We start from the raw sequence: 57,671 nt of genomic DNA on the forward strand, positions 1-57,671 counted from the left end.
TAGGGCCGGGCGGGTGGACTGCGCAGGGGACGCTGCAAGTACGTCCCTGTAAGCTCGGTCGCCGCATCCATGCGGCTCACGCCCCTGCGCAGCCCACCCGCCCGGCCACGGACAGTTTCCAGCGAGCGCCACGGAAAGATCAGAAAAGCGGAAGCAACAGCGGGTCGCTGCGCTCGTTGCGGGCTGCCGATCACCGCTGTGGTGAGTCACCTCTCTGCTGGGTGCCGACCGTTGGTACGGCAACACCCGTAGATCCACGCCATGCGTGGATGCAATCAACCGATGCTCGTTCGATCCCGGCCATCGCTCTTGGCGCGGTACAACGCGCGGTCGGCGCGCTGGTACAGCAGTGCCGGGGTGCGGTCGTCCGCATCCAGTTCCACCAGGCCCGCGCTGAAGGTCACGCGCAGGCCGTCCACCCCGGCCCAGTCGGGATGGTCGTGAAACAGGCCGCGCAGGCGCGCGCACAGCTGTGCGGCTTCCTCCAGGCGGGTGTCGTTGAGCAGCAGCGCGAACTCTTCGCCGCCAGTCCGCGCCGGCAGGTCCGAATCGCGGCTGGCGGCGGCGATCAACCGCGCCACCTGCACCAGCACGGCATCGCCGATGCTGTGGCTGTGGCGGTCGTTGACGTCCTTGAAGTGGTCGATATCCAGCACCACCAGGCACAGCGGATGACCGCTGCGCTGCGAACGCGCGAAGTCACGCGCCAGCGTTTCATCGAAAGCACGGCGGTTGGCCAGGCCAGTCAGTGCATCCTCGCGGGCCTGCCGTTCGAATGCCTCGGCCTGGCGTGCGAGGCGCTCGGCCAGTTCGGTCTTTTCCTGGTTCAGCGCCTGCAGGTGCACGGTCTTGGCCTGCAGGTCGAAGGTCGCCTCGTCCACGCGCCGCGCCAGGCGCAGGTTGCTGGCCTTCAGCTGCTGCAGCAGCAGGCGGTACAGCGCCACCAGCCCGGCCAGCAGCAGCAGTCCACCCAGCACCTGCACGCTGCGTCGCTGCCACCAGAACGGCTCCACGGTGAAGCTCCATACCGCTTCCTGCTGGCCCCAGCTGCCGCTCGGATGGGCAGCGGCCACGTGCAGGGTGTAGTCGCCCGGCGGCAGGCCGACGAACTCCACGCTGCGCTGCGGGCCGCGTTCGACCCACCCCGTATCCAGGCCGTCCAACCGCGTGCGGTAGCGGATCCGGTCAGACATCAGGTAGCTCAGGCCGACATAACTCACCGCCAAGCGGCGGCCGCCGGGAATGTAGTTGCGGTCCGGGCCTTCCCAATGCACCGGGGCGCCATCCACCTGCACGCTTTCAATCGCTGCCGGCGGTGAAAGACGCTCGCGGAAACGCTGCAGGCGTTGCGGATCGACGGTGCTCAGGCCTCCGGCGGTGACCACCCAGAACGTGCCGTCCTGGCGCAGGATCGCCGATGGCCCGGAGCTGCCGTTGGCCTGCGCGTTGGCCATGCCGTCAATCTCGTTGTAGCGCTCCACCACCACCCGGGGTGCGCGGCCATCGGCCACGGCGTTGAGGGTGGCCATGTCGGTGCGCAGCACGCCGCGGTTGCTGCTGATCCACACGTTGCCAAGGCGATCCGGCACCAGTTGGAACACCGCATCCACCGGCATGCCCTGCTCCAGCCCCACCCGTGCCAGCGTGCCATTGCGCCAGCGGTACAGGCCACGGTCGCTGCTGATCCACATCGCGTCACCCAGCTGATGGAAGCCGAACACGCTGCGGCCACCGCCCTTCGGCGCGAGGTCGATCGACTGCACGTGATCGCCGCGCAGTACGCGGATGCCCTCGATGGTGCCGATCCACAGGTTGCCCTGGTGATCGTGCTCAAGCGCGGTGATCAGGCCGCTGGGCATGCCCGCAACGCTTGATACCTGCACGCGGTCGCCGTCGATGCGGACCACGCCCTTCTGGGTGCCGGCCCAGACCACACCCTGCGGGTCCACGCTGATCGCGCGGATGTTGCCGCCCGGCATGCCATCGGCGGCGGCATAGTTGTGCCGGAGCCGGCCATCGGGGCCAAGACGGTAGACGCCATCACCGAACGTTCCGACCCACAGGTCACCGTCCGGGCCCTGCGCCAGGCTGAGCACCGAAGGTGCCTTGCCGCCGCGGTTGTGCAGCGGCATCGCGCGGAAGCGGCCATCAGCAGTCTGCAGGTCGAGGCCGCTGGCACTGCCGACCCACAGCTGGCGATCGCGGTCCTCGAACACGGTGCGCACATAGTCGCCACTGAGGCCATCGCGCTCGGTGTAGCTGCTGAACAGTGTTTCGCGCAGGCGGTACAGGCCACCGTTGGCACCCACCCAGATGCTGCCCTCGGCATCCTCGCGCAGGCTGACCACGCGCCCACCCGGCAGGTTCAGGCCCGCCGGCAGGCGCTCCAGGCCATGCGCTGAGATCCGCAGCAGGCCCTGGTTCTCGGTGCCCAGCCACAGGTCGCCATGGCGATCCTGCAGCATCGAGGTCAGGTGCAGCTGCCCCGGCAGGCGGTGCATCAGCACCAGCTGATCATCCTCCACCCGGTACAGGCGCTCGCCGGCGACGATCCACAGCGCGCCATCCGGAGCGCGGTACGGCCACGACAGGCCACTGCCGGCGCCCAGCCCCCACGCCGCGGGCGCGCGCTTGAGCACGCCATCGTTGTCGCGCAGCACCAGTCCATCCAACGTGCCGGCCCAGACCCGGTCCTGCGCATCGACCACCAGCTTGGTGAAGCTCATCGCCATCGGCAGGTCGGCGGCCGGAGCCTGGTAGACGATGCCGGTGTCCGGCGTCAGATAGCCGATGCCCTTGCCTTCATACAGCAGCCACAGGCGGCCCTGGCTGTCCATCTGCATGGACTGGATCAGGACCTGCGGGGTATCGGCCTGGTGCTCCCAGACACGCCACTGGCCATCGTTGCCGCGATGGCTGACATTGCCCCGCGAATCACTGATCCACAGCCCACCCTGGCGGTCGACGAACAGCGCGCCGATGCCGTTGTCGCGCAGGCCCGGGCGGGTACTGCGGTCGAACACGGTGAAATCCAACCCGTTGTAACGCACCAGGCCTTCCCAGGTGGCGAACCAGAGGTGGCCTTCGGGGGTCTGCGCGATGTCGCGCAGCGAGTTGTGCGGCAGGCCGTTGCGCGACGTCCATACATCAATGGCGTAGTCGCGCAGTGGCGGAGCCCCCTCCTGCGCTGCCACCGGCAGTGCAAGGGCCAGCAGCAGCCACAGCAGGCCCTGTCGCAGCCATCGACCGATATCTGATCCGCAGCGCTCCACCCAGCGCCCGATGTCCCCCTGTCCGGCCATCAGTGCAGCGGCGGCGGCCAGGCAGGGCTGCCGGGCCTGGCAGCATGCGGGAACTGCCGGGCAGCGCGGGACGGCATGCCGGCGGGAACGGGCTGGCTCATCGGGGGGGAACTGGGAAGATGCGCAGATGATAGGCCAAACCCGGCCCAGGGCGTCACCATCGCCAGCCGCGAAGGCTCAGCCCGCGCGGCCCGGCGGCGTCACCTGTGCACTGGCCGGCCACTGCACTACCGCCTCCAGCCCGCCTTCGACGCGGTTGCGCAGCCACAGCCGCGCCCCGTCTTTCTCAGCCAGGGCGCGGGCGATGGTCAGGCCCAGACCGGCGCCGCCGGTTTCGCGCGAACGCGAGGTTTCCACCCGCACGAACGGGTCGAACACGGCTTCCAGCTGATCCTCGGCCAGGCCCGGGCCGTCATCGGCCACCACCACGGTGATCGCGCCACCACTACGCTCGACCCGTACCCGCACCCGGTAGGCATACATCACCGCGTTGTCCACCAGGTTGGAAAACAGGCGATGCATGGCCAGCGGACGCAACATCAACACCGCTCCGCTGCCACCTTCGAAGACGACATCACCGCCGCCCTCGGCCGTGTCTTCAACGATGCTCTCCAGCAGCGAATCCAGGTCCAGTGCGGCGCGCTGCTCGGCGCTCTCCGCGCTGCGCGCCAGCTCCAGGCCTTCGCGCACCAACGCCTGCATCGCGGCCAGATCGCCGATCAGGCGCTCGCGCAGCACCTCGTCGCTGACATTCTCCAGGCGCAGGCGCAGCCGGGTCAGCGGGGTCTGCAGGTCATGGGTGATCGCCGCCAGCATCTGCGTGCGCTCGGCCAGGTGCCGCTGCAGGCGATGCTGCATGGCGTTGAAGGCTTCGGCGGCGCGCTGCACTTCGCGCGGGCCGCGCAGCGGCAGTGGATCGCGCTGCAGGTCGTCGCCCAGGTCTTCGGCGGCTGCGGCCAGTTCCTGCAGCGGCGCGCTGGCCATGCGCGCGACGATATAGGCCAGCACCGCGATCGCCAGCACCAGCAGGGTCAGGAACCACGGGTCCACGGCGAGGATGCCGTTGTGTGCCACCGCCGGCGAATCCAGCGCCAGCTTCAGCAGCGTGCCGTCGTTGAGGGTCACGTCGACCGCACGGCACTTGGGCGGGATGAACGCCGGATCACGTTCGCGCGGATGCTTGCGATGCCCCGGTGGCGGCGGGGGCAGCAGGTCCTGCAGCTTGGGAATGCAGGAGCGGAACGAAGCGAAGTGCACATGCGCGCGTGCGACCGGGCCGGGCCGGTCATCGAGTACTTCCATCAACGCGGTATCGGCCCGCCCCAGGCGTGCGCCGGGTTGCAGCGCACGTACGCTCGGCCCACCGATTTCGAGCAGGCGCTCGCGCAGTTCGGGGTTGCCGTCGAGCAGGTTGACGTAGCCCTGGAGGCGGTCGGCGATGCGGTTCAGGTTCTGCCGCTCGAACTCCTGCTGGCGTTTGGAGGTAGCCAGCATGGTCGCGCCGATCGCGGCCACGCTCATGCCCAGCAGCAGGATCACGAACAACCGCCCGACCATCGAGGACAGGAAATGGCGCAGGCGCTTCATCGCGGCTTATTCCAGGTTCACCGAGGAGGCCAGTACATAGCCTTCGTTGCGAACGGTCTTGATCAGTCCGTCCGGGCCACCGTCGTCGCCCAGCTTGTTGCGCAGCCGGCTGACCTGCAGATCAATGGCGCGGTCCTGTGCCTCGTAGTTGCGGCCGCTGCTGAGCGCGACCAACTGCTCGCGCGACAGCACCTTGTTGGCGTGGGCGATGAACACCCGCAGCAGGCGGAACTCGGCGCCGGACAGCACCACCACGCGATCGTCCGGATCGACCAGGTGGCGATGCTCCAGATCGAACACCCAGCGCGAGAAGCGCGCACGGCGCACCGCCAGCGGCTCCAGGTTCGCCGGCAGCGCCTCGGTCCGGCGCAGCACGTTGCGTATGCGTGCCAGCAGCTCGCGCGGTTCGAACGGCTTGGCCAGGTAGTCGTCGGCGCCCATTTCCAGGCCCAGCACGCGGTCGATCGGCTCGGCACGCGCGGTCAGCATGATCACCGGTGTGTTCGAGCGCGCGCGCAGGTCGCGGCACAGGGTCAGGCCATCCTCGCGCGGCAGGTTGAGGTCGAGCACGATCAGGTCCACGTGTTCGCGGTCCAGCAGCTGGCGCATGGCGGTGCCGTCTGCGGCCGTGCTCACCTGGTAGCCGGCCCGGCCGAGCTGTTCGGCCAGCAGGGTGCGGATGTCGTTGTCGTCGTCGACGATCAGCAGTCGATGCATCGTGTTTTCAGTCTCCATGTCGCGATCATCCCGTGTCGGCAGCTGAACCGCATCCGGGGCAATGCGTACCAGTGTATCCACCCATGGGCGGGATACCTGTGGTTACGCGTATTCACCGACAGTGTTACATAGAGACATACCCCGAGGATTGAGCCGCCCATCGCCCGGTCTTCACAATGCCCACCAACGCCGCCACCGCGGCCCCGAGAGTGAAGCCACGACGTGACGTTCCGCCTGCTGCCCGCGACCCGCCGGGGTCGCCTGATACTGATCGCCCTGCTCGCCCTTGCCGTTGCCGCAGCCGCCTGGTGGCTGCTGCGCAAGCCCGCCGCCCCGGCGGTGGCGACCACGCCCGTCAGCCGTGGTGACATCGAGCAGACGGTGGACGCCACCGGCGTGATCGACGCCTACAAGCTGGTCAGCGTCGGTGCCCAGGCCTCGGGCCAGATCAAATCGCTGAAGGTGCAGCTGGGCGACACCGTGAAGGAAGGCGACCTGATCGCTGAGATCGATGCCACCACCCAGCAGAACCAGGTGCTCAATGCGCAGGCCTCGCTGGACCAGGTCACCGCCCAGCGCGCCGTGCAGCAGGCCACCCTGCGCCAGGCCGAACTGGAATTCGCGCGCCAGCAGCAGATGCTGGCCGCCGAGGCCACCTCGCGCCAGGAGTACGATGCCGCCGAGGCGCAGCTGAAGACCGCCCGTGCCCAGCTGCAGTCCTACGAGGCGCAGATCAAGGGCCGCGAAACCGAGCTGGGCACCGCCCGCGCCAACCTTGCCTACACCCGCATCACCGCGCCGATGGACGGCACCGTGGTGGCGGTGGTGGCCGAGGAAGGTCGCACCGTGAACGCCAACCAGACCGCACCGACCATCGTCATGCTGGCACGGCTGGACGTGGTCACGGTCAATGCCGAGATCTCCGAAGCCGACGTGGTGAAGATCAAGGCCGGCATGCCGGTGTACTTCACCACGCTGGGCGACCCGGATCGCAAGTACCACGCCACGCTGCGCCAGATCAATCCGGCGCCGGCCTCGATCGCCAACGAGAGTTCGTCCAGTTCCAGCAGCTCGTCCAGTTCCAGCTCCAGCAGCGCGGTGTACTACAACGCGCTGTTCGACGTGGAAAACCCGGATGGCACCCTGCGCATCGACATGACCGCGCAGGTCTCGGTACTGCTGAAGCAGGCCAAGGGCGTGCTGATGGTGCCGGCGGTGGCACTGGGGCCGAAGCGCCGTGGCGACGAGCGCACGGTGCGGGTGCTGGACGACAAGGGCCAGCCGCAGCCGCGCAAGGTCACCGTCGGCATCAACAACGGCGCCTCGGCCGAGATCCTGTCCGGGCTGGAGGAAGGCGAGCGCGTGGTGGTCGGCGAAGCCGGTGCGGCCGGTGCCAGCGCCGGCGGTGGCAACCGTGGCGGCATGCAGATGCGGGTCGGCGGCCCGGGCATGGGGCGCCGATGAGCACGACGGCGCCGCTGCTGCGCCTGCGCGACCTGCGACGCGAATTCCCGGCCGGCGACGATGTGATCGCCGTGCTGCGCGACGTCAACCTCGACATCCACGCCGGTGAGATGGTGGCCATCGTCGGCCAGTCCGGCTCAGGCAAGTCGACGCTGATGAACATCCTCGGCTGCCTCGATCGTCCCACCCGTGGCAGCTACCAGGTGGCCGGCCGCGAAACCGGGAAGATGGAGCCGGACGAGCTGGCCGAACTGCGTCGCGAGCATTTCGGCTTCATCTTCCAGCGCTACCACCTGCTGGGCGACCTCGATGCGCGCGGCAACGTGGAAGTGCCGGCGGTGTACGCCGGCAGCCCCGGCCCGGTGCGCAACGCGCGTGCCGAGCAGCTGCTGCAGCGGCTGGGCCTGAGCGACCGCATGCACCACAAGCCGGGCCAGCTGTCCGGCGGCCAGCAGCAGCGCGTGTCGATCGCACGTGCCCTGATGAACGGCGGCGAGGTGATCCTGGCCGACGAACCGACCGGCGCGCTCGACACGAAATCCGGCGAGGAAGTGATGGCGATCCTCGGCGAGCTGCACGCTGAAGGCCACACCATCATCATCGTCACCCACGACATGAGCGTGGCCGAACACGCGCAGCGCATCATCGAGATCCGCGACGGCGAGATCATCGCCGACCGCGCCAACCCGAATGCACCGACCTACCGCGCGCAGCGCGAGGCCAGCACCGGCGTCGCCCGCGGCAACAGCTGGCGGGCCGCGCGCGACCGCTTCACCGAAGCATTCCGCATGGCGTTGCTGGCGATGAATGCACATCGGCTGCGCACCTTCCTGACCATGCTTGGCATCATCATCGGTATCGCCTCGGTGGTCTCGGTGGTGGCGCTGGGCAACGGCTCGCAGCAGCAGATCCTGCAGAACATCAGCGCGCTCGGCACCAACACCATCGATGTCTACCCCGGCCGTGGTTTCGGCGACATGCGCTCGGCCCGCGTGCAGACGCTCAAAGCCAGTGATGCCGATGCGCTGGCCCGGCAGAGCTACGTCGACAGCTCCACGCCCAGCGTGTCGACCTCGGTCACCGCGCGTTACCGCAACCAGTCCTCCACCGCCCAGGTCAGCGGCGTCGGCGAGCAGTTCTTCCGGGTCAAGGGCGTGACCCTGCTCAGCGGCAGCTTCTTCGATGCCGATGCGGTGAAGGGCCTCGGCCAGGTGGCGGTGATCGACGAGAACACCCAGACCCAGTTCTTCCCCGATGTCGATCCGATCGGCCAGGTGATCCTGCTCGGCAACGTGCCGGCGCGCGTGGTCGGCGTGGCCAAGCGCCAGAGCTTCGGGTTCGGCGGCAGCACCAGCCTGAGCGTGTGGCTGCCGTACACCACGGTGATGTCGCGCATGCTCGGCCAGAGCCACGTGTCCAGCATCACCGTGCGCGTGGACGACGCCACGCCGATGGATGCCGCACAGGAAGCGATCACCCGACTGTTGACCATGCGCCATGGCACCGAGGACTTCTTCCTCAGCAACAGCGCCGAGATCCGCCAGACCATCGAGCAGACCACGCGCACGATGACCCTGCTGATCGGCGCCATCGCCGCCATCGCACTGCTGGTCGGTGGTATCGGTGTGATGAACATCATGCTGGTGTCGGTCACCGAGCGTACCCGCGAGATCGGCGTGCGCATGGCCGTGGGTGCACGGCAGAGTGATATCCGCCAGCAGTTCCTGATCGAGGCGGTGCTGGTCTGCCTGCTTGGCGGCGTGCTCGGCATCGGCCTGGCCCTGCTGCTGGGCTCGATGATCGGGCGCTTCGCCAGCGACTTCCAGGTGCTGTTCTCCACTGCCTCGATCGTTGCCGCGTTCGCCTGCTCGACCCTGATCGGCGTGGCGTTCGGCTTCCTGCCCGCGCGTAACGCCGCGCAGCTCGACCCGGTGGAGGCCCTGGCCCGCGAATGAAGATGATGACCCGACTGCCCTTCCCTGCTCCATCGCGCCTGCTGCTGGCCGGCGCCGTACTGCTCGCCCTGTCCGGCTGCGCGTCGGTGGGCCGCTATCCGGTGCAGGCCCCCGACGTGGCGGCGACTTACGGTCGTGGCGACGCCACCCTCAATGCGCCCGCCGACGATCCGCGCAGCAGCCTGGATACTCCGGGCCGCGACATCCGCCAGGACACCTGGTGGACCGGTTTCGGCGATGAACGTCTCGACCGTCTGGTGGCGCAGGCGCTGGCCGCCAACAGCGATCTTGCCGCCGCTGGCCTGGCCGTGCAGCGTTCGCGCCTGCAGGCCGGCCTGGCCAGCAACGCGCTGTGGCCACAGCCTTCGTCGTCCGGCGTCAGCGGCAATGCCAGCCGCGCCACCGACCAGGCCGACGACTGGCGCCGCAGCTATTCCACCGGCGTCTCGCTGGGCTGGGAAGTGGACCTGTGGGGCCGCCTGCGCACCCAGCGCGACATCGCCCGCTGGGAAGCCGAGGCCAGCGAGGAAGACCGGCAGAACACCGCGCTGCTGGTGATCAGCGACACCATCACCCAGTACTGGACGCTGGCTTACCTCAACCAGTCGATTGCCACCGGCCAGGCCAACCTGGAGCGCCTGGAACGCACCCGCGAACTGGTGCAGGCACGCTTCGACGCCGGTGCGGTATCGCGCCTGGAAGTACGCCAGGCGCTGCAGAACCTGCAGTCGCAGCGGTCTTCGCAGAGCGCACTGGAGCAGCAGCGGGTGGAAGTACGCAACGCACTGACCGTGCTGCTGGACGGCACGCCCTGGCCGCAGCAGGACGAACCGCAGGACCTGCTGGGCGCACGCAGCCCCAGCATCGCAGAGGGCCTGCCGACCGACCTGCTCGGTCGCCGTCCCGACCTGCGCGCGGCCGAACTGCGCCTGCGCAACAGCCTGAAGACCATCAAGGTGACCGCTACCCAGTACTACCCGGCGCTGAGCCTGACCGGCAGCCTTGGCTCCAGTGCAACGTCGCTGGGTGACGTGCTGCGCAACCCGGTGGCCACGCTGGGCGCCGGCCTGTCGCTTCCGTTCCTCAACCTGCAGCGCGCGCAGCTGGATACCGATATCGCCGGCACCGCCTACCAGATCGCCGCGACCAATTTCCGCAAGACGCTGTATACCGCGCTCTCGGAAGTGGACAACGCGCTGTCGGCACGCGAGCAGCTGGCGCGCCAGGTAGCGGCCTCGCAGGCCTCGTACGACGAAGCGGTGGAAGTGGAACGCGCGCAGGAAGTGCGCTACCGCGTGGGCGCCACCGATCTGCGCACCTGGCTGGAAGCGCAGCAGACCCGGCGCGATGCCGAGCTGTCGCTGGCGCGCGTGCGCCAGGGCCAGCTGAACAACGACGTGACCCTGTTCAAGGCACTGGGCGGCAGCGCGGGGTGAGGCTTTAGGAGCGCCAACCAAGGTTGGCGACTACCCGATAGGTGTCGACCTTGGTCGACACAGCCGCTGCTGCCGATCAACCGCGCTGGCGCACGGCCTCGAACAGGCTGACGCCGGCGGCGACGGAGACGTTCAGGCTCTCGATCTCGCCCGGCATCGGGATCTTGACCAGGCCATCGCAGTTCTCGCGGGTCAGGCGGCGCAGGCCATCGGCTTCGCCGCCCAGCACCAGGGCGATGTTGCCCTTCAGGTCCAGCTGGTACAGCGAGGCGGTGGCTTCGCCGGCCAGGCCGTAGATCCACACGCCCTGCTTCTGCAGGTCCTTCAGGCAGCGTGACAGGTTGGTCACCGCCACCACCGGGATGAGATCGGCGGCACCGGCCGAGGTCTTGCGCACGGTGGCATTGACCGTGGCCGACTTGTCCTTGGGGATGATCACGGCAGTCGCGCCGGCGGCAGCCGCCGAGCGCAGGCAGGCTCCGAGATTGTGCGGGTCCTGCACTTCGTCCAGCACCAGCAGCAGGGCCTTGCCCTCGGCCGCGGTGACCAGGCCTTCCAGCTCGTTCTCGCTGTAGGTGCGGGCGGCGGCATAGCGCGCGGCCACGCCCTGGTGGCGCACCGAACCGCCGACACCGTCCAGCGCCTGGCTGTTCACCTTGCGCACGTCGATGCCCTTGCGGCGGGCGTTTTCCTCGATCTCGGTCAGGCGCGGGTTCTTCGCACCGGCCTCGACCAGCACTTCGCGGACGTTCTCGGCGTCGTTCTCGATGGAGGAGGCGACGGCGTTGACGCCGACAATCCACTGGCTGTTCTTGCTCATGCGGGCGGGGACCGGAAAGGGGGTGGCTATGGTAGAGCATCGGCGCCGACCGCGCTGCGCGCTCGCCGGGCACGGCCCGGCGCTACCCGCCGCTCAGCCTTCGGCGGAGCGGCTGCGCGGCGGCCAGTGCGGGGTGTCGTGGTCGGGGTGCTGGTGGGACACGATGGTGGCCAGGAACTCCAGCGCCGCGATGTCTTCCTCGGTACGCCGCGCCGGCAGGCTGGCCAGGCTGTCGACGAAGGGCAGCTTGCGTTCGACTCCGTACTGGATGGTCGGTGGCAGGCGTTCGGGTTGGTCAAAGGCACCAGCGGCCACGGCCACGCCGTCGGGGGCTTCATAGGTCAACGGAGTACCGCAGTCGGCGCAGAAGCCACGCCGCACCACGTTGGACGACTGGAAATAGCGCGGCTGGCCGCGGGTCCAGCTGAACTGCACGCCGCGCACCGACACCAGCGGCGCATAGTAGGCACCGAAGGCCTTCTGGCACATCCGGCAATGGCAGATCGAGCTGTCGGTCAGCTCGCCTCGCGCCTGGAAGCGGATCGCGCCGCACTGGCAGCCGCCGCTGTATTCGGGTTGGCCCTGCATGCGATGTCTCCTGGTGGTGCCGGCCGCTGGCCGGCAACCCGTCGGTGCCGAGGGTGCCATGGATGCCGGCCCGCGGCCGGCACGACCACCGGCCTCAGTGTTTGTGGTTCTTACGGGTGGCCGGGGTGCCGGTCATCAGTATTTCTCTTTCTTCCGCTTGGCCGGCTTGCCACGCTCGGGCAGCGGCGGCAGGCCATCGCCTTCATCCTCACCCTTGTGCTCGACCAGGCGGAAGTCGATCTTGCGCTCTTCCATGCTGGCCTTCAGCACCAGGATGCGCACGCGATCACCCAGCCGGTAGCTGCTGCCACGGCGCTCGCCGGTCAGCGTCTTGCGGGTCGCGTCGAACTTGTAATAGTCCTGCGGCAGCTGGGTCACATGGACCAGGCCCTGCACCTTCGACTCGTCCAGCTCCACGAACAGGCCGAAGCTGGTCACGCCGCTGATCACGCCATCGAACTGGCCGCCTACGTGCTTTTCCATCCACGCGGCGCGGTAGCGCTCGTCGACCTCGCGCTCGGCCTCATCGGCACGGCGCTCACGCTCGGAGCACTGCAGCGCCAGCGCAGCCATTTCGCGTGCGTTGTAGGTGAACTTGTCCAGCGGCTTGCCGGACAACGCGTGCTTGATCGCGCGGTGCACCAGCAGGTCAGGGTAGCGACGGATCGGCGAGGTGAAGTGCGCGTACGCCTCCAGCGCCAGGCCGAAGTGACCGTGATTCTCCGGGCTGTAGATCGCCAGGCTCTGGCTGCGCAGCAGCACCGATTCCAGCAACGTGGCATCAGGACGGTCGCGGATCTTCTTCAGCAGCTTGGTGTAATCGCCCGGACGCACCTTGGACCACGGCGGCAGGCTCAGCTTGAACTCCTTGAGGAATTCCAGCAGGTCGGCGTACTTGGTTTCCGGCGGCTTCTCGTGGATGCGGTACGGGGCCGGCACATGGCGCGACAGCAGGTACCTGGCCGCCTCGACGTTGGCCGCGATCATGCACTCCTCGATCAGCTTGTGCGCGTCATTGCGCACCAGCATGCCGGCCTGGGTGACTTCACCGCGGTTGTCCAGCACGAAGCGCACTTCGCTGCTTTCGAACTCGATGGCGCCGCGCTTGGCACGTGCCTTGGACAGCACCTTGTACAGCTGGTGCAGGCGCTGCACCTGCGGCAGCAGGTCGCCCATCCAGGCCTTGGTATCGGCATCGTCCTCGCCCACCGCCTTCCACACCTGGGTGTAGGTCAGGCGCGCGTGCGAGTTCATCACCGCCTCGTAGAAGCGCGAATGCGTGACCAGGCCGTCGCGGTCGATCTGCATGTCGCAGACAAAGCACATGCGGTCGACCTTCGGCATCAGCGAGCAGATGCCGTTGGACAGCGTCTCCGGCAGCATCGGCACCACGAAGCCCGGGAAGTACACCGAGGTGGCGCGCTTCTGCGCCTCCTCATCCAGCGGCGTGCCGGGGCGCACGTAGTTCGAGACATCGGCAATCGCCACCACCAGGCGGAAACCCTCGGCATTCGGCTCGCAGTAGACCGCGTCGTCGAAGTCCTTGGCATCCTCGCCATCGATGGTGACCAGCGGCGTGCTGCGCAGGTCGACGCGGTCGCCGATCATCGCCGGCTCGACCACCAGCGGCACCGAAGCCGCTTCGTCCAGCACCTCCTGCGGGAACTCGAACGGCAGCTCGTGGCCGTGGATGGCGGTCTCCACCACCAGCGACGCGGTCAGCTTGTCGCCGAGCACGGCGATGATGCGGCCGATCGGCGGACGGCGGCTGTCCGGCGCCTGGGTCAGTTCGCAGACCACCAGCTGGCCGTCGCGTGCACCACCGGTCTGGTCCGGCGGCACCTGCACGTTGCGCTGCACGCGCTTGTCGTCGGGCACCACGTAGTTGATGCCCATCTCGATGCTGAAGCGGCCGATCAGGCGGGTCATGCCGCGCTCGAGCACGCGGGCGATGCTGCCTTCGCGACGGCCACGATGGTCGATGCCGGTCACACGGGCCAGCACCTTGTCGCCGTGCATGACCTTGCGCATCTCATACGGCGGCAGGAACAGGTCGTCACCGCCCTCGACCGGGCGCAGGAAACCGAACCCTTCCGGGTTGGCGATCACCACGCCAGTGACCAGGTTCAGGGTCTGGATCGGGGCGAAACCGCCGCGGCGGTTCTGCACCAACTGGCCGTCGCGGACCATGGCACCGAGCCGGCGCGACAGCGCCTCGGCCCGGTCCGGCGCGGTCAGGCCCAGGCGCGCGCCCAGTTCCTCGGCGGTCTGCGGCCCTTCGCAGCGCTCCAGCAGGGCCAGGATGGCCTCGCGGCTGGCGATGGGCTGTTCGTACTTCTCGGCTTCGCGGGCGGCATAGGGATCGTCGATCACCTTGCCGGTCGGCGGCAGCTTGCGGCCCGGGGCCGGGCCCGGAGCGGCGGCATCGGCGCTGCGGACCTTGCGACCACGCGGTGGTGCGCCGCCTTCATTCAATTCGGGGAACCAGCCCGGCAACGGCTTGCCCGGCTTGGTGGTGCGGGCCGTGCCCGCCTTGGCGCCCTTCTTCGGGGCCTGGCTGCGGGAGGTGCTCCCGCCCTTGCTTGGTTTTTTGGTAGTCATCGCCCTACATGGTAGCCGCTGACGGCGTGCAGAACGGGTCAGCGGCCGCCTTGAAGGCCTTGCATGAAAAATATTCAGGAAGTCGTTGACAGCCTGCGAATTCATCTTCACAATTGCGCCTCTGGAACGCCCAGGTGGCGGAATTGGTAGACGCACTAGTTTCAGGTACTAGCGGGTAAAACCGTGGAGGTTCGAGTCCTCTCCTGGGCACCAACGAAAAAACTCCTCGCTTCGGCGGGGATTTTTTTTGCCTGTAATCCGGCCCTGAGGCTCGACTCTTACTCCTGCAGGGAGGAACTCCGACCCGGTATCGGCAATGATCTTCACAAGGGTGTTGACACCCCCGTAACAACACCCCATAATCTCGCTCCTCGACGCCCAGGTGGCGGAATTGGTAGACGCACTAGTTTCAGGTACTAGCGGGTAAAACCGTGGAGGTTCGAGTCCTCTCCTGGGCACCACGTCGAGAATGAGAAAAACCCGCGAAAGCGGGTTTTTTCATGCCCGTGATTCGGCATCGCCGCGACCGGCGGCCGGCATCAGAACAGCGGTCGCAGCACCAGCTCCAGCCCGAGCAGCAGCAGGAATCCCAGGAAGCAGACCCGGAACACCCGCGCACTGATGCGCTGCCGGATCACCTGCCCCAGCCACATGCCCAGCAATGCCGGCAGCACCGCCAGCGTACTCAGCCCCAGCTGCTGGATGCCGAATGCGCCGTGCAGCACCAGGCCAGTGGTCAGCGAAATCGTCGACACAGTGAACGCCAGTCCCAGCGCCTGCACCAGCTCCTCGCGCTGCAACCCCAGCGACTGCAGGTACGGCACCGCCGGCATCACGAACACGCCGGTGGCGCCGGTCACCACACCCGACAACGCCCCCACCAGCGGCCCCAGCCATCGCTCGCGCCGCTGCGGCACGCGGAACACCGGCGCAAGCAGGGCATAGGCCGCATAAACCACCAGCGCAACGCCCAGCGCAACACGCGACCAGGTGCGATCGACCCGCACCAGCAGCGCTGCCGAACCCAGCGTCACCACCACCACGGCCAGCATCATCGGCCACAGGCGCCGCACGATGTGGCCCAGTGAGGGGCCGGACAACAGCTGCCACGCATTGGTGACGAAGGTGGGGATGAACAGCATCGATGCCGCCGCCACCGGCGACAGCGCGCCACCGAGCAGACCCATCGCCACTGTCGGCAAGCCCATGCCGGTCACGCCCTTGACCACACCGGCCAGCACGAACACCACCACCAGCAGCACGTAGAAGTACATCGATTCATTCATGCCTTCATTGGATCGGCCGGCCGCTCGGCGCACAATGCGGTCTTCCCGGCCTCGCCTTCGGCTGATCCGAAGGCGCAGGCGTTGCGATGAGGGCATCACATGCGGATGGATATCGCCGACCTGCGCCTGTTCCTGGCCATTGCCGAAGCGGGCAGCATCACGGCCGGTGCCGCGCAGGCAAACCTGGCACTGGGCTCAGCCAGTGAGCGCCTGCGCACGATCGAAGCCGATGCCGGTACCCCGCTGTTGAACCGGCACCCACGCGGCGTCAGCCTGACCGAAGCCGGTGCCGCGCTCGCCCACCATGCACGCTTGATCCTGCAGCAGCAGGCGCAGCTGCGCGGTGAACTGCAGGCGTTCGCGCACGGTGCGCGCGGCACCCTGCATCTGTATGCCAACACCGCAGCACTGACCAACTACCTGCCTTCGCGGCTCGCACCGTGGCTGGCCGAACGCCCGCGCCTGCACGTGGAACTGCTGGAGCGCACCAGCCCTGAAGTCGTGCGTGCGATCAGTGCTGGCCAGGCCGAGGCCGGCATCATCAGCGATGCCGTCGACGCTGCCGGCCTGCAGCAGCATGTGGTCGCCGAAGATCCGCTGGTGATGCTGCTGCCCGAAGACCACCGCTTCGCATCGCGGCGCAGCGTGGCCTTCACCGATGTTGCCGGCGAGACCTTCGTCGCACTGGCCGATGGCAATGCACTGCAGACCTACATCGAGGACCAGGCGCGCGACATCGGGCGGCGCCTGGATGTACGCATCCGCATGAAGACCTTCGAAGGCGTATGCATCATGGTCGGCCACGGCATTGGTGTCGGCATCGTGCCGCGGACCATCGCCCGCCAGCATCGGCGCAGCACGCATACCGTCGCCGTACCGCTCGCCGATGCATGGGCACAGCGCCGCCTGTGCGCCTGTTTTGCCGAATGGGCGCAGTTGTCATCGGCGATGCGCAGCCTGCTGCTTCACCTAGGCGTACAGCCGCAGAAAAAGGTGTGAAATGTTGTTGACACATCTTCTGTCGCTCCCCATAATTCACCTCCTGAGTCGCCCAGGTGGCGGAATTGGTAGACGCACTAGTTTCAGGTACTAGCGGGTAAAACCGTGGAGGTTCGAGTCCTCTCCTGGGCACCATGACTCAAGATGATCAAACCCGCGAAAGCGGGTTTTTTCGTTTCCGGGGTTTGGCGAGCCTGGCATCGCATCTACCGCTGGAACTGTCGTATCTAGCACCACCCGGCAGTCGCCTGCTGCTGCATACCTCCTCCCGGCGCGTCGTTACCAGACCTTGAACGGCCTCCTTTTGGGGCGCATTTCACGTTAGCTGTTCAATTCGTACTTTTCCTAGTCGAGATTTACCCGATTCCTTTTCGGTGGAAGGCAGATTTACAGAAGCCGGTTGCAGGTGTATCGCCACGACCTGACCAGCGCCCTCCCCCTTCCCCAAAGGACGCACCCATGCAGCGCAGCATCATCTGCCCTCACTGCCATACCGGCTCGAACCATGGCGTACGCGTATGCGTGGGATGCCAGGCCGAGGTCCACTACGGCGCATCGAAGGAAGCCGTAATGCTGGTCTTTGTTGCCGCCATCATCTGCGGCGCACTGGTCGGCAACCGATTGCAGGCCACGGCTGGCTGGCTCACATGCGGCGCCGTACTTGTGGCGGGAATGTGGGCGATCTCCCGATTGTTCTGCGATCGGGTGGTGTTCAAGCGTGTCTATCGCACGCGCTGAACCTGCGCCACGGCAGGACCCCAAGGACAGGGCCTGTGCGACCCGCGGTGCACAAACAAAAACCCCACCTTGCGGCGGGGTCAAAATACAGCACGTGTTTCCAGGGAGTTTCAGTGTCCGCCACCGGCGGCCGCACCTGCGCCTGCGCCAAACGGCGGCTTGGCCAGCCACAGGAACGCGATGATCGCCAGGAAGATCCAGCCCAGCAGGAAGAAGATGTCGTTGAAGCCCATCTGCGATGCCTGGTGGTTGATCATGTTGTTCAGTACCGCTGCGCCATGTTGCAGGTCGCCCTGCCCCATCGCTGTCACCTTGTCCTGCATGCCCGGCTGATAGACCGAGATGTGCTCGGTCAGGTCGGCATGGTGCACCTGGGTGCGCCGCGCCCACAGCCACGTCGTCAGCGACGCCGCGAAGCTGCCACCCAGCGTGCGCAGGAAGGTGGCCAGGCCTGAGCCCGCCGCGATCTCGCGTCCATCCAGGTCCGACAACAGGATCTGCAGCACCGGCATGAAGAACAGCGCGACGCCGATGCCCATGATCAGCTGCACACCCGCCACATGGTTGTAGTCCACCTGCAGGTTGAAGTTCGAACGCAGGAAGCTGGTCATCGACAACACAATGAACGCAATCGTAGCCAGCATGCGCATGTCGAAGCGCGATGCATACTTGCCCACGAACGGGGTCATGATCACCGGCAGGATGCCGATCGGCGCTGTCGCCAGGCCCGCCCAGATCGCGGTGTAGCCCATGTCACGCTGCAACCACTGCGGAATCAGCAACGCCACGCTGAAGAACGCCGCGTAGGCCACCACCATCGCCAGCGTACCGGCGCGGAAGTTGCGATGCCGGAACAGCTTCAGGTCGACGATCGGATCCTTGTCGGTCAGTTCCCAGATCAGGAACACCGTCAGCGTGACCACGGCCACACACGCCAGCACCACGATCTTCATCGACGAGAACCAGTCCTCGTCGTTGCCCAGGTCGAGCACCAGCTGCAGCGCACCGACACCGATCACCAGGGTGACCAGGCCGACGTAGTCCATCTTCGGCTTCTCGATGTGCTCCGGGCGCCCCTTCAGCTGGTTGCCCACAACGAGCGCGGCGAAGATGCCCAGCGGCACATTGATCAGGAAGATCCATTCCCAGCTGTAGTTGTCGGTGATCCAGCCACCGAGAATGGGGCCGCAGATCGGCGCCACCACCGTGATCATCGCCAGCAGCGCCAGTGCCTGCCCGCGTTTCTCCCGTGGATAGATCGAGACCAGCAGCGACTGCGTGATCGGGTACATCGGGCCGGCCACGAAACCCTGCAGCGCACGCGACAGCACCAGCATGCCCATGCTCTGCGCCAGGCCGCACAGCAGCGAGGTGATGACGAAGGCCAGCGTGGCCCAGACGAACAGCTTGCGTTCGCCGAAGCGGCGGCTGAGCCAGCCGGTCAGCGGCAGCGCGATGGCCGTGCTGACCGCGAACGAGGTGATGACCCAGGTCGCCTGCTGCGAACTGGCGCCGAGGTTACCGGCGATGGTCGGCAGCGAGACGTTGGCGATGGTGGTGTCGAGCACCTGCATGAACGACGCCATCGCCAGGCCCACGGTGCACAGGGCGACGCTGGGCGGCAGGAACCCGGAGGCCGCACCCGGCGCCGCCGGGGCACCCGGAGCACCGGGCGCGGCTGGAGCTTGTGCGGACATGGCGACCTCAGCCCACCTTCGCCTGCTGCGGCAGGTTGCCCTGGATGATCGTGTGGATCACCTCGTCGGCATCATGCAGCTGCTTGGCATACACGTCGGTGTCGAACACCGTGCCCTTGGCCGGGGTGCTCGGCAGCACTTCGCCCTTCTGGTCGCGCAGGCTCACTTCAGCCTTCATCGACAGGCCGATGCGCAGCGGATGTTCGGCCAGCTGCTTGGCATCGATGGCGATACGCACCGGCACGCGCTGCACGATCTTGATCCAGTTGCCGCTGGCGTTCTGTGCCGGCAGCAGCGAGAACGCCGAGCCGGTGCCCAGGCCCAGGCTCTGGACGCGGCCCTTGTACTTCACGTCACCGGCGTACAGGTCCGACTTCAGCTCCACTTCCTGGCCCAGGCGCATGTGGCGCAGCTGGGTTTCCTTGAAGTTGGCCTCGACCCACATCTGCTCGGTCGGCACCACCGCCATCAGGGCATTGCCCGGCTGCACGCGCTGGCCAACCTGCACCGAACGACGGGCGACGTAACCGGTGACCGGCGCGACGATGCCGGCGCGGGCATTGTTGAGGAAGGCCTGACGCAGCTGCGCGGCGGCCGCCTGCACGTCCGGCTGGGTGGCGATCACGGTGTCGTCGACCAGCGCGCGGTTGCGCTCGACGGTCTCGCGCGAACCGGCCACGGCGGCTTCGGCAGCGGCCAGCTCGTCACGGGCATGGGCCAGTTCTTCATTGGAAATGGCGCCGGTGGCGGCCAGATCCTTGCGGCGGGCGAAATCTTCGCGCACGCGCTTCAGGGTCACCTGGCGGGCGTTCAAATCCGCCTGTGCGCCTTCCACGCTGCGGTACAGGCCACGGGTCTGGCGCACGGTCTTGGCCAGGTTGGCTTCGGCCTGCTGCAGCGCCACCGACGTGTCGGACGGATCCAGCTGTACCAGCAGCTGGCCGCGCTCCACGCGCATGCCGTCATCGGCATTGATGGCGACCACGGTACCGGCCACCAGCGGGGTGATCTGCACCTGGTTGCCCTGCACGTAGGCGTCGTCGGTTTCTTCGAACCAACGGCCGAACATGAAGTACCACAGCGCCAGTGCGGCAAGCAGCAGCACGACGATCACGAACAGGCCGCGCAGCAGGTTGCCGCGGCGGTTGGGGGCGGCCGGGGCCGCAGTGTCTTGGGTCTGGCTCATGGCGGAAGTCTTCAGGAATGCGAGGAATCGGAATGGGAGGCGATCGGTGCGCGGTCGGCGTCAGAGGGCTGGAAACCACCGCCCAGCGCCTTGCTCAAGCGCACCGAGGTCTGCACCTGCTGCGACTGCAGGCCGGCCAGCTGCTGCTGCGACTGCAGCAGGGTGGACTGCGCGGTCAGCACGTCCAGGTAGCTGCCGATGCCGGCGCGGTAGCGCTGCTGGGCCAGGTCGAAGGCCGAACGTGCGGTATCCACCGCCTGCTGCTGCGAATGCGCCTGCTGTGCCAGCGAACGCACCGCGTTGACCTGGTCGGCCACGTCGCGCAGTGCATCGAGCACGGTCTGGTTGTAGTTGGCCACCGCCAGGTCGTACTGCGCATCGGTGTTGGCCAGGTTGGCGCGCAGCTTGCCGCCTTCGAAGATCGGCAGGCTCAACGCCGGTCCGATGTAGGCGAAGGTCGAACTGCTTTTCAGCAGATCGCCCACGTTCGGTGCGACGACGCCAGCCAGTGCCGTCAGGTTGAAGCTCGGGTAGAACTTGGTCCTGGCGACCTTGATCTGCTTGTCGGCCGCTTCCACGCGCCAGCGCGCGGCGACGATGTCCGGGCGACGACCCAACAGTTCGCTGGGCAGCACGCCTGGCAGCTGCAGCGCCATCGGATTCAACACCTGCGGGCGCTGGATCGACAGGCCACGGTCCGGACCCTTGCCGACCAGCGCGGCCAGCGCGGTGCGGGCCGCATCGATGCGCTGCTGCGCGGCCTGCACCTGCTGCTGCGCGGCGGGCACGCGGGCCTCGGCCTGGCGCACCTGCAGATCACTGTCGATGCCGGCGCTGCGGCGTTGGCGGGTCAATTCCAGCGACTTCTGCGAGCGGCCCAGCTCTTCTTCGGCCACGTCATTGAGCTGCCATGCATACGCCAGGTCGGCATAGGCCTGGGTGATGCCGGTGGACAGGTTCAGGCGTGCAGCCTGGGCTTCGACAGTGGCGGCATGGGCGCCGTCCACGGCCGCTTCCCAGGCAGCGCGCTTGCCGCCCCACAGGTCCACGCCATAGCTGAAATCAAACGCGACCTGGCTGCTGCCAGCGTAATGGCCACCCATCTCGCTGCCGGCCATCGACTCGGGCAGGCGCAGACCGGTGTAACCACCGGACACCGACAGGCTCGGCAGGCGATCGGCACGCGCGGTACCGACCTGCGACTGCGCCTGGCGCAGGCGCGCATCGGCAGCGTCCAGGCTCGGGTGGCCAGCCAGGCCCTCGGCGACCAGCGTGTCCAGCTGCGCATCGCCCAGTGCCTTCCACCAGTCCTGCGCCGGGAAGCCGGTGGCGCTCAGGTCGGTGTCAGCCAGGGTGCGTTCGCTGTGCAGGCTGTCCACGTCGAGCACGTGGCCCTGCGGGTTGAGGCCACGACTGCTGGCGCAGGCGGCCAGGGCCAGGGCCAGCGCTGATACCAGCAGCGCGCGCCCGGACCGGCGGAGAGTGGATTGCGGGATCGGGTTCATGGGGTCGTCAGGGAATCGCGGATTCGGGTAAGGAGGGACAGCAGCTGCGTGCGCTCGTCGGCGGAAAGATCACGCAGGGCGTAATCCATCACCGCGTCGCCACGCAGCTTCAGCCGCGCCCACAGTGCGCGGCCTTCATCGGTCAGCACGATCTGCAGCGCACGCCGGTCCTGGGCATGCGGTTCGCGGCGGACGCAGCCCAGCGACTCCAGCTTGTCCAGCAGGCGGGTCACCGCACTGGGCACCTGGTCGATGGCCTGGGCCAGCTCGTTGGCCGTGCACGGAGCCATGTTGGAAAGCACCTTCAACCCGATGTAATGGGTGAAGCCGATACCCAGGTCTTCTTCAGCCATGGATGCGTCGAGTTGACGGACCAGGCCGTCGCGCACCTGGCGCAGCAGCAGGCCGAAGCTGGGGGGAGTGGTTGCAGGACAGATCATGGGGGAGCATTCTCTTCCAAAAAAAATATTTCTCAATGGAAATATTCGATCTGGCATCGAATGCTGTGTTGCAGCAGCGGGCTGGATCAACGAAGGCGCCTACCTTAATGATCTGGTCAGGTGGCCCGGTAGTACAATTCAGCCAATGGATGACACATTTCAGCCAGCGGATATGATGAACAAGGCAGAAATCCCCCCTCCCAAGCGGTTGCTGCGCGACGACGCCCTGGATTGGTTCGAGCGCAATGACGGCCCTCCGGTTGTCGCCTTCCGCTTCGACAGCCCCTTGGGCCTGGTCCGTGAAGTGGACTGGCACCACCATCAGCGCGCGCAGCTGATCTGCGTCGAACGCGGCCTGTTGACCACCCGCACCTCGCACGGGACGTGGTCGCTGGCGCCAGGCTCGGCCGGCTGGATGCCGCCGCTGGAGCCGCACACGGTCACCCTCGACGGCCCGCTGCGTGGCTGGGGCATGGCGCTGGCCGCACCGGCCTGCGCCACCCTGCCCGCCGATCCCTGCGTACTGGACCTGTCCAAGCTGGCGCAGGCGCTGGCCGACCGCATCTGCGAATGGCCGCTGGGCTACGACACCACGCCCGAGCGCCAGCACATCATCGAGGTGCTGCTGGACGAGATCCGTACCGCGCCGCGCCAGCGCATGCACCTGCCGATGCCGCATGACCGGCGCCTGCTGAAGATCGCCTCGCAGCTGCTGGCCGACCCGTCCGACGAGCGCAGCCTGGCCGAATGGGCGCACTGGGCCGGGCTGTCGCCGCGCAGCCTGACCCGCCACTTCCGCGACGAGACCACGCTCAGCTTCGCCCAGTGGCGGCAGCAGGCCCGGCTGTCCGAAGCCCTGCGCCAGCTGACCGACGGCCGCAGCGTGGCCGATATCGCCCACGCGCTGGGCTTCAGCAGCGCCAGCGCCTTCGTCACCGTGTTCCGCCGCCACTTCGGGCTGCCACCGGGGCGCTACCTGGCACGGGCCGGACACGGCCTGGAAACCGGGCTGGACCCTGCGCGCGGCTTGGCATCCCCCGCCGCATCCGGATAATCACAGGATTGCGAGCGGCGACCGCCGTCGCCGCCTCCCGACAACAGGTAACAACGCCGCATGACCGAACTTGCCCGCCCCGTGTTCCACGGATTCGAACAACTGCCGCTGCGCGAGTACGCCGAACGCGCCTACCTCGACTACTCGATGTACGTGGTCCTGGACCGCGCCCTGCCGTTCATCGGCGACGGCCTGAAGCCGGTGCAGCGCCGCATCATCTATTCGATGAGCGAGCTGGGCCTGAATGCCGCGTCCAAGCCGAAGAAGTCCGCGCGCACCGTCGGTGACGTCATCGGTAAGTACCACCCGCACGGCGACAGCGCGTGCTACGAGGCGCTGGTGCTGATGGCGCAGCCGTTCTCGTACCGCTACCCGCTGATCGAGGGCCAGGGCAACTTCGGCTCCAGCGATGACCCGAAGTCGTTCGCGGCGATGCGTTACACCGAATCCAAGCTGACCCCGATCGCCGAAGTACTGCTGGGCGAACTGGGCCAGGGCACCACCGACTGGGCACCGAACTTCGACGGCACCCTGCAGGAACCGACCTGGATGCCAGCGCGGCTGCCGCACCTGCTGCTGAACGGCACCACCGGCATCGCCGTGGGCATGGCCACCGACGTGCCGCCGCACAATCTCAACGAGATCGTCAGCGCACTGCTGCACCTTCTGGACAACCCCGATGCGACCGTGCGCGACCTGTGCGAGCACGTGCAGGGCCCGGACTACCCGTCCAGCGCCGAGATCATCACCGCCGCCAACGATCTGCGGAACATCTACGAGACCGGCAACGGCAGCGTGCGTGCGCGTGCGACCTTCAACAAGGAAGCCAACAACATCGTGGTGACGGCGCTGCCGTTCCAGGTGTCGCCGTCGAAGGTGATCGAGCAGATCGCCGCGCAGATGCGCGCCAAGAAGCTGCCGTGGCTGGAAGACATCCGCGACGAATCCGACCACGCCAACCCGGTGCGCGTGGTGCTGGTGCCACGTTCCAACCGCGTCGACGCCGACCAGCTGATGGGCCACCTGTTCGCGACAACGGACCTGGAGCGCAGCTACCGCGTCAACCTCAACGTGATCGGGCTGGACGGCCGTCCGCAGGTGAAGAACCTGAAGATGCTGCTCAGCGAATGGCTGACCTTCCGCAGCAACACCGTCACCCGCCGCCTGCAGCACCGCCTGCAGAAGGTCGAGCGCCGCCTGCACCTGCTGGAAGGCCTGCTGGTCGCCTTCCTCAACCTGGACGAGGTGATCCACATCATCCGTACCGAGGACGAACCGAAGGCGGCGCTGATCGCGCGCTTCGGCCTGTCCGAGGAACAGGCCGAGTACATCCTGGAAACCAAGCTGAAGCAGCTGGCCCGCCTGGAAGAGATGAAGATCCGCGGCGAGCAGGACGAGCTGGCCAAGGAACGCGAGAAGATCCTCGGCATCCTCGACAGCAAGGCCAAGCTGAAGAAGCTGATCCGCGACGAACTGACGGCCGACGCCAAGAAGTTCGGCGACGCGCGCCGTTCGCCGCTGGTGCAGCGCCAGGCCGCGCAGGCCATCGACGAGACCGAGCTGGTGCCGAGCGAGCCGATGACCGTGGTGCTGTCGGAAAAGGGCTGGATCCGTGCCGCCAAGGGCCACGACGTCGATGCGTCCGCCCTCTCCTACCGCGACGGTGATGCGCTGCAGGGCGCGGTGCGTGCGCGCAGCACCCAGCAGGTCGCGTTCCTCGACAGCGAGGGCCGCGCCTACTCGACGCCGGTGCACACCCTGCCCTCCGCGCGTGGCAACGGTGAACCGCTGACCGGCCGCTTCTCGCCGGCCGCGGGCACCAGCTTCGTGACCCTGGCCAGCGCCGAGCCGGACACCCGCTTCGTGCTGGCCTCCACCCACGGCTACGGCTTCGTCACCCGCTTCGAGAACCTGATCGGCCGCAACAAGGCCGGCAAGGCGATGCTGAACCTGTCAACCGGTTCGACCGTGCTGACCCCGTCGGTAGTGGCCAACGTCGCCACCGACCGCATCGTGGCGGTGACCAGTTCGGGCAACCTGCTGGCGATCGCCGCCAACGACCTGCCGGAACTGGACAAGGGCAAGGGCAACAAGATCATCGAGATCCCCAAGGCCAAGCTCGCCACCGAACGCGTGGTCGCCATCGTAGCGATCAGCCCGGGGCAGACCCTGCAGGTACGCAGCGGCCAGCGCACGATGGGGCTGAAGTTCAACGAGCTCGACGCCTACCTCGGCGCCCGCGCCACCCGCGGCCACCTGCTGCCGCGCGGCTGGCAGAAGGTGGAAGGGTTGTCGGTGGAGTAAAGGCTGGGGCCTTGCTCCTGGTGGGTGTCAACCTTGGTTGACACGCCTTGCCGGAGACCAGACACGAAAAAGCCGGGGAATTCCCCGGCTTTTTCGTTGTCGGCTGGCGGGCGGTGGAGCGGCTGGCTGGCGAAAGCTGGCTGGCGATGCTCCGGTGCTGGCGGGCGACAGAACGCTGTGCTTCTTCTGGTAGACCCGACCGCTGGTCGGCTGTCTTTTGAAGAGCAGCCGACCAGCGGTCGGCTCTACCGGGTGGTCACCGGGCATGGCCCGGCGGCGCCTGCGGCTCAGTGCGCCGGGGCGCCGTTGCCGTCGATCTTGCTCAGCTGGTACAGCTCCAGGCCGATGCGCTTGATCAGGCCCAGCTGCTGCTCCAGCCACCAGGCGTGGTCTTCCTCGGTGTCCTTCAGCTGCGCCAGCAGCATGTCGCGGCTCACGTAGTCACCCTTCTCTTCGCACAGCTTCATGCCGGCGGCGAGATTGTTCCGAACCGCGTATTCAGTGTCGAGATCCTTCTGCAGCATCTCTTCCACGGTCTTGCCCGGCTCGGTGGCATGCGGGCGCATGTCCGGGTCGCCGCCGAGGAACAGGATGCGGCGCAGCAGCGCGTCGGCATGCTGGGTTTCCTCTTCCATCTCGTGGTTCAGGCGTTCGTACAGCGCGAACAGGCCCTGGTCCTCGTAGCGGCGGGAATGGATGAAGTACTGGTCGCGGGCAGCAAGCTCGCCGCGCAGCAGTTCCTTCAGGCAGGCGATGACGTCCGGGTTGCCTTTCATGGGGGGGCTCCTGTGAATCGATGTGGCATAGGGTGCCGCATTTCAAAATACGGTGATCTAATCGGAATCAGTCGCAGTTGCGCCTGCGGCTACAATCAGCCCACGAGTTCGGAAAGGACGTGCGATGCGACGTACATGGCGTTGGGTGCTGGGTGTGTTGGTCGCCATCGTGCTGGTCACCGCACTGGCCCTGTGGCTCCTGCTGCGCAGCAGCCTGGCCGACCTGGACGGCGAGCATGCGCTGCCGGGCCTGGCCAAGCCGGTCACCATCGAGCGCGATGCGCTGGGCGTGGTCACCATCACTGCCGGCAGCCAGGCCGACGCGATGCGCGCACTCGGCCATGTGCATGCGCAGGAACGCTATTTCGAGATGGACCTGATGCGCCGCAGTGCCGCCGGCGAGCTGTCGGCATTGTTCGGGCCGAAGGCCATTGAAGCTGACAAGCGCATGCGCGTGCACCGCCTGCGCGCCCGCACCGAGGCGCATCTGGATACCGCGCTGGGCGACAACGGCGCGGTCGTGCGCGCCTATGTGGATGGCGTCAACGAAGGCCTTACCGATCTCTCCGTGCGGCCATGGGCCTACCTGCTGCTGCGGCAGTCACCGCAACCGTGGCAGGCCAGCGACAGCGTGCTGGCCGGGCTGGCCATGTACGCCGACCTGCAGGACCCGAACAACCAGACCGAGCTTGCCCTCAGCCGCATCCGTGCGGTGGTGCCGCCGGCGCTGTACGCGCTGATTGCCCACGACGGCACCGAATGGGATGCACCGCTGTTTGGCGAAGCCACCGGCAATGCGATTCTGCCCGATGCCAGCCAGCTCGATCTGCGCACATTGAAGGGAAAGCCGGGCACCGAGCAGGAGGAGGCGGACGTCATCGGCAGCAACAACTTCGCGGTGGCCGGCGCACTCACCGCGGACGGCCGCGCCATCGTCGCCGACGACATGCACCTGGGCCTGCGCGCGCCTGGCCTGTGGTTCCGGGTGCGCCTGCGTTACCCCGACCCGCAGGCTGCCGGCGGCCAGGTCGACGTCACTGGCTTCTCGCTCCCTGGCCTGCCGGCGGTGATCGTCGGCAGCAACGGGCACGTGGCCTGGGGCTTCACCAACAGTTACATCGACACGGCGGACTACCGCACGGAACCGGCCAACGCCACGGTGACCGTGCACGAAGAACGCATTGCGGTGGCCGGCCAGGCCGACGTGCTGTTCCCGGTACGCGAAACCGCCTGGGGGCCGATCCTGCATACCCATGCCGATGGCAGTGGCGATGCCCTGCGCTGGGTCGCACACCTGCCCGGCGCGGTGCGCCTGGACTTCGCTGACCTGGCCCGTGCCGGTGACCTGGACGGTGCACTGCACTTCGCCGACCGCGCCGGCATTCCCGCGCAGAACCTGGTGGTCGGCGACCGCAGCGGCCGCATCGCCTGGCGGCTGATCGGCGCCCGCCCCGACCGAGGCCCCGGCTGTGCGCCGGCCGGCTTCACGGCCGCCAGCAACCAGGACTGCGCGCCGTGGCCGATCCGCAGCGATGCCTCGCCTGCATTGATCGATCCCCCCAACCATCGCCTGTGGACCGCCAACGGACGCGTCCTCGACGGCGAGGCGCTGGCCAGCGTCGGCAACGGTGGCTATGACCTCGGCGCGCGTGCGCAGCAGATCCGCGACCTGCTCGCCATCCAGGACCGCTTCGACGAACACGACCTGCTGGCGATCCAGCTCGATGATCGCGCCGTGTTCCTGCAGCGCTGGTGGGCGTTGCTGCATGACGTCATCGAACGCAGTGACGATCCTGCGCTGAAGCGGTTGAAGTCCGTCAGCCACCAATGGGGCGGCCGGGCCTCGGCCAGCTCGGTCAGCTACCGGGTGGTGCGCGCGTTCCGCACGCAGGTGATGGATACCCTGTCCGAAGCACTGCTGGCACCGGCCAACGCACAGCTGGGCGATGACTATCTGGACCCGCGCCTGGCACAACTGGAAGGCGTGGCCTGGCCGATGCTGCAGCAACGCCCCGCCAACCTGTTGCCACCGGCCTACGACAGCTGGGACGCGCTGCTGCTTGATGCCGCACGCCGCACCGAAAGCGAGCTGGCCAAGCAGGGCCCACTGGCCCAGCGCACCTGGGGAGAGCGCAACACCGCGGCGCTCTGCCACCCTATCGCGCGTGCATTGCCGGACATCGCCAAGCGCTGGCTGTGCATGCCCGCCGATCCCCTGCCCGGTGACCGTGACATGCCGCGTGTGCAGACGCCGAACTTCGGCGCCTCCGAACGCATGGTGGTCTCGCCCGGCCACGAGGCCGACGGCATCGTGCACATGCCCGGCGGCCAGAGCGGCCATCCGCTGTCGCCGTACTGGGGCGCCGGCCACGAAGACTGGGTGCATGGGCGGCCGACACCGTTCCTGCCCGGCAAGGCGCAGCACACGATGACGCTGGTACCGGCGCGGTAGCGGTAGTGCCGGCCGCTGGCCGGCCTCCAAGCCCGGGTGGCCAGCCTCATGAGGCTGCTGGCCAGCGGCCGGCCCGCCCCGCCAGCGCTCAGCCCCGGCGCCGCTCGATCAGGTTCAGCAGCGGCCCGGTCATCGCCGTGGTCACCAACGCCATGATCACCAGCACCGCGAACAGCCGATCGCCGAGCAGGCCCAGCTCGTAGCCCAGGTTGAGCACGATCAGCTCCATCAGGCCACGGGTGTTCATCAGCGCCCCCAACCGCCACGCTTCGCGCGTGGGCATGCCCGCACTGCGCGCGGCACTGAAGGTGCCCAGCAGCTTGCCGGCCGTGGCCACCGCGATCACCACCACGCACAACACGATATCGCTGGCCTGCAGCGCATCGGCGCGCATGCGCAGGCCGGTCATGGCGAAGAACAACGGCAGCAGCAGGGTCACCGCGAACGGTTCGACGCGGGCCATCAACAGGTCGCGCAGCTGCGCGTTGGACGATACCGCGACGCCCGCAGCGAATGCACCGAACAACGCGTGGATGCCCAGCATCTCGGTGACCAGCGCACTCGCCAGTGACAGCAGCAGGACACCCAGCAACCAACGTCCCTCACGGCCCGGCGTAATCTGCTGGCGGGCAAACCACGGCTTCACCAGCCCCAGCATCAGCGCCACGAACGCGACCACGCACAGCAGGTTGAGGCTGGCCGGCAACCAGCCGCTGGCCTGGGCGGCGGCGACGATCAAGGCCAGCAGGCACCAGGCGGTGGCATCGCCCAATGCCGCGCAGGCGATCGCGGTCTGGCCCAATGGCGTCTGTGTGATCCCACGATCGGCAAGGATGCGCAGCAACACGGGGAACGCGGTGATGCTCATGGAGATGCCGACGAACAATGCGAATGCAGTGAAGCCCACACCCTGCGGACCGTGCTGCGGATACAGCCAGATCGCCAGCGCCACGCCGAGCACGAACGGCACTGCAATACCGGCATGGCTGACCGTGAAGGCGAAGCGCCGGCGGCCACGCAGCGCCGCCAGGTCCAGCTCGGCACCGGCTACCAGCAGGAACATCAGCACGCCCAGCTGGCTGAGCATGCCCAGCGGACCCAGCGAGCTGGCCGGGAACAACGCACCATGCAGCTGCGGCAGCAGGCTGCCGAGCACCAGCGGCCCCATCATCAGGCCAGCGGCCATCTCGCCGATCACCGCCGGTTGTCCAAAGCGCTTGAGCAGCGCACCGGCGCCCTTGGCCACCAGCAGCAGCACCAGCAGCTGCAGCAGGAACAGGCCCAGTGGGGACGCCAGATGCTGAGCCCAGCCGCCTTCAGCGGCGGCGGTGGCGCGGGCAACCGCCTCGGGCGCCGCCGGCCCGGCATACCGCGCCAGCAGTACGCCAGCCAGCAACGGCACCCCGGCCCAGGCCAGATAACGCCATCCCCATTTCGTGGGCGGCACGTCGCCACCTGCCTGTACGTCCATGAACATTCCCCAATGCGCAGGGGGCGATCATACAAAAAGGGGACGGAGGGGATTAAGTCGTTAGTGGCACAAACGACTTAATCCCCTCCGTCCCCTTTTTGAGGGCTTAGGCCAGTGCCTGTTTGTGCACGCCGGCGATCGCGCGGCCCGACGGATCTGCCGCCGCGGCGAAGCTGGCGTCCCAGGCAATGGCGGCCGGCGACGAACAAGCGATCGACTTGCCGCCCGGCACGGTCTCGGCCGCCGCACGGCTGGGGAAGAACTGCTCGAACAGGTGGCGGTAGTAGTACGCCTCCTTGGTCTGCGGCGGGTTGTGCGGGAAGCGCTTGTCGGCCGCCGCCAGTACACGGTCGCTCACCTGTGCTTCGGCATGCGCCTTCAGCCCATCGATCCAGCCGTAGCCAACGCCATCGCTGAACTGTTCCTTCTGCCGCCACAGGATGCTGTCCGGCAGGTAGCCGTCGAACGCCTCGCGCAGCACCGCCTTTTCGATGCGACGCCCGCCAAAGCCGGCGCCGACCATCTTGTGCGCGGCATCGAAGCGCATCGCCACATCAAGGAACTCACGATCGAGGAACGGCACGCGCGGCTCCACGCCCCAGGCCATCATCGACTTGTTGGCGCGCAGGCAGTCGTAGTTGTGCAGCGCGTCCAGCTTGCGCACCAGCTCGTCGTGGAGTTCACGTGCATCCGGCGCCTTGTGGAAGTACAGGTAGCCACCAAAGATCTCATCGCTGCCCTCGCCGGACAGCACCATTTTCACGCCCATCGCCTTGATCCGCCGTGCCAGCAGGAACATCGGCGTCGAGGCGCGGATGGTGGTGACGTCGTAGGTTTCGATGTGACGGATCACTTCCGGCAGCGCGTCGAGGCCTTCCTCGAAGGTGTATTCGAAGCCGTGATGCACGGTACCAAGTGCCTCGGCAGCGATCGCCGCGGCCGCCAGATCGGGCGAGCCCTTCAAGCCGATCGCGAACGAATGCAGGCGCGGCCACCAGGCTTCGGTCTGCCCGCCATCCTCGATGCGGCGACGCGCATAGCGCGCGGCCACCGCCGCCACCAGCGACGAGTCCAGGCCACCGGACAGCAGCACCCCATACGGCACGTCACTCATCAGCTGGCGCTCCACCGCATGCTCGAACGCCTGGCGCAGTTCGGCCAGGTCGGCCTGCCGGCCCTGCACGTCGGCGTAGTCGCGCCACGGCTGCTGGTAGTAACGCACCAGCTCACCACGGGCGCTGTCGAAATAGTGGCCCGGCGGGAACTGCGCGACGTCGGCACAGGTATCGACCAGTGCCTTCATTTCCGAGGCGACGCGCAGCCGTCCCTGGGCATCGTGGCCCCAGTACAGCGGCACCACGCCGACCGGGTCACGCGCCACCAGCACGCGCCCGCTGTCGCGGTCCCACAGCGCGAAGGCGAAGATGCCGTTGAGCTGTTCCAGCCACTGCGCCGGCGAAGCGCCCTGGCGGTACAGCGCGTTGATCACCTCGCAGTCCGAGCCGGTCTGGAAGTCGTAGGCGGTGGTCAGCGCCGCCTTCAATGCCTGGTGGTTGTAGATCTCGCCGTTCACCGCCAGCGCCAGCTGGCCATCGGCCGACAGCAGCGGCTGCGAACCACCGGCCGGGTCGACGATGGCCAGCCGCTCATGGACCAGCAGCGCACCTTCGTCGAGGTACACGCCGCTCCAGTCGGGGCCACGGTGGCGCTGGCGCTGCGACAGTTCCAGCGCATGGCGGCGCAGGGCGGGAAGATCGTCACCGGCCTGCAGGCCGAAGATTCCGAAGATCGAACACATGGGAGAGCTCCTGTTGGGGGATTTCACGGGTGGGAGGGTGTTCGACCGGCCATCCAGGCCCGGGTGGGGCTGCGCCCGGGCACAAAAAAACCCGCATCGGCTGATGCGGGTTTTCTGGTGTCCGGGCGTGTGTTGCTGTCTATCTACCCAGGGCGCAGTCCCGCATCGGCCGCGCACGATTATTCGCGCGCAGATTATTGCGGTTGTTGTTATTGACGGCGGTGGCCAGGCGGATCGACATGGCATCGACCCTACCCCGGTTTCCGGCACGGCGCAACCGTTGCGTTGGCAACCACTCCCCGGCGCACATAATGGCCCGCCGTGAAACGTGTAATGGAAATGCAACACCGCACTGGACGCAACGCGGCGCTGGCCGCCCTGCTCTGCCTGGGCCTGGCCGCCTGCCAGACCCTGCCTCCGCCCTCCACGTTGCCGCTGGCGCAGCAGCAGGCACTGGAGCGACGCGGCACCGACGGCAGCTTCGACGGAGCCTGGGACACCGCGCAGACCTTCGAACGTTTCAACGATCCGCGCGCCGTCGCCTACTACGAGCGTGCTGCCGCGATCACGCCCTGGACCTTCCACAACACCAAAGCGGAAGAAGCACTGGGCCGGATCTGGATCTCCGGCAGGCTGCAGCATGCCGGCAGCCCCCACATCAACCCGGCACCTGTCCTGCGCGCGTCCTGGCGACGTGGCGAACGCGCGTATCTGGCGGCTGCCAATCACGGCAATCCCTATGCGTTCTACGGGCTCGCCAAGGCCTACCGCCAGCGAGGCGACGCGCAGCAGGCGCTGCGCTGGGACCTGCGCGAAATGATCTACAAGCGCTACCCGAGTTCATCGTCGCGACTGCCGGATGCGGTGGCCGCACAGGGTGACACCGTGCATCCGCTGGTGGCGCAGATCCAGCGTCGTGCCGAGCACGGCGACACCGAAGCGCAGGTCGACCTGGGCGCGCTGCTGGAAAAGGGCATGGGACTGCCGCGCGATCCGGTGCGTGCGCTGCAGCTGTACCAGCGCGCCGGTGAGAAGGGCAATGTGTTCGGCCAGTACTTCGCCGGTCTGCTGCTGGGCCGCAGTGCGCCGGGTGTGGAGAAAGACACCGACGCGGCGGCGCGCTGGTTCGCCAGAGCCGAGGCGCAACACTTCTACATGGCCGCGCCAAGTTACTGGAAGAAAGCGGTCGAGCCGCCGTTCTTCATTTTTTCCGAGTAGAGAAGCGGCCCCGGCGGGAGGCGTGCCGACCAACGGTCGGCACCCACCCTCGCGGGATTCATTCCGTCATGGGGTTCCCACCAGCAGCCGTTCCACCAGGCGCTGGTACAGCCCCGGCAACGCTTCCAGATCGTCCACGCGCACGTTCTCGTCCACCTGGTGGATGCTGGCGTTGACCGGCCCCACTTCGATGCACTGTGCACCCAGTGGTGCGATGAAGCGTGCATCTGACGTGCCGCCGCCGGTGCTTTCTTCCGGCGCACGGCCGATGTGCTCGGCCAGCACCGCACGCGCGGTGGCGCGCAGCGTGCCTTCCGGGGTGTAGAACGGCTCGCCGCTGCGGTGCCACTTCAGCGTGTACTGCAGGCCATGGCGGCCCAGCAATGCGGTGATCTCCGCCTCCAGCTTCGGTGCATCCCAGTGCGGGTTGTAGCGGATGTTGAAATCCACCTCCAGCTCGCCGGGAATCACGTTGTTGGCACCGGTGCCGGCATGGATGTTGGAGACTTGCAGGCTGGTCGGCGGGAAACTCTCGTAGCCGTCATCCCAGCGCCGCGCGCTCAGTTCGGCCAGGGCCGGAGCAGCCTGGTGAATCGGGTTGCGCGCCTTATCCGGGTACGCCACGTGGCCCTGTACGCCCTGCACGCGCAGCTTGGCCGACAGGCTGCCACGACGCCCCACGCGCAGCAGGTCACCCAGGATCGCGGTCGACGACGGTTCACCGGTAATGCACCAGTCGATGCGTTGGCCGCGCTCGGCGAACAGCCGTGCAACGTGACGCACACCATCGATGGCATCGCCTTCCTCGTCGCTGGTCAGCAGTACCGCCAGCGTGCCAGGGTGATCGGGATGTGCGGCGACGAACTGCTCGGCGGCGACCACGAACGCCGCCACGCTGCCCTTCATGTCGGCGGCGCCACGGCCGTACAGCACGCCGTCACGGATCTGCGGCGTGAACGGGTCGCTGGCCCAGGCCTCGCGCGGGCCCGTCGGCACCACGTCGGTATGGCCCAGCAGCACCAGCACCGGCGCGCCCTGGCCATGGGTCGCCCACAGGTTGTCGACCTCGCCCAGGCGCAGGTGATCGCACTGGAACCCGGCCTGCTTCAGGCGTGCCGCCAGCAGTGTCTGGCAGCCAGCATCATCCGGCGTCACCGAGGGTCGTGCGATCAGTTCGCAGGTCAGGTCGAGGACCGCACTCATGCGTCACCCACGCCGAAGCGGGCCTTGAAACCGTTGTCGCTGAAGCCCTGGCTGACCGTGCCATCGGCCGTGACCACCAGCGGACGCTTGATCAGCTGCGGGTATTCACGCAGCAGCAGCTTCCATTCGGCCTCGGAGTCGGCGGCCTTGCGGTTGTCCGGCAACTGCCGCCAGGTGGTGGACGACTTGTTCACCATCGCGGCCAGGCCCCCCAGCTGCCCAGCCCACGCCAGCAGTGTTTCTGGGCTCGGCTTGTTCTCGCGGTAATCGACGAAGGTGTAAGGCACGCCGAAGCGGTCCAGCCACTTGGTCGCCTTCTTGCAGGTATCGCAGTTCTTCAAACCGTAGACAGTGGTGCTCATGGCCATCTGTGATGCTGGAAAACAGAGGGCCAGAATCTCACAACAGGCGCTCGGACACGACCCGGAACGGCACCCTTGGCAGCCGGAAGACCAGCCCCTCGTGCAGCGCCACGCCCATTGCCTGCAGACGCGGGCACTGCGGTTCGCCTTCCAGCTGCAGCGGTTGCAGCTGCGCGATCTCCACCGGCAGCGCGATGCGGGTGCTGGCCCAGCGGCCGTCGCAGGTACGGGCGATGGCCTCGTCCTGGCAGGTGAGGAAACGCAGCAGGGCCTGGTGGCCGCCGAAGGCCGCCGACCACGCCGCCACATCCTCCCAGCCTGCAGCGGCCTGCCACTGCAGGTGCAACCTCGGCGCACTGCCCTGCCCACCTTCGATCAGGGTGTGCCCATCGCCATCGGTGCGCACCACATGCTCGAAGCGGGTGGACAGATGCGGCTGCATGGCATCGCTGAAAACGCGCGCGCCGGCGACGAAGACCAGCTGGTCCATCACGTTGCGATCAAACAGCACCACCGGCGTCCCGTCCGGATCGTCGTCACGACGCAGGTACCAGCGCCAGTTGCTCTGCCGTGGCGACGGCATCAGGGAACGCAGCGGCCCAGCCAGCGCGGGCCCGAAGTGGCCGTGACGGTAGCTGAGGATGGTGTAAGGCGTGCGTCCGGCATGGACCACGTAGTGATGGCCTGGTGGTGGCATCGGTGCGTGACGCACGTCGACCCACCAGCTCACGTAGACCACATCGCGCACGTCACTGACCAGCGCCGGCATCGGCCAGCGCCGCGACAGTACACGGCGCAGCCGGGTCCAGCGCGGGGCGTGCAGCAGGCGCGGCAGCATCCGCCCGACCAGGGTGTCGGACGGATGCCGGTAGATCGCGGACTGCGCCAGATCCTCCGGCGCAGTCACCTTCAGTCGGCCAGGCCGCGCAGCAGGTCGTTGACGCTGGTCTTGCTGCGGGTCTTGGCATCAACCTGCTTGACGATCACCGCGCAGTACAGCGAGTGGGTACCGTCCTTGCTCGGCAGCGAGCCGGACACCACCACGCTGTACGGCGGGATGTAACCGTAGGTGATTTCGCCGGTGGCACGGTTGTAGATGCGGGTGCTCTGGCTGAGGAACACGCCCATGCCGATCACGCTGTGGTGGCCGACCACCACGCCTTCCACCACTTCCGAGCGCGCACCGATGAAGCAGTGGTCCTCGATGATGGTCGGGCTGGCCTGCAGCGGCTCCAGCACGCCGCCGATGCCGGCGCCGCCGGACAGGTGGCAGTGCTGGCCGATCTGCGCGCAGGAACCGACGGTGGCCCAGGTATCGACCATGGTGCCTTCGCCGACATAGGCGCCGATGTTGGTGAAGCTCGGCATCAGCACCACGTCCTTGCCGAAGTAGGTGCCGCGGCGGGCGATCGCGCCCGGCACCACGCGCACGCCACCACGGCGGAACTTCGCTTCGTCATAGCCGGCGAAGCGCGATTCGACCTTGTCCCAGAACGGTGCGGGGCGCGCATCGACCACGGCCATGTCATTGACACGGAAGTACAACAGCACGGCCTTCTTTAGCCACTCGTTGACCTTCCAGCCACCCTGTCCGTCCGGCTCGGCAACACGGAACTCACCGCTCTCCAGGCCGTCAATCACGCGGTTGACCAGCGGCTTGGTCGAGCCTTCCAGCTCGTGCAGGGTCAAGGTAGCGCGGCGCTCGAAGGCACTCTCGATGCCGAACTTCAGCTCTTCCACGCCCGGGGCCGACGGCTTGCGCAGCGACTTGCGGGCAATGGTTTCGGCGCGGACCGCTTCGGCACTCTTGGCCGGCGCCGGCTTCTTCACAGCACGCTTCACCGCAGCCGCTTTCTTCGCCGGGGCCGTCACCGCAGCGGCCTTCTTCGGCGCTGGGGTCTTCTTCGCGGCCGGTGCGGCAGCAGCAGGTTTCCGGGCCGCTGCGCTCTTGGGGGTCGCGGCGGTCTTCTTGGCGGGCTTGGTGGCCATCAGGCGGGGTCTCCGGCGTTTCGATCAGGGTCCAGGCAGGCCAGCATCGCGTCATGCAGCTGCTGCCGGGCAGGTTCAGTCAGGGGGAGGTCGTGTTCGTCACTGATCACGAAGGTGTCTTCGGCGCGTTCGCCGAACGTGGCAATGCGCGCATCATGCACGCGCAGGCCCTGATTGCGCAGCACGAACGCCACATCGGCCAGCAGGCCGGGGCGGTCGGGGGCGACCAGGGCGAAACGGGTTGCGCCCGGCTCATCGCGGAATTCGATGCGCGGGGCGAAGCGGAAGTGCCGCAGCTGCCGTGGCACCACCCGGCGTGACGGCCGCAGGCGCGACAGGTCACCACTGAGTGCGTCGCGCAGCGCCGCTTCCAGGTTGGCACTGCTGCCATCGGCGAAGGTATCGGCCGGGTTCACTTCGAAGGTATCGAAGATGGTATCGGCCGGACCGTCCAGCACGCGTGCGCGGTGGATGCCGTAGCCCTTGCGGTCCAGCGTCATCACGATCGCCGCGAACAGGCCGTCGCGGTCCGGCGAATGCACGAAGACTTCCAGCGCGGGATCGTCGACACTGATCCGGCGTACCTTCACCAGCGCCTGGCCCTGCTTCACCGGCACCAGCGCGGCAGCCTGCCAGGCCAGCTGCTCCGGGCGCAGGCGGATGAAGCCTTCGTCGGGCATCACCGCGAACTGGCGGTCGATGGTGGCATCGTCGTAACCCCGCTCGCGCACCAGCGCGCGCACGCTGTCACGCGCTTCGGCCACGCGCTCGGCCGCCGGCACCGGGTGTTCCAGCCCCTCGCGCAGCGCGCGCCGGGTGGCGAAGTACAGGTCGGCCAGCAGGCGGTCCTTCCATGCATTCCACAGCTTGGGGCTGGTGCCAGCGATGTCGGCGCAGGTCAGCAGGTACAGGTAGTCCAGGCGGTCGCGGCTGCCGACCAGGGTGGCGAAGCGATGGATCACCTCCGGGTCGGCGATGTCCTGCTTCTGCGCGGTCACCGACATGCGCAGGTGCTGTTCGACCAGCCACGCCACCAGTTCGGTGTCGGACGTGCTCAGCGCATGCGCCTGGCAGAACGCGCGCGCGTCCACCGCGCCCAGCTCCGAATGGTCGCCGCCACGGCCCTTGGCGATGTCATGGAACAGGCCGGCCAGCAGCAGTAGTTCCGGCTTGCGCAGGCGCGGCCACACTTCGTGCGCGATCGAGAAGCGCTCGTCGGCGCGACTGCTGGCGAACAGGCCGATGTTGCGCAGGACCATCAGCGTGTGCTGGTCGACGGTGTAAACATGGAACAGGTCGAACTGCATGCGCCCGCTGACCTGGGCGAACGCGGGAATCCACTGGCCAAGCACGCCCAGCCGCGCCATGCGCGAGAGCGTATCGACCGGGCGCTGGCCGCGCAGCAGCGCCAGGAACTGCTCGCGTGCATCGGCATCAGCCTGGTCGTAGGCCGGCAGCAGCGGCAGCGCTTCGGCCAGCGCACGCGCGGTCAGCGAATGCAGGCCGCGCACCTGCGGATTGTTGGCCCAGCTGGCAAACAGCGCGAACACCTGGCCGATATCGCCGCGCGGCCAGTCGGCCTCGTTGGCCGCCAGGTAGCCACGGCGCAGGGAAAAACCCACGGTCAGCGGCTCCGGCTGCGCCTCGCCATCGAACTGTTCCTCGAAGCGCTGCAGCAGGCGGTCGCTGATCCGGCGCACGACCAGCGCGGCGCGGTAGAACCCCTGCATCATCTTCTCGACACCGAGGTTCTCGGCATCGTCTTCAAAGCCCAGGCGTGCCGCCAAGGTCTTCTGGTAATCAAAACGCAGGCGCTCTTCCGGGCGACGCGCGACCAGATGCAGGCCAAAGCGCAGCCGCGCCAGCACCGCACGTTCGCGCTTCAGTGCTGCCGCTTCGTCTGCGCCCAGATGGCCGAGCCCGACCAGCGCCTCCAGGTCACGCACGCCGAACGCACGCAGTGCCATCCAGCCCAGCGTGTTGAGATCGCGCAGGCCACCGGGGCCATCCTTCAGATCCGGCTCCAGGTTGTCGGCGGTGTCGCCGAAGCGCTGGTGTCGGTTGCGCAGCTCTTCCAGCTTGGCCAGGAAGAAGGTGCGCGCCGGCCACAGTTCACGATCGTCGACGGCCTCGCGCAGCGCGCGGCGCGCCACATCATCGGCCAGGATCGGGCGCGCCTCGATCAGCGCGGTCAGCACGGTCTGGTCCGCTGCCGCCTCGCGGCACTGCGATGCAGAACGCACCGCATGGCTGACGGCCAATCCGCAGTCCCACAGCAGCGCGAACAGGCGTGCCAGCGCCGCCTCATGGGCCAGCTGTGCCGGCGGATCGCCGAACACCAGCAGGTCGATGTCCGAACGCGGAAACAGTTCACCGCGGCCATAGCCGCCGACCGCGAACAGCGACAGCCCGCTGTCGGCCGGCAGGCAGCGCTGCCAGGCCAGGCGGATCAGATGGTCGGCAGCGCGCGCGCGCAGTGCCAGCAGGCGCTCGATGTTGTCGCCCTGGTCGAAGCGGCGGTACAGGCGCGCGTCGGCCTGCTGCAGCGCCTGGCGCGCGGCAGCAGCCCAGTCCAGGTCGTTGAGCGACGCGGCCGGCGTGTCCAGCAGCGAACTCGCCGGCAGCATCGTCAGGAGACCTGCGACTCGCCCGGCGACAGGGTCAGCACGTCCACGCCGGTCTCGGTGACCGCGATCATGTGCTCCCACTGTGCCGACAGCTTGCGGTCCTTGGTCACCACGGTCCAGCCATCCGGCAGCACCTTGTTGTAGCGGGTGCCCTCGTTGATCATCGGCTCGATGGTGAAGGTCATGCCAGGCTGCAGCACCAGGCCCTGGCCCGGGCGGCCGTAATGCACCACCTGCGGCTCATCGTGGTAGACCTTGCCGATGCCGTGGCCGCAGTACTCGCGCACCACGCTGAAACGCTCGCCTTCGGCATAGCTCTGGATGGCATGGCCGATGTCGCCCAGGGTCGCGCCCGGACGCACCGCGCGGATGCCGCGCCACATGGCTTCGTAGGTGGTTTCCACCAGGCGGCGGGCCATCACCGACGGGGTGCCGACGAAGTACATGCGGCTGGTGTCGCCGTGCCAGCCATCCTTGATGACGGTGACGTCGATGTTGATGATGTCGCCATCCTTGAGCACCTTCCCTTCGCTGGGGATGCCATGGCAGATGACGTTGTTGACCGAGGTGCACACGGTCTTCGGGAAGCCGCGGTAGCCGACGTTGGCCGGAACGGCGCCCTGCACGTTCACGATGTGGTCGTGGCAGATGCGGTCCAGTTCCTCGGTGGTGACACCGGGCTTGACGTGGGGGGTGACGATGTCGAGCACTTCGCTGGCCATGCGGCCGGCGATTCGCATCATCTCGATTTCCTGCGGGGTTTTCAGATTCACGCTCATGGCCCCCATTATCGCCGATCCGGCCGCAATCTGAACGAACGCCACCCAACTGGCGATCCGGGCCATGCACGGTTCCGGCAAGGAAAGTGAAAGCGTGATCGCCGCCACCCTTTCGTCTCCCTGTTTATCACGGAATACAGACACTTACGCCTCCTAAGCTGGGGTCACCGTCGCCGAAGCGGTGCCGAACGTGCCGCCTTCGCCTTGTTCAACGGACCTTCGGGTCAGGGAGGTTGTCCATGCGATCCGCGCTTCGTTCCCCGCTTGCCTGGGCCCTGGCCGGGGTCCTGCTGTCCGGCCCGGCCCTGGCCGCAGACACCACCACCTTCAATGTCACCCTGGTGGTGACCAAGGCCTGCACGATCACGGCTGCTGCCGCCACCAACGTTGACTTCGGCACGGCGGCCTCGACCACCGCGACCCCCACCCTGGGTCAGGGCACGGTGACCGCCCAGTGCTCGGCACTGACCCCGTACACGATTTCACTGAATGCGGGTGCCAATGCCAGCACCGCGAATGACGTCACCACTCGCCGGATGAAGAACACCAACGCCGCGGTGACCGCCAACAACTACGTCGGCTACCAGCTCTACCAGGACGCCGCGCACACCCTGGTCTGGGGTGCCACCTCCGGCACCAACACCCAGGCTGGCATCGGCACCGGCCTGGCCGTGCCCTACATCGTCTACGGCCAGATCCTGAACCTGAGCACCAACAACCCGGCGACCGGCAACTACCTGGATACGGTTACCGCCACGATCACCTATTGATGGAGCACGCCCGCATGGCCGGACCCCGCCCGTGGCGCGCCACCGGCGTGGCGCTGCTCGTCCTGAGCCTGGTATTCGCCGCCCCGGTGGAAGCCACCAGCCTGCAGGTCGCCCCGACCAGCCTGCAGCTGGAAGCGCGCCAGCGTGCCGGCGAGCTTTGGCTGACCAACAGTGGCACCTCGCCGGTGAAGCTGCAGGTTCGGGTGTTCCGCTGGGTGCAGCAGGACGGCCAGGAGCAACTGTTGCCCACCGATGAACTGGTGGTCACCCCGCCGATGCAGGAACTGGCTGCCGGGCAGCAGCAGCTGGTCCGGGTGATGCGTCCGGACAGGACGCCACCGCCGGCACAGCAGTACTACAGGCTGATTGTCGACGAGGTGCCCGACCTGGCCACCCGCGCCGACGGCATGCAGTTCGTGCTGCGCTATTCGATACCGGTGTTCGTGCAGCCCGCCGCCGGCAAGCTTGCGCCGCAGCTGCAGGCCCGCCTGGTGCAGTTGCCCGATGGCCGCAACGGCGTCGAGGTGGCCAACGCAGGCAACAGCTATGCGCAGATCGCCGATCTTGCGCTGGGCAGCCCCACGCGCCCACGCATCGTGCATCCCGGACTGCTGGGTTACGTGCTGCCCGGGCAGGTGATGCGCTGGCCGATCGAGCGCACGGCGATCGACCGCGACAACGACCAGATCACGGCCAAGCTCAATGGCGAGTCGGAACAGACGCCGCTGTCGCCCCCATCGGCTCGCTGAGGCGTTGATGGGCGCGCTGCTTGCTGCCCTGGCTCCTGCGGCGACCCAAGCCGCCGATGTGTCCGGTGCAGCGGCTACCGCCACCGCCGATGTATCAGGCATCTCCGCCGATGCGATGCTGCCACCGCCCACACCGTTGACCGCCAACCAGACGCTGTACCTGGACGTTTCGCTCAACAGCACCCCACGCGGACTGCTGCCTTTCATCGAGAACCGTGGCCGCCTGCAGGCCAGCCCCGACGTACTGCGCCAGCTCGGCTTCAACGCCCACGGCGATGCACCGGTGTACCTGGACCAGATCAGCGGCGCGGTGGTGCGCTATGACGCACGCCTGCAGACCCTGGCGCTGGACGTGCCACTGGACCAGCTGACCCTGCCAACCACCGTGCTCAGCCGCCCGCAGACACGCGCGCCCGCAGGCAGTGCCTCACCCGGACTGCTGCTCAACTACGACGTGTATGGCAGCCGGGTGGATACGCTGGGCAACCTCAGCCTGAGCTCCGAACTGCGCCTGTTCGGCGTCGGCAACGGCACCTTCGAAAACACCGCGGTCAGCAGGCGCTACCAGCAGCCTGGCGACCGTCGCTGGCGAGGGGAGAGCGTGCGCCTGGATACGCGCTGGAGCCTGGATTTCCCCGACCAGGCGATGACGCTGGAGGTCGGCGATTTCTACAGCGGCTTCGTCGACTGGACCCGTCCGGTGCGCCTGGGTGGCCTGCAGATCGGTCGCAACTACAGCCTGCAGCCCTATCGCGTGCTGACCCCCACGCCCAGTTTCCTCGGCCAGGCGGTGGTGCCGTCCACGGTCGAGCTGTACGTCGATGGCCTGCGCCAGTACAGCGGCCAGGTCCCGGTCGGCCCGTTCCAGCTGGCCGCACAGCCGGGGATCAGCGGCACCGGCAGCGCACAGGTGGTGGTGACCGATGCGTTCGGCCGCATGCAGACCCTGGATTTCAGCTTCTATGGCACCCAGCAGCTGCTGGCCAAGGGCCTGTCGGACTGGTCCGCCGGCATCGGCCACCTGCGTGAGGACTTCGGCCAACGCTCCTTCGCCTACGACGACCGCACCGTGGCCAGTGCCAGCTGGCGCGGTGGCATCAGTGACACGTTCACCGGCGAGGCTCATGCCGAAGGCGGTGGTGGCCTGGCCCAGGCCGGCATCGGCGGCTGGTGGCTGCTGGGTGGCGCGGGCGTGTTCAACGCCGCCTATGCGCACAGTGACTACCAGGGCCTGCAGGGCGGGCAATGGGCACTGGGCTACAGCTGGAACAACCGCCGACTCAACGTCAATCTGCGCACCGTGCGCAGCCATGGTGATTACCGCGACCTGGGCGCACTGCAGGGCAACCTGCCGCCGAGCATCAGCGAACAGGCCACGGTCGGCGCCGACCTGCTGCGGCTGGGCACGCTCAGCGCCAGCTACCTGCGCCTGCGCTACCCCGATGGCGAAGACAACCGCTACGCCAGCCTGTTCTGGTCGCGGACCTGGAGCCAGCGCTGGTCAGCCTACCTCTCGGTGAACCAGAACCTGGACCAGAGTGATGACCGCAGCATCTATCTGTCGGTAACCGCCAGCCTGGGCAACAACCGCCAGGCCAGCCTGTCCAGCCAGCGCAATGGCGACAGCCAGACCTGGGTGGCCGACGTCACCCAGCCGGTGCCCGGCGATGGCAGTGCAGGCGGCATCGGTTGGCGCGCGCAGGTGCGCCACGGCGAGGACGGCAGTGGCGGCCTGGCCGAAGTCGGCATCCTCAATGACGTCGGCCGCTACTCCTTCGGGGCCTCGCGCCAGGGCGGGCTCAACTATGCCTACGGCAGCGCCAGTGGCAGTCTGGTCTGGATGGGCGGGCACGCGTTTGCCACCCGCGAGGTCTCCGATGCATTCGCGGTGATCAGCACCAATGGTGTCGGTGGCGTGCCGGTGCGGCTGGAGAACCGCCTGATCGGCGTCACCGATGATCGTGGCCTGTTGCTGGTCAGCCCGCTGCTGTCCTGGCAGCGCAACCGGGTCTCGATCGACACCCTGGACCTGCCCGAGGACATGCGTGCCGACCGCATCGAGGACTGGGTGACGCCGCGCCAGCGCGCTGGGACCCACGTGACATTCCAGTTGCGCTCGCGGCCCTCTCTGAGCCTGACGCTGCAGAGCATGGACGGGCAGCCGCTGGAAGTGGGCAGCGAAGTGCAGTTGCCCGGCGGACGCCAGGCCACGGTGGGCTATGACGGCCTGCTGTATCTGGAAGACGTCGCTGCCGGCAGCGTGCTGTACATCACCACCAGCCGCGGCCAGTGCCGGGTGAAGGTACCCGAGCAGCCCAAGGTAGTGGCGTCCGGCGCCCGGCCGAAGCCGGCTCCGCTGCCGTGCATCCCGGAGGTGGCGCCATGAGAGTGCTGCTGCTCGGCATGCTGCTGTTCGCCGGCCTGCTCGCGGCACTACCGGCCCAGGCGACAGCGGTCTGCACGGCAACCGCGAACCCGACCCTGCCGTTCGGCAACATCAACAGCAACGCTCCCGGCCCTACGGCGGCGACGCTGAACATCACGGTGACCTGCACCACCGCCGCACTGAGCCTGCTGGCCACCACCGGCGTCCGCGTCTGCGTGGGTGTCGGCGCAGGCAGTGGCGGCGGCAGCAGCTCCACCTTCCGCACGATGTCCACTTCCACCAGCGACACCATGAATTTCCAGCTCTACAACAACGCCAGCTACGGCCAGGTCACCGGCCTGGTGCCACGCGGCACGCCGCCGGCGCAGGAACTGACCATGAGCTACAACGTGCCGCTGCTGACCGGCGGCAGCGGTGCGCAGTCCGTGCAGCTGTTCGCGCAGATCCCCGCCAACCAGATCCTCGCTTCGGGTGCTTACAGCAGCACCTTCAGTGGCGCCAACGTGGTGCTCACCTGGGCCTGGAACGAAGTCCTGCTCGGCAACGCCACCGTGCCGGCCGCCTGCAACGGCGGCGCAACCGGCACCAACAGCGCCAGTGCGGCCTTCAGCTTCACTGCCACTGCCAACGTGCTGCCGCAATGCGGCAGCTACGTCACCACCAACATGGACTTCGGCAACGTCACCGGCAGCATTTCCGCCAACATCGACCGGACCGCCACGCTCACGCTGACCTGCCTGAAGAACACCGCCTACCAGATCAGCCTCAACAACGGCCAGAACAACCCCGCCGCCTCCACCACCCGGCGCATGGCCACCACCATTGGCAGCGGCACCTACTACCTCCCCTATGAGCTGTACCGCGACGCCGCGCGCAGCCTGCGCTGGGGCAATACCCTCAATGTCGATACCGTTGGCGGCACCGGAAGTGGCAGCGCGCAGCAGCTGACCATCCATGGCCGGGTGCCGGCGGTCACCGGCCAGCCCCCGGCCGGTACCTACAACGATCTGGTGCAGGTGACGATCACTTACTGACCTGTGTGCCGACCAACGGTCGGCATCCACCGGGATGGATTGGAATGGTCGGCATCCACCGGGGTGGGTTCCGGTAGATCCACGCCGTGCGTGGATGCGCGCATCATTCCTGCGCCAGGACCAGTCGACTGGCAGTCGACCCTACAGATTCGGCCGATCCGGCCGATACCGCGCAACGGGTCCTACAGTACGGTGGATGGCAGGTGGTTCGCGCACTTCTGATCGGGGCGATGCTGGTCGCCAGTATGCCCGCGTGGGCCGATCCCGGCAGCACCTCCCTGCAGATCCGGCTGACTGTGGTCGAGGGCTGCAGCAGTGATGCCGGCAACACCCGATGCGCGGCACCGCACCGGAGCAGCGACGCGCCCGAGCTTCCGCAACAGATCCGCGACCTCGCGCCGCCGGCCGACAGCGACGACGCGGCGCCTGCCGTGACCCTCATCTACTGATGCGCATCCTGCTGAGCCTGCTGGCACTGCTGCTGGCACTGCCCGCTGCGGCACTGGACCTGGTGCCCACCACCCTGCAGCTGCCCGCCGAAGGGGGGCACGGCGAGCTGTGGCTGTACAACCCCGGGCCCGGCCGCTGGCAGGGCGAGGTTCGGATCCTGGCCTGGGAACAGCAGGTCGATGCGGAAAAGCTGCGGCCCAGCGACCAGATCCTGGCCAGCCCCTCCCGGCTCGACCTCCCGCCCGGCACCCGTCAACGCATCTGGCTGCTGCCTCGGGAGACGTCGCCCGTTGCCGTCGAGCAGGCCTACCGGGTGATCCTGAGCCCCAGCGGACCGGACCTGCCACGCTACTCGCTGCCCTTGTTCCGGGGGCATGCGACGCCCCTGGCGCGGCCGGACCTGCATGCCGGGATCGAGCCCGGCACGTCGCAGCCTCTTCTGCGACTGCGCAACGCAGGTTCCGTTCACGCCCGCCTGCACGATCTTGCGTTCGTCGCCGGCGATGGACGCCGCACCCTGCTGCTGCCGGGACTGGCCGGCTACCTGCTGGCGGGCCGGGAACGCCGCTGGGCCCTCCCCGTCCATGCCGACGGCTATGCCGGTGGCCATTTCCAGGCCCGGCTGCAGGACGGCCGCGTGGTCGATCTGACCGCGCCGGACCCGGCAATTGCAGCGAGCGCTCCCAGCGGGCTATAATCGACCGGATTCCTGCCGCCTGCGTGCGCGGGAGACCGTCCACACCGGACGTCACCGGTGAATCCACACCTGCTGCCCCCATCCGTGCCGGGGTGCTCCGCAAGGAGTTCGGCCACGGAGGCAACAGGGAAGCCCAACCCCGGAACCATCCGCGCTTCCACGCGTCCCGCATACCTATCCCGCGGGCGGAATCGCCGGTTCCATATCAGGAGTATTGCAATGCCCCAGGTCACCATGCGTCAGATGCTGGAAGCCGGCGTCCACTTCGGCCACCAGACCCGCTACTGGAACCCGAAGATGGCTCCGTACATCTTCGGCGCCCGCGGCAAGATCCACATCATCAACCTGGAAAAGACCGTCCCGCTGTTCAACGATGCGATGAACTTCATCTCGTCGGTTGCCCAGAAGCGCGGCACCGTCCTGTTCCTGGGCACCAAGCGCAGCGCCCGCGAAACCATCAAGGAAGAAGCCGAGCGTTGTGGCATGCCGTTCATGAACCAGCGTTGGCTGGGCGGCACCCTGACCAACTTCCGTACCGTCAAGCAGTCGGTTGCCCGCCTGAAGGAATTGGAAGCCGGTGAAACCGACGGCACCTTCGAGAAGCTGGTCAAGCACGAAGTGCTGGGCCTGCGTCGCGAGCGCGACAAGCTGGAAGCCTCGCTGGGCGGCATCAAGGACATGAACCGTCTGCCGGACGCCATCTTCGTGATCGACATCGGCCACGAAGACATCGCGATCAAGGAAGCCAAGAAGCTGGGCATCCCGGTCATCGCCGTGGTCGACACCAACTACAACCCGGAACTGGTGGACTACGCCATCCCGGGCAACGACGACGCCATCCGCGCTGTGCAGCTGTACGCCCGCGCCGCTGCCGACGCCGTGCTGGAAGGCAAGGCTGCTGCTCCGCACGCTGCTTCGGTGCGTGAGGAAGAGTTCGCCGAAGCCGCTGCTGAAGGCGAAGAGAAGCCGGCCCGCCGCGCTCCGGCCAAGAAGGCTGCCAAGAAGGGCGACGACGCCCAGGCCTGATCCAGGCCCCGGGGTGGACGCCCGGCGTCCACCCTCCCTGCGCGCAGCCTTTGGCGCGTGACAGGACCGTGTCACACGGGCCGGCCACCATGCCGGCCCAACCCCTTTCTTTCGTGAGGTAATCCCGTGGAAATCACTGCTTCCCTGGTCAAGGAACTGCGCGAGCGCACCGGCGCCGGCATGATGGAATGCAAGAAGGCTCTCACCGAAGCCAACGGCGACATCAACGCTGCTGCTGAGGCCATGCGCAAGTCCGGCGCTGCCAAGGCCGACAAGAAGGCTGACCGCGTGGCCGCCGAAGGCCGTCTGGGCCTGGCCCAGGATGGCGGCAAGGCCGTGCTGGTCGAAGTCAACTCGGAAACCGACTTCGTCGCCAACGATGACAACTTCAAGTCCTTCGTCAATGCCGTCGCCGCTGCCGCCCTGGCATCGGGCGCCAACGACGTCGAAGCCGTGAAGGCTGCCAAGCTGGCCGATGGCCGCACCGTTGAAGAAGCCCGCGCCACCGCCGTGCAGACCCTGGGTGAAAACATCCAGATCCGTCGCATGGTGAAGGTTGATGGCAACAACACCATCGGCGCCTACGTCCACACCAACGGCAAGGTTGGCGTGCTGGTCGACCTGGTCGGCGGCGACGTCGAGCTGGCCCGTGGCCTGGCCATGCACGTGGCAGCCCTGAAGCCGCCGCACAACAAGGCTGCGGACGTCCCGGCCGAGTTCGTCGAGAAGGAAAAGGAAATCGAGCTGGCCAAGATGTCCGAAAAGGACAAGGCCAAGCCGGCCGAGATCCTGGAAAAGATCATCAGCGGCAAGATCAACAAGATCGTCAGCGACGTGACCCTGTACGGCCAGACCTACGTGCTGGGCGACACCACCGTCGAGCAGGTGGTCAAGGCCGCTGGCGCCGACGTGGCTGGCTTCAAGCTGCTGATCGTCGGCGAAGGCATCGAGAAGGTGGTGGAAGACTACGCCGCTGAAGTTGCCAAGGCGATGCAGGTCTGATTCCAGCCTTCCGGCTGTGAAGCGACCAGAAGGAGCCGCGGGAAACCGCGGCTCCTTTTTTACGTATGGGCCAAGGGATGAACCCATGCCCCATCGGTGGGTGCGCACCGTTGGTGCGCACAACCGGCACCTTTGCGTTGCGCGCGAATCAAGCCGATACTCGGCGCAGGGAATCCACAGTCACATAGCAGGAACGAAAATCGCGGACTGTGATGCATTCCTAGGTATTCTTGTCCTAATGGAATTGAACGACCCGACATGCCTCCCGAGCTGACAGCTGCCCTGGCGCTCTGCCGCAACCTGCCTTCGCCACCCGGTATTGCCCTGCGCATCATCGAACTGGCCCAGGACCCGGAAGCGGACATCGCCACCGCCGCCGACATCATCGCCATCGACATGGCGCTGAGCGCTCGCATGCTGCGCATCGCCAATTCGCCGCTGTACGCCAGCCGCCGCCGCATCGAGAACCTCGGCCAGGCGCTGACCATGCTCGGCCTGAATGCCACGATCAGCCTCGCCCTCGGCTTCACCGTCACCCAGGGCCTGACCGGTGGCGGCGGTGCCGACCACGACCTGCGCCAGCGCGCGTGGAAGCGCAGCATTCTCAGCGCCCTGGCCGCCAGCCAGCTGGGCCAGGCGCGCGGCCTGCGCCGGCTGGAGGAACTGATGCTGGCCGGGCTGCTGCAGGACCTGGGCGTGCTGTGCCTGGCCCAGACCGAATCGGAGCGCTACCTGCCACTGCTGCGCGAAGCCCGTGACAATACCGATCTGGTCGCACGCGAGCGCGAGGAACTGGGCTGCAGCCACGCCGATGTCGGCGCCTGGGTGGCCGAGCAATGGGGCCTGCCGCGCTACCTGGTGGAAAGCATCAGCCACAGCGAGGACGACGACGCTGCCGATTCGCCGTTCCAGGCCTGCGTACAGCTGTCCGGCGCTGTCGCCGACATCTGGCTGGACGAAGACGCCGATGCCGCCCGCGAACGCGCCCTGCACCAGGTGCATGACCGGCTGGAGCTCGACAGCGCCCGTTTCGATCAGGTGCTGACCCGTATCAGCGATGCCCTTCCGGATATCGCCAGCCTGTTCGAGGCCGGCCTGAACTCGCCCTCGCGGGTCCGGGAGCTGATCGACCACGCGCAGGAACTGGCCACCCTGCGCAACCTGCGCGAGCTGCAGGATGCCGATCAGGCACGCCGCCGCGCCGACGAATTCGAGGCGCGGGCCAAGCGCCTGGCCGACCAGGCCCACCGCGACGCCCTGACCGGCGTGCTCAACCGCCGCCAGCTGGAGGCGGTGCTGGAACAGGAGTTCCTGCGCGCCGGGCGCCAGGGCTGGCCGCTGTCGGTGGCCTTCATCGACCTGGACGACTTCAAGAAGATCAACGATGCCCACGGCCACCTGACCGGCGACGAGGTGCTGCGCGCCTTTGCCGGCAAGCTGCAGGGCCAGCTGCGCAACAGCGACACCGTGGCCCGCTTCGGTGGCGAGGAATTCGTCGCGCTGCTGCCCAACACCAGTGAATCGGTGGCGCTGGACGTGATCCGGCGTGTGCTGGCCAACATCGTCGCCACGCCGATGGCCGAACTGGAGGGAGGCCCGCTGTTCGTCACGTTCTCCGCCGGCGTGGCCACCCAGGGCGGCTACGAACGCTTTGCCGACGTGCAGGACCTGCTGCGCGCAGCCGACGATGTGCTGTACCGCTCGAAGAACCTGGGCCGCAACCGGGTGATCGCCCGCTCCCCCGGCGCCCTCGGCCACGACGAGCTTTCAGCCACCGCCGGCGCCGAGCTGGGCTGAACGGGACGCCCCGCGTGAGCGGGGCGGACGGCAGGATTTCGCGCCGCAGTGCACAAAACACTTTGGCCCAACGCCGCATGCGCGTAGAATCGCCCGCGATTTCCACGCACCCGAGGTCCCTATGTCCAAGCTCGCCTATCGCCGCATCCTTCTGAAACTGTCCGGGGAGGCGCTGATGGGAGATGAGGACTACGGCATCGACCCGAAGATCATCAATCGCCTGGCCCGTGAGGTCATCGAAGCCCAGCAGGCCGGTGCCGAAGTGGCGCTGGTGATCGGCGGCGGCAACATCTTCCGCGGCGCCGGCCTGGCCGCCGGCGGCATGGACCGGGTCACCGGCGACCAGATGGGCATGCTGGCCACGGTCATCAACGCCCTGGCCATGCAGGACGCCCTGGAAAAGCTGGGCGCCAAGGCCCGCGTGATGAGCGCGATCAAGATCAATGACGTGTGCGAGGACTACATCCGCCGCCGCGCCATCCGCCACCTGGAAAAGGGCCGCCTGGTGATTTTCGCCGCCGGCGTCGGCAGCCCGTTCTTCACCACCGACTCCGGCGCCGCGCTGCGTGCGATCGAGATCGGTGCCGACCTGCTGCTGAAGGCCACCAAGGTCGATGGCGTGTACGACAAGGACCCGAACAAGCACAGCGACGCGGTCCGTTTCGACAGCCTGAGCTACGACGAAGTGATCCGCCGCGGCCTGGAAGTGATGGATACCGCGGCCTTCGCACTGGCCCGAGACAGCGACCTGCCGATGCGCGTGTTCGACATGGGCCAGCCGGGCGAGCTGCTGAAGATCCTCAGCGGCGCGAACATCGGCACCCTGGTCCAGGGCCGCGACCCGGCCTGAGCCTGAGCGCCAGGCGAGCTGCGGGCCGATTCTGGCCCGGCAGCGTCCCGTATTCGCCTATAATCGCCCGATTCCAGTTACACCCAGGACCGGGCGATGCTCAACGACATCAAGAACAACGCGCAGACGCGCATGGCCAAGAGCATCGACGCTCTGAAGCACACCCTCACCTCGATCCGCACCGGCCGCGCCACCCCGGCCCTGCTGGACCGCGTCACGGTCAGCGCCTATGGCAACGCCAGCACCCCGCTGAACCAGGTCGCATCGATCTCCAACGCCGACGCCCACTCGCTGCTGGTCACGCCGTTCGACAAGAGCATGATCAAGGAGATCGAAAAGGGTCTCTACAACGCCGAGTTCACCCCGAACACCCTGGGCACCGCGATCCGCATCAACATGCCGCCGCCGACCGAAGAGCGCCGCAAGGAGCTGGCCAAGCAGGTGCAGAAGGAAGGCGAAGGCGCCAAGATCGCGATCCGCAACATCCGTCAGGACGCGAACAAGGAAATCGCCAAGCTGGTCAAGGACAAGGCGATCAGCGAAGACGAGAAGAAGCGCGGTGAGGACGACATCCAGAAGTTGACCGACACCAACATCAAGGACGTCGACAAGGTCGTTGCCGACAAGGAAAAAGAACTGCTGTCGGTCTGAAGTCGATGCCTTCAGTCCCGCCTCCGTTGCCGGCCGCCCTGCCCCGCCACATTGCCATCATCATGGATGGCAATGGACGCTGGGCACAGCAGCGCCGTCGTCCGCGCGTGATCGGCCACCGGGCCGGCGCGCGTGCGGTCAACCGCACCATCGAGCGCTGCCTTGAGCTGGGCATTCCGGCGCTGACCCTGTTCGCGTTTTCCAGCGAGAACTGGGGCCGGCCGCAGGAAGAAGTCGATGCGTTGATGAAGCTGTTCCTCGGCGCGCTCGACCGCGAAGTGGACGAGCTGCATCGGCGTGGCGTGCGCGTGCGCTTCATCGGCGAGCGCGAACGCTTCGGTGCCGGGCTGGTCAGCCGCATGCAGCTGGCCGAGCAGCGCACCGCAGACAACACCACCCTGACCCTGTCGATCGCCGCCAGCTACGGTGGCCGCCAGGACATCGCCCGTGCCGCGCGCGCGCTGGCCGCTGAAGTCGCCGCCGGCCGCCTGCTGCCCGAACAGATCGACGAATCGCTGCTGGGCAGCCAGGTCGCCCTGGCCGACCTGCCGCCACCGGACCTGTTCATCCGCACCGGTGGCGACACCCGCATCAGCAACTTCCTGCTGTGGCAGCTGGCGTACACCGAGCTGTGGTTCACCGAGGCGCTGTGGCCAGACTTCGATCCCGCCCTGCTGCAGCAGGCGCTGGACGCCTACGGCAGCCGTGAGCGTCGTTTCGGCCTGACCAGCGCCCAGATCGCCGCACTGGCCACCGAGACTTCCAGCCCATGACCAAGACCCGAGTCCTTGCCGCGCTGATCATGGCGCCGGTCGCCATTGCCGCGATCCTGCTGCTGCCGACCCAATGGCTGGCAGCGGCGGCCGCTGCGGTGCTGCTGATCGGCCTGTGGGAGTGGCTGAAGCTGGCCGGCATCGAAGACACCCTGGCGCGCACCGTGCTGCTGGTACTGAACCTGCTGCTGATGGTGCTGCTGGTATGGGCCGATGGCAGCACGCTGGTGCTGTTCCAGATCACCACATTGGCCGGTGTTGCCTGGTGGCTGGCGGCGCTGGTCTGGCTGCGCTTCTTCAATTTCGGCGCGCAACCGTCGGCACCCTCGCGCATCGTGAAGATGCTGGCCGGTACGCTGGCCATCGTTCCGGCCTGGGCCGCGCTGGTGCTGATCCATGCCGGCGGCGATCCGCCGGGCAAGCAGGGCCACCTGTGGCTGCTGGCTGCGCTGGCACTGGTCTGGGCGGCCGATTCGGGCGCCTATTTCGCAGGCCGTCACTTCGGCAAGCACAAGCTGGCCCCGCGCATCAGCCCCAACAAGACCTGGGAAGGCCTGTTCGGCGGCCTGCTGGCCGGTGTCGCCGTGGCCGTCGGCCTGGGCTGGCTGGCCGGCATCGATACCGCACACCTGCCGGGCCTGCTGATCACTTCGGTGGTGGCGGTGTTCGCCTCGGTGCTGGGTGATCTGTTCGAAAGCCTGATCAAGCGCCACGCGGGCGCCAAGGACTCGGGCCACCTGATTCCGGGCCATGGTGGCGTACTCGACCGTGTCGACGGCGTTCTGGCTGCAGTGCCGGTGTTCGCACTCGGCAAGGAAATCTTCGGGTTCTGACCATGAATGCTGTCGCAGACCTGCGCCGGGTCGCCGTATTCGGCGCCACCGGCTCGATCGGTGCCTCCACGCTGGACGTGATCGCCCGCCACCCGCAGCGCTACCAGGCCACCGTGCTGGCCGCCGGTCGTCAGGTGCAGGCGTTGCTGGCACTGTGCCGCCAGCACCGGCCCGCGCACGCGGTGATCGCCGACGAATCGCTGTTCGCTGAGCTGCGCGATGGCCTGCGCGATGCCGGACTGGCCACCGAGGCGCATGCCGGCCATGCCGCGCTGGACCAGCTGGCCGCCAGCGATGCCTGCGACACCGTGGTCGCCGCCATCGTCGGTGCGGCCGGGCTGTCTTCCACCCTGGCCGCCGCCGCCGCGGGCAAGCGCATCCTGCTGGCCAACAAGGAATCGCTGGTGCTGGCCGGTGAGCTGCTGACCCGCACCGCTGAACGCGCCGGCGCCGAGATCATCCCGATCGACAGCGAACACAGCGCGATCTTCCAGTGCCTGCGCTCGCGCGATGCCAGCGTGGATGGCGCCGGCGTGCGCCGCATCCTGCTGACCGCCTCCGGCGGCCCGTTCCGTGGCCGCAGCCGCGCCGAACTGGCCCAGGTCACCCCGGCCCAGGCCGTTGCCCACCCGAAGTGGTCGATGGGGCCGAAGATCTCGGTTGATTCGGCGACGTTGATGAACAAGGGCCTGGAAGTGATCGAGGCCCACCACCTGTTCGGCATCCCCGGTGAGCGCATCGAAGTGCTGGTGCACCCGCAGAGCCTGGTCCACTCGCTGGTCGAGTTCGTGGACGGCTCGACTCTGGCGCAGATGGGCCTGCCGGACATGCGCACCACACTGGCCGTTGGCCTGGGCTGGCCACAACGCATTGAATCGGGCGTATCCGGGCTGGATCTGCTGGCCCAGGGCCGGCTCGATTTCGAGGCCCCGGACACCGACGCCTTCCCCTGCCTGGCCCTGGCCTGGCAGGCGATGCAGGCCGGCGGCACCGCCCCGGCGGTGCTGAACGCTGCCAATGAAGAGGCGGTTTCAGCGTTTCTTCAGGGCCGGATCGGTTTCCTGACCATCCCGGAGCTGGTTGCTAACGCTCTTTCAACACTGCCGACCCAGCCAGCCGATACACTGGAGGTCCTGTTGTCCGCCGACCAGCGGGCACGCCAGCTGACCCTGAACGCCATCGACGCCGCCTGAACGACCGCCTCGCCCAGCATGACGACGCCGCCCCTGCCCGCCACTGTGAGCCTGCATGACTGACTTCATCGGATCGGTCTGGTGGATGATTGTCAGCCTCGGGCTGCTGGTCACGTTCCACGAGTTCGGGCATTACTGGGTCGGGCGCCTGTGCGGGGTCAGGATCCTGCGCTTCTCGGTCGGCTTCGGCCGGCCGCTGTGGTCGCGCCGGGACAGGCACGGCACCGAGTTCGCCATCGCCGCCATCCCGCTGGGTGGCTATGTGAAGTTCCTGGACGAGCGCGAGGTCGAAGTGCACCCGCACGAGCGCGGCCAGGCCTTCAACCACAAGACCGTCTGGCAGCGCATCGCCATCGTCGCCGCCGGACCGATCGCCAACCTGCTGCTGTGCATCCTGCTGCTGTGGGCGATGTTCGTGATCGGCAAGCAGGATTATTCGCCGACCATCGGCCGTGTCAGCGGCATCGCCGCCAGCGCCGGCCTGACCAGCGGCGACCGCGTGCTGCGCGTGGACGAGCGCCCGGTGGTCACCCTCGGCGAGGCCAGCATGGCGCTGACCGCCGCCGCGATGGACCGCCGCGACGTGAAGCTGGAAGTGCTGGACCCGGCCGACCAGGTGCGCGTGCGCAGCCTGCCGCTGTCGCAGCTGCCCCCCGGCTTCGATGAACGGCGCGTGCCGATCCTGGCTGGCCTGTACTGGCAGTCGTGGCTGCAACCGGCGCTGGTCGAGTCGCTCACCGCGGACTCCGTGGTGGCCGGGCAGCTGCAGCCGGGCGATCTGATCGTAGCGATCGACGGCCAGCGCATCGACGGCGCCGACCAGGTCATCGGCGAGATCCAGACGCTGGGCCGCGCCGGCGGCCCGGGCATGATCGAGGTCCTGCGGGGCGGCGAGCGCCTGGCGCTGGAAGTCACCCCGCGCCAGGGCAAGGATTCAAAGGGCGAGCCGATCTGGCAGATCGGCGTGCAGTTCCCGACCTCGTTCAGCCCTACCTACGACACCCTGCTGCGCTATGGCCCGCTCGACGCGGTCACCGTGGCCGTGCGCGAAACCGGCCGCCTGGCGGCCGATTCGCTGGGCATGATGGGCCGCATCGTCACCGGCAAAGCCTCGCTGCAGAACGTTTCCGGGCCCGTCACCATCGCCCGGGTAGCCAACATCTCGGCCAAACGCGGCCTGGACTGGTTCCTGCAGTTCCTTGCCCTGCTGTCACTCAGCCTGTGCATCATCAACCTGTTGCCGATCCCGATCTTGGACGGCGGCCACCTGCTGTATTACCTTATCGAGTTGGTCAAGGGCAGCCCGCTGAGCGAGCGTGCCATCGCCGCCGGCCAGTACATCGGCCTGGCGTTGCTGGCCGGGCTGATGGGGTTGGCGTTCTACAACGACATCCTCGGCCTGGTCCCGCGATGAACTTTTCCACGTTGTTGCCGTCTACAGCGTCGGCATCCCGCACCAATGAAATCGACCTTCCTACCGGACGTGACATGACGCGACTCCCCAATCGCCGCCTGCTGGCCCTCGCCCTCGCCGCCGTCACCGGCGCTCCCGCCCTGGCCCAGGCAGCCGAGCCCTTCACTGTCAGCGACATCCGCGTGGATGGCCTGCAGCGCATCAGCTCGGGCACGGTATTCACCTACCTGCCGGTGGAGCGTGGCGAGACGGTCACCGACAACAAGGTCGGCGAGACCATCCGCGCCCTGTACAAGACCGGCTTCTTCGAAGACGTGCAGCTGGACCGCCAGGGCAGCATCCTGGTGGTGACCGTCAAGGAACGCCCGGCGATCAACAAGCTGACCGTGACCGGCAACAAGGACATCAAGTCCGAGCAGCTGCTCAAGGGCCTGTCCGACATCGGCCTGACCGAGGGCGGCACCTTCGATCGCCTGAGCCTGGATCGCGTGACCCAGGAACTGCGCCGCCAGTACAACGACCGCGGCAAGTACAACGTCGAGATCACCCCGACGGTGAGCCCGCTGGACCGCAACCGCGTGGACATCGCGATCGCCATCAAGGAAGGCAAGGCGGCCAAGATCCGTCACGTCAACCTGGTCGGCACCGAGAAGTTCGAGAGCAAGGACATCCTGGAGACCTGGGAGTCCAAGGAGCACAACTGGGCATCGTGGTACCGCCGTGACGACCAGTACTCCAAGGAAAAGCTGTCCGGCGACCTGGAAAAGCTCAATTCCTGGTACCTCGACCGCGGCTATGTCGACTTCAGCATTGATTCGACCCAGGTGTCGATCAGCCCCGACAAGCGCGACATGTTCCTCACCGCCGGCGTGACCGAAGGTGCGCAGTACAAGATCTCCGAGATCAAGGTCAGCGGCGACACGATCCTTCCGCAGGAGGACGTCGAGCGCATGGTGATCCAGAAGTCCGGCGACACGTTCTCGCGTGCGCTGCTGGAATTCAGCTCGGACACCATCACCAACTCGCTGTCCAACATCGGCTACGCGTTCGCCAAGGTGAACCCGATCCCGACCACCAACCGCCCCGAGCAGACCGTGGCGATCAACATGCAGGTCGTGCCCGGCCCGCGCGTGTCGGTGCGTCGCATCCTGTTCCGTGGCAACACGCGTACGTCCGACGAAGTGATGCGTCGCGAAATGCGCCAGTTCGAGAACAGCTGGTACTCGCAGGCCGCGATCGACCGCTCCAAGATCCGCCTGCAGCGCCTGGGCTACTTCGAGTCGGTGGACGTTGAAACCCCGGCCGTGAGCGGCAGCAACGACCAGGTCGACGTCGTCTACAACGTCAAGGAAACCACGTCCGGCAGCTTCGTGTTCGGCCTGGGCTACTCGCAGTCCTACGGCATGACCACCTCGGTGCAGCTGTCGCAGAACAACTTCCTCGGCGGCGGCAACCGCGTGTCGGTCGAAGCCTCGCGCAGCAGCTACCTGCAGCGCTACGGCTTCAGCTACACCAACCCGTACTTCACCGATGACGGCGTGTCGCTGGGCTACAACCTGTCCTGGCGCGAACTGGACTACTCCGACTTCAACACCGCGCAGTACAACAGCACCAATGGTTCGGCGCAGGTGGTGTTCGGCGTGCCGATCACCGAGACCGATACCGTCTCGCTGATGTTCGGCATCGACAGCA

45 protein-coding genes and 3 tRNA genes (1 of these 48 only partly in view) are annotated in these 57,671 nt (G+C 67.4%); 28 read left to right on the forward strand and 20 right to left on the reverse strand.

Annotation, left to right across the window (positions count from 1 at the left end):
* Positions 1-275: 275 nt before the first annotated feature.
* The 3 genes from V3B25_RS04790 to V3B25_RS04800 all read right to left on the reverse strand — a co-directional run bounded on the left by V3B25_RS04790 (position 276) and on the right by V3B25_RS04800 (position 5,624).
* On the reverse strand, positions 276-3,302 hold the full coding sequence (locus V3B25_RS04790; RefSeq protein ID WP_329810209.1) for a two-component regulator propeller domain-containing protein: 3,027 nt from the start codon (positions 3,300-3,302) through the stop codon (positions 276-278).
* Positions 3,303-3,479: 177 nt separating this feature from the next.
* Positions 3,480-4,889, reverse strand: a complete 1,410-nt coding sequence (locus V3B25_RS04795) for an ATP-binding protein (protein WP_032127908.1) — start codon at positions 4,887-4,889, stop codon at positions 3,480-3,482.
* Between the two features lie 6 nt (positions 4,890-4,895).
* A complete protein-coding gene (locus V3B25_RS04800; protein ID WP_005408779.1) occupies positions 4,896-5,624 on the reverse strand; it encodes a response regulator in 729 nt (242 codons plus the stop codon).
* A gap of 204 nt (positions 5,625-5,828) precedes the next feature.
* On the opposite strand from V3B25_RS04800, the gene V3B25_RS04805 reads away from it, so the two are divergent.
* Genes V3B25_RS04805 through V3B25_RS04815 form a run of 3 tightly spaced genes read left to right on the forward strand, consistent with a single transcriptional unit; the run spans position 5,829 to position 10,461 of the window.
* Positions 5,829-7,070, forward strand: coding sequence for an efflux RND transporter periplasmic adaptor subunit (locus tag V3B25_RS04805; protein WP_201118576.1), 1,242 nt, complete (start codon positions 5,829-5,831; stop codon positions 7,068-7,070).
* Complete coding sequence (locus V3B25_RS04810) at positions 7,067-9,025, forward strand: MacB family efflux pump subunit (RefSeq protein ID WP_032127910.1); 1,959 nt, start codon at positions 7,067-7,069, stop codon at positions 9,023-9,025. Before V3B25_RS04805 ends, V3B25_RS04810 begins: the two co-directional genes overlap by 4 nt.
* Complete coding sequence (locus tag V3B25_RS04815; protein WP_201118575.1) at positions 9,022-10,461, forward strand: TolC family protein; 1,440 nt, start codon at positions 9,022-9,024, stop codon at positions 10,459-10,461. Before V3B25_RS04810 ends, V3B25_RS04815 begins: the two co-directional genes overlap by 4 nt.
* Before the next feature lie 76 nt (positions 10,462-10,537).
* Here the strand turns inward: V3B25_RS04815 and rlmB are convergent, their stop codons facing one another.
* The 3 genes from rlmB to rnr form a co-directional block, all read right to left on the reverse strand.
* On the reverse strand, positions 10,538-11,281 hold the full coding sequence (gene rlmB, locus V3B25_RS04820) for a 23S rRNA (guanosine(2251)-2'-O)-methyltransferase RlmB (RefSeq protein ID WP_005408775.1): 744 nt from the start codon (positions 11,279-11,281) through the stop codon (positions 10,538-10,540).
* Between the two features lie 93 nt (positions 11,282-11,374).
* On the reverse strand, positions 11,375-11,869 hold the full coding sequence (locus tag V3B25_RS04825) for a GFA family protein (protein WP_049399494.1): 495 nt from the start codon (positions 11,867-11,869) through the stop codon (positions 11,375-11,377).
* A 135-nt stretch (positions 11,870-12,004) separates the two neighbouring features.
* Positions 12,005-14,470 carry a ribonuclease R gene (gene rnr / locus V3B25_RS04830; protein WP_049421611.1) on the reverse strand — a complete coding sequence of 822 codons (2,466 nt, stop codon included), beginning with the start codon at positions 14,468-14,470 and terminating at the stop codon, positions 12,005-12,007.
* 128 nt (positions 14,471-14,598) lie between these two features.
* Between rnr and V3B25_RS04835 the strand changes: the two genes are divergently transcribed.
* Together V3B25_RS04835 and V3B25_RS04840 are read left to right on the forward strand one after the other, a co-directional pair.
* Positions 14,599-14,683: transfer RNA gene (locus tag V3B25_RS04835), tRNA-Leu, on the forward strand.
* Positions 14,684-14,846: 163 nt separating this feature from the next.
* A tRNA-Leu gene (locus tag V3B25_RS04840) sits at positions 14,847-14,931 on the forward strand.
* Positions 14,932-15,009: 78 nt separating this feature from the next.
* Here the strand turns inward: V3B25_RS04840 and V3B25_RS04845 are convergent.
* Positions 15,010-15,756 (reverse strand): sulfite exporter TauE/SafE family protein, encoded by a 747-nt coding sequence (locus V3B25_RS04845; RefSeq protein ID WP_329810211.1) that lies wholly within the window; start codon positions 15,754-15,756, stop codon positions 15,010-15,012.
* Positions 15,757-15,855: 99 nt separating this feature from the next.
* On the opposite strand from V3B25_RS04845, the gene V3B25_RS04850 reads away from it, so the two are divergent.
* The 3 genes from V3B25_RS04850 (at position 15,856) to V3B25_RS04860 (ending at position 17,493) form a co-directional block, all read left to right on the forward strand.
* Positions 15,856-16,755 (forward strand): LysR family transcriptional regulator, encoded by a 900-nt coding sequence (locus V3B25_RS04850; protein ID WP_277778643.1) that lies wholly within the window; start codon positions 15,856-15,858, stop codon positions 16,753-16,755.
* Between the two features lie 50 nt (positions 16,756-16,805).
* Positions 16,806-16,890, forward strand: a tRNA-Leu gene (locus V3B25_RS04855).
* 324 nt (positions 16,891-17,214) lie between these two features.
* Positions 17,215-17,493, forward strand: a complete 279-nt coding sequence (locus V3B25_RS04860; protein ID WP_032127919.1) for a hypothetical protein — start codon at positions 17,215-17,217, stop codon at positions 17,491-17,493.
* A 110-nt stretch (positions 17,494-17,603) separates the two neighbouring features.
* Here the strand turns inward: V3B25_RS04860 and emrB are convergent, their stop codons facing one another.
* The 4 genes from emrB to emrR are packed head-to-tail and all read right to left on the reverse strand — an operon-like array spanning position 17,604 to position 22,321.
* A complete protein-coding gene (gene emrB, locus V3B25_RS04865) occupies positions 17,604-19,190 on the reverse strand; it encodes a multidrug efflux MFS transporter permease subunit EmrB (RefSeq protein WP_049421614.1) in 1,587 nt (528 codons plus the stop codon).
* Positions 19,191-19,197: 7 nt separating this feature from the next.
* The gene (gene emrA / locus V3B25_RS04870; RefSeq protein WP_049421616.1) at positions 19,198-20,376 is read right to left on the reverse strand and encodes a multidrug efflux MFS transporter periplasmic adaptor subunit EmrA; all 1,179 of its coding nucleotides are present in this window, start codon (positions 20,374-20,376) and stop codon (positions 19,198-19,200) included.
* Positions 20,377-20,387: 11 nt separating this feature from the next.
* Complete coding sequence (gene emrC / locus V3B25_RS04875; RefSeq protein ID WP_329810216.1) at positions 20,388-21,881, reverse strand: multidrug efflux transporter outer membrane subunit EmrC; 1,494 nt, start codon at positions 21,879-21,881, stop codon at positions 20,388-20,390.
* Positions 21,878-22,321: a multidrug efflux system transcriptional regulator EmrR gene (gene emrR, locus V3B25_RS04880; protein ID WP_032127923.1), complete on the reverse strand. Its 444-nt coding sequence runs from the start codon at positions 22,319-22,321 to the stop codon at positions 21,878-21,880. The genes emrC and emrR overlap by 4 nt, the downstream gene beginning before the upstream one ends.
* Positions 22,322-22,493: 172 nt before the next feature.
* Here emrR and V3B25_RS04885 point away from each other — a divergent pair, with 172 nt between their 5' ends.
* Complete coding sequence (locus V3B25_RS04885; protein ID WP_329810219.1) at positions 22,494-23,375, forward strand: helix-turn-helix transcriptional regulator; 882 nt, start codon at positions 22,494-22,496, stop codon at positions 23,373-23,375.
* A gap of 60 nt (positions 23,376-23,435) precedes the next feature.
* On the forward strand, positions 23,436-25,679 hold the full coding sequence (parC, locus tag V3B25_RS04890; RefSeq protein ID WP_329810221.1) for a DNA topoisomerase IV subunit A: 2,244 nt from the start codon (positions 23,436-23,438) through the stop codon (positions 25,677-25,679).
* Positions 25,680-25,966: 287 nt separating this feature from the next.
* Here the strand turns inward: parC and bfr are convergent, their stop codons facing one another.
* The gene (bfr, locus tag V3B25_RS04895) at positions 25,967-26,455 is read right to left on the reverse strand and encodes a bacterioferritin (protein ID WP_004151115.1); all 489 of its coding nucleotides are present in this window, start codon (positions 26,453-26,455) and stop codon (positions 25,967-25,969) included.
* Between the two features lie 124 nt (positions 26,456-26,579).
* Between bfr and V3B25_RS04900 the strand changes: the two genes are divergently transcribed.
* Complete coding sequence (locus V3B25_RS04900; protein ID WP_329810223.1) at positions 26,580-28,907, forward strand: penicillin acylase family protein; 2,328 nt, start codon at positions 26,580-26,582, stop codon at positions 28,905-28,907.
* Positions 28,908-28,995: 88 nt separating this feature from the next.
* Here V3B25_RS04900 and V3B25_RS04905 read toward each other — a convergent pair whose 3' ends face one another.
* Together V3B25_RS04905 and asnB are read right to left on the reverse strand one after the other, a co-directional pair.
* Entirely contained in the window at positions 28,996-30,384 is a 1,389-nt protein-coding gene (locus V3B25_RS04905; RefSeq protein ID WP_329810225.1) for a cation:proton antiporter, read from the reverse strand.
* Positions 30,385-30,484: 100 nt separating this feature from the next.
* Positions 30,485-32,176, reverse strand: a complete 1,692-nt coding sequence (gene asnB / locus V3B25_RS04910; protein ID WP_329810227.1) for an asparagine synthase B — start codon at positions 32,174-32,176, stop codon at positions 30,485-30,487.
* A gap of 339 nt (positions 32,177-32,515) precedes the next feature.
* Between asnB and V3B25_RS04915 the strand changes: the two genes are divergently transcribed.
* Positions 32,516-33,394: a tetratricopeptide repeat protein gene (locus V3B25_RS04915; protein ID WP_107433389.1), complete on the forward strand. Its 879-nt coding sequence runs from the start codon at positions 32,516-32,518 to the stop codon at positions 33,392-33,394.
* Between the two features lie 66 nt (positions 33,395-33,460).
* On the opposite strand, the gene dapE is transcribed toward V3B25_RS04915, so the two are convergent.
* From dapE to map, 6 genes are read right to left on the reverse strand one after another with little or no spacing between them, the layout of a single operon-like run.
* Positions 33,461-34,597, reverse strand: coding sequence for a succinyl-diaminopimelate desuccinylase (gene dapE, locus V3B25_RS04920; protein WP_134952040.1), 1,137 nt, complete (start codon positions 34,595-34,597; stop codon positions 33,461-33,463).
* A complete protein-coding gene (locus tag V3B25_RS04925) occupies positions 34,594-34,965 on the reverse strand; it encodes an arsenate reductase (RefSeq protein ID WP_180838119.1) in 372 nt (123 codons plus the stop codon). The genes dapE and V3B25_RS04925 overlap by 4 nt, the downstream gene beginning before the upstream one ends.
* Before the next feature lie 31 nt (positions 34,966-34,996).
* A complete protein-coding gene (locus tag V3B25_RS04930; protein WP_329810228.1) occupies positions 34,997-35,866 on the reverse strand; it encodes a hypothetical protein in 870 nt (289 codons plus the stop codon).
* 2 nt (positions 35,867-35,868) lie between these two features.
* Entirely contained in the window at positions 35,869-36,948 is a 1,080-nt protein-coding gene (dapD, locus tag V3B25_RS04935) for a 2,3,4,5-tetrahydropyridine-2,6-dicarboxylate N-succinyltransferase (RefSeq protein WP_032127931.1), read from the reverse strand.
* Positions 36,948-39,575, reverse strand: a complete 2,628-nt coding sequence (locus V3B25_RS04940) for a [protein-PII] uridylyltransferase (protein WP_329810230.1) — start codon at positions 39,573-39,575, stop codon at positions 36,948-36,950. Before V3B25_RS04940 ends, dapD begins: the two co-directional genes overlap by 1 nt.
* Before the next feature lie 2 nt (positions 39,576-39,577).
* Positions 39,578-40,420: a type I methionyl aminopeptidase gene (gene map, locus V3B25_RS04945; protein ID WP_080291753.1), complete on the reverse strand. Its 843-nt coding sequence runs from the start codon at positions 40,418-40,420 to the stop codon at positions 39,578-39,580.
* 173 nt (positions 40,421-40,593) lie between these two features.
* On the opposite strand from map, the gene V3B25_RS04950 reads away from it, so the two are divergent.
* The 16 genes from V3B25_RS04950 to bamA all read left to right on the forward strand — a co-directional run.
* Entirely contained in the window at positions 40,594-41,124 is a 531-nt protein-coding gene (locus tag V3B25_RS04950) for a spore coat U domain-containing protein (RefSeq protein WP_032127934.1), read from the forward strand.
* Entirely contained in the window at positions 41,124-41,873 is a 750-nt protein-coding gene (locus V3B25_RS04955) for a molecular chaperone (RefSeq protein ID WP_049399527.1), read from the forward strand. Before V3B25_RS04950 ends, V3B25_RS04955 begins: the two co-directional genes overlap by 1 nt.
* A gap of 7 nt (positions 41,874-41,880) precedes the next feature.
* A complete protein-coding gene (locus V3B25_RS04960; protein WP_121503842.1) occupies positions 41,881-44,259 on the forward strand; it encodes a fimbria/pilus outer membrane usher protein in 2,379 nt (792 codons plus the stop codon).
* Positions 44,256-45,293 carry a spore coat U domain-containing protein gene (locus V3B25_RS04965; protein WP_154352167.1) on the forward strand — a complete coding sequence of 346 codons (1,038 nt, stop codon included), beginning with the start codon at positions 44,256-44,258 and terminating at the stop codon, positions 45,291-45,293. The genes V3B25_RS04960 and V3B25_RS04965 overlap by 4 nt, the downstream gene beginning before the upstream one ends.
* 230 nt (positions 45,294-45,523) lie before the next feature.
* Entirely contained in the window at positions 45,524-45,742 is a 219-nt protein-coding gene (locus V3B25_RS04970; RefSeq protein ID WP_154353600.1) for a hypothetical protein, read from the forward strand.
* Complete coding sequence (locus tag V3B25_RS04975; RefSeq protein ID WP_329810235.1) at positions 45,742-46,440, forward strand: molecular chaperone; 699 nt, start codon at positions 45,742-45,744, stop codon at positions 46,438-46,440. Before V3B25_RS04970 ends, V3B25_RS04975 begins: the two co-directional genes overlap by 1 nt.
* A 219-nt stretch (positions 46,441-46,659) precedes the next feature.
* The gene (gene rpsB / locus V3B25_RS04980) at positions 46,660-47,466 is read left to right on the forward strand and encodes a 30S ribosomal protein S2 (protein ID WP_005408748.1); all 807 of its coding nucleotides are present in this window, start codon (positions 46,660-46,662) and stop codon (positions 47,464-47,466) included.
* Between the two features lie 126 nt (positions 47,467-47,592).
* On the forward strand, positions 47,593-48,468 hold the full coding sequence (gene tsf / locus V3B25_RS04985; protein WP_032127939.1) for a translation elongation factor Ts: 876 nt from the start codon (positions 47,593-47,595) through the stop codon (positions 48,466-48,468).
* A gap of 258 nt (positions 48,469-48,726) precedes the next feature.
* A complete protein-coding gene (locus tag V3B25_RS04990) occupies positions 48,727-50,265 on the forward strand; it encodes a GGDEF domain-containing protein (RefSeq protein ID WP_329810238.1) in 1,539 nt (512 codons plus the stop codon).
* Positions 50,266-50,386: 121 nt separating this feature from the next.
* Entirely contained in the window at positions 50,387-51,115 is a 729-nt protein-coding gene (gene pyrH / locus V3B25_RS04995; protein ID WP_032127941.1) for a UMP kinase, read from the forward strand.
* A gap of 96 nt (positions 51,116-51,211) precedes the next feature.
* The gene (gene frr, locus V3B25_RS05000; protein WP_032127942.1) at positions 51,212-51,766 is read left to right on the forward strand and encodes a ribosome recycling factor; all 555 of its coding nucleotides are present in this window, start codon (positions 51,212-51,214) and stop codon (positions 51,764-51,766) included.
* A 5-nt stretch (positions 51,767-51,771) separates the two neighbouring features.
* Positions 51,772-52,539, forward strand: coding sequence for a polyprenyl diphosphate synthase (uppS, locus tag V3B25_RS05005; protein WP_032127943.1), 768 nt, complete (start codon positions 51,772-51,774; stop codon positions 52,537-52,539).
* Positions 52,536-53,372: a phosphatidate cytidylyltransferase gene (locus V3B25_RS05010; protein WP_010486331.1), complete on the forward strand. Its 837-nt coding sequence runs from the start codon at positions 52,536-52,538 to the stop codon at positions 53,370-53,372. Before uppS ends, V3B25_RS05010 begins: the two co-directional genes overlap by 4 nt.
* Positions 53,373-53,374: 2 nt before the next feature.
* The gene (locus V3B25_RS05015) at positions 53,375-54,565 is read left to right on the forward strand and encodes a 1-deoxy-D-xylulose-5-phosphate reductoisomerase (RefSeq protein WP_049399539.1); all 1,191 of its coding nucleotides are present in this window, start codon (positions 53,375-53,377) and stop codon (positions 54,563-54,565) included.
* Positions 54,566-54,620: 55 nt separating this feature from the next.
* Complete coding sequence (gene rseP, locus V3B25_RS05020; RefSeq protein ID WP_329810240.1) at positions 54,621-55,979, forward strand: RIP metalloprotease RseP; 1,359 nt, start codon at positions 54,621-54,623, stop codon at positions 55,977-55,979.
* A gap of 74 nt (positions 55,980-56,053) precedes the next feature.
* Positions 56,054-57,671, forward strand: the 5' portion of a protein-coding gene (gene bamA, locus V3B25_RS05025) for an outer membrane protein assembly factor BamA (RefSeq protein WP_049421648.1). It continues 746 nt past the right edge of the window; 1,618 of the gene's 2,364 nt are visible here — the first part of the coding sequence; it begins with the start codon at positions 56,054-56,056; the stop codon falls past the right edge of the window.

Origin of the sequence: Stenotrophomonas sp. SMYL8, from assembly GCF_036320065.1 — a bacterium.
Lineage (GTDB): Bacteria > Pseudomonadota > Gammaproteobacteria > Xanthomonadales > Xanthomonadaceae > Stenotrophomonas > Stenotrophomonas maltophilia_A.

Coding starts and splice junctions, on each gene's coding strand:
- V3B25_RS04790 (WP_329810209.1), bottom strand. CDS start 3,302: ATGGCCGGACAGGGGGACATCGGGCGCTGGGTGGAGCGCTGCGGATCA.
- V3B25_RS04795 (WP_032127908.1), bottom strand. CDS start 4,889: ATGAAGCGCCTGCGCCATTTCCTGTCCTCGATGGTCGGGCGGTTGTTC.
- V3B25_RS04800 (WP_005408779.1), bottom strand. CDS start 5,624: ATGGAGACTGAAAACACGATGCATCGACTGCTGATCGTCGACGACGAC.
- V3B25_RS04810 (WP_032127910.1), top strand. CDS start 7,067: ATGAGCACGACGGCGCCGCTGCTGCGCCTGCGCGACCTGCGACGCGAA.
- V3B25_RS04815 (WP_201118575.1), top strand. CDS start 9,022: ATGAAGATGATGACCCGACTGCCCTTCCCTGCTCCATCGCGCCTGCTG.
- rlmB (WP_005408775.1), bottom strand. CDS start 11,281: ATGAGCAAGAACAGCCAGTGGATTGTCGGCGTCAACGCCGTCGCCTCC.
- V3B25_RS04825 (WP_049399494.1), bottom strand. CDS start 11,869: ATGCAGGGCCAACCCGAATACAGCGGCGGCTGCCAGTGCGGCGCGATC.
- rnr (WP_049421611.1), bottom strand. CDS start 14,470: ATGACTACCAAAAAACCAAGCAAGGGCGGGAGCACCTCCCGCAGCCAG.
- V3B25_RS04845 (WP_329810211.1), bottom strand. CDS start 15,756: ATGAATGAATCGATGTACTTCTACGTGCTGCTGGTGGTGGTGTTCGTG.
- V3B25_RS04850 (WP_277778643.1), top strand. CDS start 15,856: ATGCGGATGGATATCGCCGACCTGCGCCTGTTCCTGGCCATTGCCGAA.
- V3B25_RS04860 (WP_032127919.1), top strand. CDS start 17,215: ATGCAGCGCAGCATCATCTGCCCTCACTGCCATACCGGCTCGAACCAT.
- emrB (WP_049421614.1), bottom strand. CDS start 19,190: ATGTCCGCACAAGCTCCAGCCGCGCCCGGTGCTCCGGGTGCCCCGGCG.
- emrA (WP_049421616.1), bottom strand. CDS start 20,376: ATGAGCCAGACCCAAGACACTGCGGCCCCGGCCGCCCCCAACCGCCGC.
- emrC (WP_329810216.1), bottom strand. CDS start 21,881: ATGAACCCGATCCCGCAATCCACTCTCCGCCGGTCCGGGCGCGCGCTG.
- emrR (WP_032127923.1), bottom strand. CDS start 22,321: ATGATCTGTCCTGCAACCACTCCCCCCAGCTTCGGCCTGCTGCTGCGC.
- V3B25_RS04885 (WP_329810219.1), top strand. CDS start 22,494: ATGATGAACAAGGCAGAAATCCCCCCTCCCAAGCGGTTGCTGCGCGAC.
- parC (WP_329810221.1), top strand. CDS start 23,436: ATGACCGAACTTGCCCGCCCCGTGTTCCACGGATTCGAACAACTGCCG.
- bfr (WP_004151115.1), bottom strand. CDS start 26,455: ATGAAAGGCAACCCGGACGTCATCGCCTGCCTGAAGGAACTGCTGCGC.
- V3B25_RS04900 (WP_329810223.1), top strand. CDS start 26,580: ATGCGACGTACATGGCGTTGGGTGCTGGGTGTGTTGGTCGCCATCGTG.
- V3B25_RS04905 (WP_329810225.1), bottom strand. CDS start 30,384: ATGTTCATGGACGTACAGGCAGGTGGCGACGTGCCGCCCACGAAATGG.
- asnB (WP_329810227.1), bottom strand. CDS start 32,176: ATGTGTTCGATCTTCGGAATCTTCGGCCTGCAGGCCGGTGACGATCTT.
- V3B25_RS04915 (WP_107433389.1), top strand. CDS start 32,516: ATGCAACACCGCACTGGACGCAACGCGGCGCTGGCCGCCCTGCTCTGC.
- dapE (WP_134952040.1), bottom strand. CDS start 34,597: ATGAGTGCGGTCCTCGACCTGACCTGCGAACTGATCGCACGACCCTCG.
- V3B25_RS04925 (WP_180838119.1), bottom strand. CDS start 34,965: ATGGCCATGAGCACCACTGTCTACGGTTTGAAGAACTGCGATACCTGC.
- dapD (WP_032127931.1), bottom strand. CDS start 36,948: ATGGCCACCAAGCCCGCCAAGAAGACCGCCGCGACCCCCAAGAGCGCA.
- V3B25_RS04940 (WP_329810230.1), bottom strand. CDS start 39,575: ATGCTGCCGGCGAGTTCGCTGCTGGACACGCCGGCCGCGTCGCTCAAC.
- map (WP_080291753.1), bottom strand. CDS start 40,420: ATGGCCCGGATCGCCAGTTGGGTGGCGTTCGTTCAGATTGCGGCCGGA.
- V3B25_RS04950 (WP_032127934.1), top strand. CDS start 40,594: ATGCGATCCGCGCTTCGTTCCCCGCTTGCCTGGGCCCTGGCCGGGGTC.
- V3B25_RS04955 (WP_049399527.1), top strand. CDS start 41,124: ATGGAGCACGCCCGCATGGCCGGACCCCGCCCGTGGCGCGCCACCGGC.
- V3B25_RS04960 (WP_121503842.1), top strand. CDS start 41,881: ATGGGCGCGCTGCTTGCTGCCCTGGCTCCTGCGGCGACCCAAGCCGCC.
- V3B25_RS04965 (WP_154352167.1), top strand. CDS start 44,256: ATGAGAGTGCTGCTGCTCGGCATGCTGCTGTTCGCCGGCCTGCTCGCG.
- V3B25_RS04970 (WP_154353600.1), top strand. CDS start 45,524: ATGCTGGTCGCCAGTATGCCCGCGTGGGCCGATCCCGGCAGCACCTCC.
- V3B25_RS04975 (WP_329810235.1), top strand. CDS start 45,742: ATGCGCATCCTGCTGAGCCTGCTGGCACTGCTGCTGGCACTGCCCGCT.
- rpsB (WP_005408748.1), top strand. CDS start 46,660: ATGCCCCAGGTCACCATGCGTCAGATGCTGGAAGCCGGCGTCCACTTC.
- V3B25_RS04990 (WP_329810238.1), top strand. CDS start 48,727: ATGCCTCCCGAGCTGACAGCTGCCCTGGCGCTCTGCCGCAACCTGCCT.
- pyrH (WP_032127941.1), top strand. CDS start 50,387: ATGTCCAAGCTCGCCTATCGCCGCATCCTTCTGAAACTGTCCGGGGAG.
- frr (WP_032127942.1), top strand. CDS start 51,212: ATGCTCAACGACATCAAGAACAACGCGCAGACGCGCATGGCCAAGAGC.
- uppS (WP_032127943.1), top strand. CDS start 51,772: ATGCCTTCAGTCCCGCCTCCGTTGCCGGCCGCCCTGCCCCGCCACATT.
- V3B25_RS05010 (WP_010486331.1), top strand. CDS start 52,536: ATGACCAAGACCCGAGTCCTTGCCGCGCTGATCATGGCGCCGGTCGCC.
- V3B25_RS05015 (WP_049399539.1), top strand. CDS start 53,375: ATGAATGCTGTCGCAGACCTGCGCCGGGTCGCCGTATTCGGCGCCACC.
- rseP (WP_329810240.1), top strand. CDS start 54,621: ATGACTGACTTCATCGGATCGGTCTGGTGGATGATTGTCAGCCTCGGG.